The following is a 42,063-nucleotide window of genomic DNA, read 5'->3' on the forward strand; positions in this document are numbered from 1 at the left end:
GCTTACCGCCCCGGTCTTCAGGTTTACGAAGCGGTGCGGGATGCCGAGCGGCGAGGCGGCGAAGGCGGGCATCAGCCGGTCGGCGAGGTCGCGTGCGAGCGCGAGCAGCCTCGGCCGGCCGCTGACGTGCCAGCCGCTGAGCAGCCCGCCCACGAGGCGGATGTTGGTCTCGAACACGCTGACCGTGCCGTCGACGTCGAAGTCGAGCTGAGCCTCGGCCCAGTCGGCGGCCTCGTCGAACTCGCGGTCGAGCGCCATCAGCCACAGCGTGTCCAGCGCCTCGACCAGCGACAGGCCGAGGTGGCGGTCCTTGAGCGGGAAGCTCGAGAAGGTGCCGCTAACCGGCCTGATCTCGTCCTTGCCCCACGCGAGGCGGCGATATTCGCGCCACGCCCAGCGCATCGCGTCGCGGACCTGTCCGGCAAGCGCCGGGCGCGCGCTGCCGAGCGCCAGCGGCGCGCAATGGGCGAGGGGGAGCGCCAGTCCGGCCTGGAGCAGCGCGCGGCGGGGAAGCGTCGGCATTGCCCGAGCCTAGCGGCCCTGCCGCCAACGAAAAGCCCCCCGGTCGCGAAACCGGGGGGCCAATCGTTCAGCGATGCCGCGACGGCTTAGTCGTCGTCGCCGCCGGTCAGGAAGGCCGGGGCGAATTCGGGCGCGGGGCCATTGTCGTCGCTGTCGCGGCGCGAGCCCCGATCGCCACGACCTTCGCCTCGGTCGCCGCGATCGCGACGCGGGCCACGATCCCCGCGGTCGCCGCGCGGGCCGCGGTCGTCTCGACCACGACCGCCGTCACGGCGCGGGCCACGATCGCCGCGATCGCCGCGCGGACCGCGGTCTTCGCGCGGCGGGCGGGTGTCTTCGAGTTCGGCGCCGGTCTCCTGGTCGACGACGCGCATCGACAGGCGGACCTTGCCGCGCGGATCGACCTCGAGCAGCTTGACCTTGACCTCCTGGCCCTCGCTCAGCACGTCGCGGACGTTTTCGACCCGCTCGTTCTTGATCTCGGACACGTGGACCAGCCCGTCCTTGCCCGGCATGAAGGTCACGAACGCGCCGAAATCGACGATGTTGGCGACCTTGCCGGTGTAGATGGTGCCGACCTCGGGCTCCTGGACGATGCCGAGGATCCACTGGCGCGCGGCCCCGATCTGGTTGAGGTCCGACGAGCTAATCTTGATCAGCCCCTCGTCGTCGATGTCGACCTTGGCGCCGGTCGTCGCGACGATCTCGCGGATGACCTTGCCGCCGGTGCCGATGACTTCGCGGATCTTGGTCTTGTCGATCTGCATCGTCTCGATCCGCGGCGCGTGCGCCGACAACTCTTCACGGGTGTGATCGAGCGCCTTGGCCATTTCGCCGAGGATGTGCGCGCGGCCGCCCTTGGCCTGCTCGAGCGCGACCTTCATGATCTCCTCGGTGATCCCGGCAACCTTGATGTCCATCTGCAGCGAGGTGATGCCCTCGCTGGTGCCGGCGACCTTGAAGTCCATGTCGCCGAGGTGGTCCTCGTCGCCGAGGATGTCGCTGATCACCGCATAGTCCGACCCTTCGAGGATCAGGCCCATGGCGATCCCCGCGACCGGGCGCTTGAGCGGAACGCCCGCATCCATCATCGACAGCGAACCGCCGCAGACGGTGGCCATCGACGAGGAGCCGTTGCTCTCGGTGATGTCGCTGAGGACGCGGATCGTGTAGGGAAACTCGTCCATCGTCGGCAGGATCGGGTGAAGCGCGCGCCACGCCAGCTTGCCGTGACCGACCTCGCGACGCCCCGGGGCGCCGAACCGGCCGACTTCGCCGACCGAATAGGGCGGGAAGTTATAGTGCAGCATGAAGCGCTGGTACGACAGGCCGTCGAGCCCGTCGATCATCTGCTCGGCGTCCTTGGTGCCGAGCGTGGTGGTGCAGATCGCCTGGGTCTCGCCGCGGGTGAACAGCGCCGAACCGTGCGCGCGCGGCAGGAAGCCGACGATCGCCTCGATCGGGCGGACGGTCTTGGTGTCGCGACCGTCGATGCGACGGCCTTCCTTGAGGATCGCGGTGCGCACGATGTCGGCTTCGAGGCTCTTGACCGCCTTCGACGCGGCCATCTGCTCCTGCGGCTCGGCGTCGGCGAAGGCTTCCTTGGCCTTTTCGCGCACCTCGTTGAGGGCGGCCGAACGCGCCGACTTGTCGGTCAGGCGGTAGGCCGCCTCGATGTCCTTGCCGACGATGTCCTTGAGCTTGGCCTTGGCGGCGGTCTTGGCGTCGCCGGTGGCGAGGTCCCACGGCTCCTTGGCGGCCTTTTCGGCGAGGCGGATGATGCCGTCGCAGACCTTCTTCGACGCTTCGTGCGCGAACACGACCGCGCCGAGCATGACCTCTTCCGAGAGCTCCTTGGCTTCGGATTCGACCATCATCACGGCGTTGCCGGTGGCGGCGACGACGAGGTCGAGCTCGCCTTCCTCGACCTCGGTCTTGGTCGGGTTGAGGATATATTCGCCGTCCTTGTAGCCGACGCGCGCGGCGCCGATCGGGCCCATGAACGGCACGCCGGCGAGACACAGCGCGGCCGAGGCGGCGCACATCGCGACGACGTCGGGCTCGTTCTCGCCGTCGTAGGACAGCACCTGCGCGATCACGAGGACCTCGTTGTAGAAGCCTTCGGGGAACAGCGGGCGGATCGGGCGGTCGATCAGGCGGCTGGTCAGCGTTTCCTTTTCGGTCGCGCCGCGCTCACGCTTGAAGAAGCCGCCCGGGATGCGCCCGGCGGCCGAGAATTTTTCCTGGTAGTGGACGGTGAGCGGGAAGAAGTCCTGCCCCGGCTTGACCGACTTGGCGGCGGTCACGGCGCACAGCACCACCGTCTCGCCCATCGTCGCGAGCACCGCGCCGTCGGCCTGGCGGGCGACGCGCCCGGTTTCGAGCTTCAGCGACTTGCCGTTGCCGAGATCGATTTCCTGAGTCTTGATATTGAACATGTTTTGGTCCTTCGTCCGGCCCGCCGGATGCGGCCCGGTTCAGCAGTTGCGGACAATCCGGTCCGCGTCGGGTCGGGGCGTTTCATCTGCCCCTCGAACGCCCCGCCGAACTGCGGGAGGCCCTTAGTCGAAGGGCGCCGCAAGGGCGCCCTCCGGGAATTTCGTTACTTGCGGAGCCCCAGCTTGGCGATCAGCTCGTTGTAGCGGGTGGGGTCCTTGCGCTTCAAATAATCGAGCAGGCTGCGGCGCTTGTTGACCAGCGTCAGCAGGCCGCGACGCGAATGGTTGTCCTTCGCGTGGGTCTTGAAGTGGCCGGTCAGGTTGGTGATGCGCTCGGTCAGGATCGCGACCTGCACCTCGGGGCTGCCGGTATCGTCGGTGCCGCGGGCGTGGGTGTTGATCAACTCCTGCTTCTTTTCAGCGGTAATCGACATCGAACAAACTCCTATTCGTTGAGGTTGAACCCGCGCACGACCTTGATCGTGGCGCCGTCGCCTTCCACCAGCGCGACCGGCACATCGCCGTCCTTCGCGAGGGAAAGCCCCGGCTTCGCGGGAAGCCCGAACAGCGCCTGCCCGTGACGGAGCAGCCGGGCCTGATCGGGGGTGACGGGGAGGGCCGGGATGTCGTCCAGCCCCGCGTCGAGCGGGAGAACCGTCCTCGTCAGTTGGCGCGCCTTAGCGAGTTCGGCCAGAAAGTCCAGCGATATCGCCTGTTCGAGCCCGAACGGCCCGGCGCGCGTTCGCCGCAACATGGTGACGTGGCCGACGCTGTTCAACGTCAGCGCGAGGTCGCGTGCGAGGCTGCGGATATAGGTGCCCTTGGAGACGGTCGCGGCGAAGGTCGCCTCCTCCGCCCCCGCGTCGAGCAGGTCGAGCGTGTGGACGGTGACCGCGCGGGTCTTCATCTCGACCTCTTCCCCGGCGCGGGCGAGGTCATAGGCACGCCGGCCGTCGACCTTCAGCGCCGAATAGGCGGGGGGCACTTGCTCGATCGGGCCGGTGAAGCGCGGCAGGATCGCCTCGATTTCGCCGCGCGTCGGGCGCACGTTGCTGGTCGCGACGACCTTGCCCTCGGTATCGAGCGTGTCGGTCTGCGCGCCGAACCGGACGGTGAAGTCGTAGACCTTGGTCGCATCGAGCATCCGCCCGGCTAGCTTGGTCGCCTCGCCCAGCGCGATCGGCAGCACGCCCGACGCCAGCGGGTCGAGCGTCCCGCCATGCCCGACCTTGGTCTTCGGCTGGCCCGCTTCGCGAAGCGCGCGCTTGACCGCGCTCACCGCCTGGGTCGAGCCGAGCCCGACGGGCTTGTCGAGGATGATCCAGCCGTGAAGCATCGCGTCAGCGCCGCGCGAGGCCGAGGCTCATCTGCCGCGCCTTGCCTTCGTTTAATCGCTGGAAGAAATGCTTGCGGCACAGCGCGATATAGCGGTAGTTGCCGCCGATCTCGGTCTGCGCCCCGTCGGCGACCGCGAGGCCGTCGGCATCAACGCGCAGGTTCATCGTCGCCTTGCGCCCGCAGTCGCACACCGCCTTCAGCTCGACCAGCGTGTCGGCAAGCGCGAGCAGCGCAGCCGAGCCGGGAAACAGCTTGCCCTGGAAATCGGTGCGAAGCCCGTAGCATAGCACCGGGATGCGAAGCTCGTCGGCGACCCGGGTCAGCTGGAGCACATGGCCTTGGGTGAGGAACTGCGCCTCGTCGACCAGGATGCAGTCGAGCTTGCGGCGGATCAGCTCGGCGACGACGGCGTCGAACAGGTTGACGCTCTCGTCGTAGGTCGCGGCGGGGGCCGACAGCGCGATCCGGCTGCCGATCGTGCCATGCCCGGCGCGCTCGTCGATCGCCGCGGTCCACAGCATCGTCTCCATGCCGCGCTCGCGATAATTATAGTCGGCCTGGAGCAGGGTGGTCGATTTCCCCGCGTTCATCGCCGCATAGTAGAAATAGAGCTTGGCCATCGGGCGAAAGGCTTAGCCGTCCGCGTTCCGTTCCGCCAATCCTCTCCTGTCGTCGCATCGGGTGGAACGGCGCGGCATCGCGGGCGGTTCAACCTACATCCTCCAGCAGAAAGCGCGCCCATGTCCGCCAAGCACACCGGCCCCGCCACCACCAACGACGCGGGCATCCGCGTCCAGAGCGACGAACATTCGCTGACCCTCGGGCGCGACGGGCCGATCGTCCTCAACGACCATTACCTCATCGAGCAGATGGCCAACTTCAATCGTGAGCGAATCCCCGAGCGGCAGCCGCACGCCAAGGGATCGGGCGCATTCGGCCATTACGAGACGACGGCGGACGTGTCGAAGTACACCAAGGCGAAGATCTTCCAGAAGGGCGCGAAGAGCGAGGCGGCGATGCGCTTCTCGACGGTCGCCGGCGAGCGCGGCAGCCCCGACACGTGGCGCGACCCGCGCGGCTTTTCGGTCAAGCTTTATACCGAGGACGGCAATTTCGACATGGTCGGCAACAACACGCCGATCTTCTTCATCCGCGACCCGCTCAAGTTCCAGCACTTCATCCGCAGCCAGAAGCGCCGCGCCGACAACGGGCTTCGCGACCATGACATGCAGTGGGACTTCTGGACGCTGAGCCCCGAGAGCGCGCACCAGGTCACTTACCTGATGGGCGACCGCGGCATCCCCAAGAACTGGCGCGAGATGAACGGCTACGGCAGCCACACCTACATGCTGATCAACGAGGCCGGCGAGAAATTCTGGGTCAAGTTCCACTGGCACACCGACGTCGGGACGGAGAGCGGCGACGCCTATTTGTCGCAGGACGAGGCCGACGCGCTGGCCGGGCAGGACGCCGACTATCACCGACGCGACTTGTTCGACCATATCGCCAAGGGAGAGTTTCCCAGTTGGACGCTGAAATGGCAGGTGATGCCGTTCGACGATGCCAAGACCTATCGCATCAACCCGTTCGACCTCACCAAGACCTGGCCGCACGCCGACTACCCGCTGATCGAAGTGGGCAAGATCACGCTCGACACCAACCCGGTCGACTGGGACACGCAGATCGAGCAGCTGGCGTTCGAGCCGAACAACATGGTGCCGGGCATCGGCCTGTCGCCCGACAAGATGCTGCTCGCGCGCGGCTTTGCCTACGCCGACGCGCACCGCCACCGGCTTGGCGTCAACTACAAGCAGATCCCGGTCAACGCGCCAAAGAACGAGGTGCACAGCTATTCGCGGGGCGGGGCGATGCGGGTGAAGAACGCGCTCGACCCGGTCTATGCGCCGAACAGCTACGGCGGCCCGCACGCCCAGCCCGAGACCGGCGGCGAGGCGACCTGGTACGCCGATGGCGACATGGTTCGCGAAGCCTATACGCTTCGCAAGGACGACGACGACACCAGCCAGCCGCGCGCGCTGATCCGCGAGGTGATGGACGACGCGCAGCGCGAGCGGCTGGTCAACAATATCGCGGGCCACCTCGCCGACGGGGTCAGCGAGCCGATCCTCGTCCGCGCCTTCGCCTACTGGCGCGCGATCGACCAGGAGATTGGCGACCGGGTTGAAAAGGCGACCCGCGACCTGATCGGCGGCAAGTCGAAAGAAGAAGGGCTCGCCTCGGCGATCCACGAGTCGCAGATGGAACCCGCCGAATAAGGCTCAGGCGGGCCACTCCCCGGGCAGGATCGAATAGACCACCGTGTCACGGACGTGACCCGTCCACGTTACGGTGTCGGCGCGGCGAACGCCCTCGCGATGCGCGCCGAGCTTGGCCATCGCGGCCTGGCTACGCCTGTTGCGGGCGTCGACGCGGAATTCGACGCGGTTTGCGCCCCACGCCAGGGCGCGGCGGAGCATCATGTCCTTGACCCGGCGATTGATCCCGGTGCCGCGAAAGCGCGGGCGATAGTAAGTGAATCCGATTTCGAGCGTGCGGTTGGCCGGGTCGATGCGCAGGAAGCTCGACATTCCGACCAGCTCGCCATCCTGCCACAAGGTGAAGGTCGCGGCATCGGGCCGGGCGAGCAGTGCGTCGAGCGTCGCGTCGAACCCGTCCGGGCCGCAATTCACCGAGTAGATGTCCCAAATCTCGCGATCCTCGGCGCACGCCGCCTTGAGCGTCGCGCGGTGGGCCTCGTCGAAGGGAAGGGCGGTCACGCCGTCGCCGCTCATCGGCGCGGCGAGCGCCTCAGTCATCGAGGTCCTGCGCGACATGCTCGCTTCGCAGCAGCCGGTCGATGTGGCTCCCCTCGTCGAAGCTCTCGTCGGCCAGGAATTTAAGCTTCGCCGCATATTTCATCCGCACCCGGTGTGCGACCTCGCGCTGGAGATAGGCGGTGTTGGTCCGCAGCGCCTTCAGCACCGCTTCCTCGTCCTGCCCGAGCAGCGGCTTCACGAACACCGTCGCATGGCGCAGGTCGGGGCTCATCCGCACCTCGGTCACGCTGACGAGGTGCGACTGGAGTGTCTCGTCGTGCACGTCGCCGCGCGCGAGGATCTCGCTCAACACGTGCCGCATCTGCTCGCCGACACGAAGCAGGCGGACACTGCGGCCCTCGGCGGATTCGGTCTTGCGCATGGACTAGAGCGTACGCGCCCGTTCCTCGACCTCGAACACCTCGAGGTTGTCCCCCGGCTTGATGTCGTTGGTGTCGGCCAGCAGCACGCCGCACTCGGTGCCCGCGGTGACTTCGGACACATCGTCCTTGAACCGGCGGAGCGAGGAGATGGTCGTCTTGCTGACGATGACATCGTCGCGGGTGAGGCGGGCGTGGAGCCCCTTGCGGATCGCGCCGTCGAGCACCAGCAGGCCGGCCGCCTTGTCGCGCTTGCCCGCCGGGAACACTTCCTTGACCTCGGCGCGGCCGACGACCGTCTCGATGATCTCGGGGCCGAGCTGCCCGCCCATCGCGTCCTTCACCCAGTCGGTCAGGTGATAGATGACGTCGTAATAGCGGAATTCGACCTTGTTGCGCTCGGCCGCGGTGCGCGCGTTGGCGTTCGGGCGGACGTTGAAGCCGATGATCGGCGCCCCGGTCGAGGCGGCGAGCGTGACATCGCTCTCGGTGATCGCACCGACCCCCGAATGGAGGATGCGCACCCGGATCTCGTCGGTCGACAGCTTGTTGAGCGCGTTGACGATCGCTTCGACCGAGCCCTGGACGTCGGCCTTGACCAGCAGCGGGAACTGGATGGTTTCCGACGCCTTGTTGGCGAACATGTTCTCGAAGCTGATCGGCGCCGAGGTGGTCCGCTTGCGGTCGAGCACGCCCTGGCGATAGGTCGCGACCTCGCGCGCGCGGGCCTCGTTCTCGACCACCGTCAGCTGGTCGCCAGCGGACGGAACGGCGCTGAGGCCGAGCACTTCGACCGGGGTCGAGGGACCGGCTTCCTTCACCTGCTTGCCATGGTCGTCGATCATCGCGCGGACCTTGCCCGAGGCGGCGCCGACGACGATCACGTCGCCGACCCGCAGCGTGCCGCGCTGGACCAGAACGGTCGCCAGCGGGCCGCGGCCCTTGTCGAGCTTGGCCTCGACCACCGCGCCTTCGGCCGGGCGATCGGGATTGGCCCTCAGTTCGAGGATCTCGGCCTGGAGGTTGATCGCGTCGAGCAGCCCGTCGAGATTGGTCTTCTTGAGCGCCGAAACTTCGACGTCCTGGACGTCGCCGCCGAGGTCCTCGACCACGATCTCGTGCTGCAGCAGCTCCTCGCGGACCTTCTGCGGCTTGGCCTCGTGCTTGTCGATCTTGTTGATCGCGACGATCATCGGCACGCCCGCGGCCTTGGTGTGGTTGATCGCCTCGACCGTCTGCGGGCGAAGCCCGTCGTCGGCGGCGACCACCAGCACCACGATGTCGGTGACGTTCGCGCCGCGCGCGCGCATTTCGGTGAACGCCTCGTGGCCCGGGGTGTCGAGGAAGGTCAGCTTGTGCTTGGCCTTGTCGGTCACCTGGTAGGCGCCGATGTGCTGGGTGATCCCGCCCGCCTCGCCCGACTGGACGTTGGCGCCGCGAAGCGCATCGAGCAGGCTGGTCTTGCCGTGGTCGACGTGGCCCATGATGGTGATCACCGGCGGACGCGGCCTCAGCGTATCCTCGGCGTCGACGTCGGCGGCGGTGTCGATGTCGATGTCGCTGTCGCTGACGCGCTTCACCGTGTGGCCGAACTCGGTCACCAGCAGCTCGGCGGTATCCTGGTCGATGGTCTGGTTGACCGTCACCATGACGCCCATCTTGAACAGCGACTTGACCAGGTCGGCGGCCTTTTCGGCCATGCGGTTGGCAAGCTCGCCGACGGTGATCGATTCAGGGACGACCACCTCCCGCGCCTGCTTTTCGCGCGGCCCCGAGCCGATGTGCGCGCGCTTTTCCTTTTCGCGCGCGCGGCGAAGCGCGGCGAGGCTGCGGGCGCGGCTGTCGTCCTCGCCCGACAGGGCGCGGGTGACGGTCAGCTTGCCGCGCTGGCGGTCGTCGCGGCCGCGGCTCGGGCTCGGGCGCTGCGGCTCGGGCCGCTTCGACGGCGACGGGCCGACCGGGGTGAAGCCGGCGCGGCGCGGCGGCTCGCGATTTTCGCTCGTCGTCGCCGGGGCGGCGGCCTCGGGCTCGGGCTCGGGCGGGCGCGCGGCTTCCTCGGCGGCGCGCTTGGCCGCTTCTTCCTCGGCCTTGCGATTTTCCTCAGCGCGGCGCTTCTCGTCCTCGCTCTGCTCGACCTTGGCGCGGTCCTCGCGGCGGCGCGATTCCTCGAGCGCGGCCATGCGCGCTTCCTCGGCCTCGCGCTGGAAGCGTTCAAGGTCTTCCTTGCGCTTGGCGATCTGCTCGGCCTCGGACAGGCGGCGCTGCGGCGCGGCGGGGCGCGCGGCGGGCGGGGGCGCGACCGGCTTCGGCGCGGGCGCGGGCGCCTGCTGCTGGACCTCGGGCGCGGGCGCGGCGGCGGCGGGCGCGGCGGCCTCGCCCGGCTTGCCGAGGATGCGCCGCTTCTTGACCTCGACCACCACGGTGTTCGAGCGGCCGTGGCTGAAGCTCTGCTTCACCTTGCCGGTCTCGACCGTGCGCTTGAGGCCCAGCGGCGGACGGGTGCCGAGCTTGGGCTTGTCGGTCTGGTCGGTCATGCGTTTCCTTCGTCTGTCGTAGCGTCGGCGGAGCCCGAGCCGCCGGTGTCGGCGCGCTCTAGCCCAGCGTGGGGGTCAATGAAAGCTTGCCACCGGTCGATGGCATGGCGCACCCGCCGGGCGGCGGCGGGATCGGTCAGCGCGACATGTACCACATTTTCGCGGCCGAGCGCCAACGACAATGTGGTGCGGTCGGCGGGGAAAACCAAGCCCCGCTGATCGCCGCGCCCGTTGCGCCCGGCGTCGGCGAGACCGACGCGGAGCGCCTGGTCGAGCTTGCGGTTGCCGTCCTCGCCCGCGTCGGCGGCGTGGACGAGGAGGTGGACCTTGCCCAGCCGCGCCGCCTGTTCGACGCGGTCGGAACCGTTGATCAGCGTTCCCCCGCGCGCCTCGAGCCCAAGCCGGTCGAGCGCGGCCTGGCGCAGCGCGGCCTCGATCCGCGCGCCGAGATCGGCGGGAACGCGGACGTCCTGCTTGAACGCGCGGGCGAGCGCTCCCTTGAGCTTGCCTTTGACGATGGCCGCGTCGAGCGCGGCGCGGCCGACCCCGACATAGGCGCCGCGTCCCGGCGCGCGGGCGCGTACGTCGGGCGCCACCTCGCCGTCGGGCGAGAGCGCGAGCCGGACCAGCGCCTCCTTGGGGCGCGCGGCGCGGGTCAGCACGCAGGTCCGTTCGGGACCCGCGTGCGTCGCCTCGTCGATGTCGGGGGCTAAGACCTCATTGCGCGGAGTCCGCATCGGCGGCCTCCTCGCTGGGGGCGGCGGCGTCATCTTCGAACCAGTGCGCGCGCGCGGCCATGATGATCTCGTTGCCCTGCTCTTCGGTCAGGCCGTATTCGGCAAGCACGCCGCCCTTGTCCTCGGGCCGCTTTGGCGCGTCGGGCGAACGGCGGCGCGGCTCCTGCCGCTTCTTCTGGATCAGCTCGTCGGTCGCCAGGTCGGCGAGGTCGTCGAGGTTACGGATGTTCGCCTTGCCGAGCGTGACGAGCATCGCCTCGGTGAGATGCGGAAGCTCGGCCAGCGCGTCCTCGACGCCCAGCTTGCGCCGTTCCTCGCGATTCGCCGCTTCGCGCTTCTCGAGCGCTTCGCCGGCGCGGCTCTGAAGCTCGGTCGCGATGTCGTCGTCGAGCCCCTCGATCGAGGCGATCTCGTCGAGGTCGACGTAGGCGACTTCCTCGAGGCTGGTGAAGCCCTCGGCGACCAGCAGCTGGGCAAGCGTCTCGTCGACGTCGAGCTCTTCCTGGAAGGTGGTCGAGCGCTCGATGAACTCGCGCTGGCGCTTCTCGCTCGCGTCGGCCTCGGTAAGGATGTCGATCTGCGAGTTGGTGAGCTGCGAGGCGAGGCGGACGTTCTGGCCGCGCCGGCCGATCGCGAGGCTCAGCTGGTCGTCGGGGACGACCACTTCGATCCGGCTCTCTTCCTCGTCGATCACGACGCGCGCGACCGTGGCGGGCTGGAGCGCGTTGACGACGAAGGTCGCGGTGTCCTCGCTCCACGGGATGATGTCGATCTTTTCGCCCTGCAGTTCCTGGACGACCGCTTGGACCCGGCTGCCCTTCATGCCGACGCAGGCGCCGACCGGGTCGATGCTGCTGTCGTAGCTGATCACGCCGATCTTCGCGCGGCTGCCCGGGTCGCGGGCGGCGGCCTTGATCTCGATGATGCCGTCGTAAATCTCGGGCACTTCCTGCGCGAACAGCTTCTTCATGAAGTCGGGGTGCGCGCGGCTGAGGAAGATTTGCGGGCCGCGAACCTCGCGCGCGACGCGCAGGATCAGGCTGCGGATACGGTCGCCGACGCGGACCATTTCGCGCGGGATCTGCGCGTCGCGGCGGATGACGCCCTCGGCGCGGCCGAGGTCGACGACGACATGGCCGAACTCGACCCGCTTGACGACGCCGGTGATCACCTCGCCGGCGCGGTCCTTGAACTCTTCATACTGGCGCTCGCGCTCGGCGTCGCGGACCTTCTGGAAGATGACCTGCTTGGCCGCCTGCGCGGCGATGCGGCCGAATTCGATCGGGGGCAGCGGGTCGACGATGAAGTCGCCGAGCGCGGCGCCCTCCTGCAGCTTCTCGGCGCCCTTGAGGTCGACCTGCTTGAAATAGTCGTCGACCTCTTCGACCACTTCGACCACGCGCCACAGGCGAAGGTCGCCGGTATTGGGGTCGAGCTTGGCGCGGATGTCGTTCTCGGCGCCGTAGCGGGCGCGGGCGGCGCGCTGGATCGCGTCCTCCATCGCCTCGATGACGATGCCCTTGTCGATCAGCTTCTCGCGCGCGACCGAGTCGGCGATGGCGAGCAGCTCGGCCTTGTTGGCGGTCGGGCCGGCGGTGGGGGTGGGGGCAGCGGTGGCCATGATCAGTCTTCCTCTGTCTCGAACTCTTCGGCGCCCTCGGTGACGAGCGGCGCGGTGGCATTGATGAGTTTGTCGGTCAACAACAGCTTGGCCGACGCGATATTGGCGAAGTCGACGCGGCGCTCGCCCTTGGGGGTGGCGATGGTGACGGTGTCGCCATCGATCCCGACGATGTCGCCGCTGACCTGCTTAGCCCCGTCCTGCGGCTCGGCAAACTTGAGGCGCGCCTCGTGCCCGGCCCAGTCGGCATAGTCGGCGCGGCGGGTGAGCGGGCGGTCGATTCCGGGCGAGCTGACCTCGAGTCGGTAGCCGCCCTCGATCGGGTCGGCTTCCTCGAGGATCGGGTCGATCGCGCGGCTCAGCGCCTCGCAATCGCTGAGCGTCAGCTGGCGCGTATCGGGGCGCTCGGCCATCACCTGGAGCGTCGGGTCGCTAGTCCCGCCGGTCATCGCCACGCGCACCAGCGCGAAGCCGGCACCGGTAACGGTCGGCTCGATCAGGCGGGCGATGGCAGTAAGGTCGGCCAGGGCAGTCGGTCCTTCGAAAAGCAAAGCCTCTCGGTGCCGGACCCTTTCGGACCCGGCCTCAGCATCCGGCGATGTCGAGGAGAGAGCCGCGATATAGGCGCGTCGCGCTGGAGTCGCAAGGAGAGTCTGTCAGCGCCCGAGCGCGCGGTCCTCTGCCTTGATCCGGAGCGCGAGCACCGCGAGGTTCAGGATCGAGAAGACCACCGCGACCCACACCAGCCCGAACACCAGCGGGAGCACCGCGATCTCGCCGACCACGACGAGATAGTTGGGATGGTCGACGAATTTGTACGGACCGCGCCGCACCAGCTGTTCGCCGGGAACGACGATGATCCGCGTCGTCCAGCGCGGGCCGAGCGTCTGGAGCGTCCACACGCGAAGCAGCTGGAGAAGCCCGAACAGGACCAGCATCGCGATGTCGATCGGGCGGCCGAGCGCCAGCAGCCAAAGCGCGGCGAGCCAGCCGACATGGACCGCGACGATTAGCGGGTAATGGCGCGGCGCGACCTCGTAGGCGCCGTTCGCCAGCAGCTTTTTCGTGTTCGCTCGCGCGATCGGAAGCTCGGCCGCGCGCTGGAGCGTGACGAAGGACAAAATGGCGATGTGCGGCCAGAGCGGGGTCATCGCGTCAGCAACAGCCCGGCGCAGGTGAAACCCGGCCCGAAGGCGGTCATCATCACTTTTTCCGGCATTCCCCGCGCGATCAGCCGTTCGAGCACGAACATCACCGTCGGCGCGCTCATGTTGCCATGGTCGGCGAGCACTTCGCGTTCGAGGTCAAGGGTTCCGACCGGCAGGTCCATCGCGGTTTCGATCGCGTCGATCACCTTGACCCCGCCGGGGTGGCAGCAGAACCGGTCGATGTCCTCGCGCCGCCAGCCGCTGTCGGCCAATATCTTGTCGATCGCCTGTTCGAGCTCGGCCTCGACGAAGGGGGGGATCGCGCGGTCGAACACCACCGCGAGCCCCGGGTCCTCGACCCGCCAGCCCATGATGCCGAGCGTGTCGGGCCACAGCTTCTCGCCGCCGCCGACGATCGTCGCCAGTGCCTCGCCCTCGCTCGACACCACCGCGCCCGCCGCCCCGTCGCCAAAAATGGCGGTGGCGACGATCGCGGCGGGATCGTCGCTGTCGAGCCGGATCGAGATCGAGCAGGTCTCGACGGTGACGTAGAGCCACTTGGTCCCCGGCTCGGCCGCCGCCAGCCGCGCCGCGGTGGCGAGCCCGGTGACGCCGCCTGCGCAGCCGAGCCCGAACATCGGCACCCGGCGGATATTTTGGCGAAGGCCGAGTCCCGGTGCGATCCGCGCGTCGATACTGGGGGTGGCGATGCCGGTGGTCGAAACGAACACGAAGCCGTCGATGTCGGCGGGAACCAGCCCCGCGCTCGCGATGGCTTTTCGCGCCACGTCGCGCGCCAGCGCCTCGGTCGCCTCGACGTAGAGCGCGGTGCGCTCGGCCCAGCCGTGCGGCTTGCTGTACCATTCGATCGGCGCGACAAGGTTGCGCTGGTCGATGCGGGCATTGTCGAACACGCTCGACAGCTTATCGAACAGGTTCTTGCGGCCGAACATCTCGCGCCCCGCGGCCTTCGCTTCGTCCTGGCGAGCGGCGAAGGGCGGGACGGCGGTGGCGAGCGAAAGCAGTTTTACGCGTGACATCGAAGGCTCCCAACGCCGGGAACCCGATGGCGGGGCCGACCTTTATTCGTTTTCTTGAGCTACGGAGTGTTGGTCGGTGCGGATGCGTTTGCAATATATGGCGGCGGTAGCGTTGCTCGCCGCCTGCCACAAGGGCGGGACGGCGATGGCCGAGGGCCTGCCTTTCACGGTCACCCCGGTCGGCAGCTTCGCTTCGCCGTGGGCAATGGCCTTCCTTCCCGACGGCTCGGCGCTGGTCACCGAGAAGAAGGGGACGATCGAGCACTGGACCGGGCCGGGCCGGCCGCTGGCGAAGGTGGCGGGGGTGCCGAAGGTCGCGGTTGTCGGGCAGGGCGGGCTGCTCGACATCCGCCTCGCGCCCGATTTCGCGACCAGCCGCGCGGTCTATTTCACTTATTCCGAGCCGTCGGCGAACGGCGGCAGCGGATTGGCGCTCGCGCGCGGCACGCTCAACGCGGCGGTGAGGTCGCTCGACAATGTCCGCGTCATCTGGCGCGATCCGCAGGGCGGGGAGGGCGGCCAGTTCGGGGCCAAGATCGCCTTCGCTCCCGACGGGAAGAGCCTGTTCCTGTCGTCGGGGGAGCGCCAGCGCTTCACCCCCGCGCAGGACGCGAACCAGCCGGTCGGCAAGATTCTCCAACTCACGCTCGACGGGCAACCCGCGCCCGGCAACCCGTTCGCGGGCAAGGCGGGGGCGCCGGTGACGATGCTGACCGACCCGCCCGACAACACCGAGGTCGCGAGAAAGGCCGCGACCCGCGCGTTTCGCTGGCCGGGGCCGAACCCGACCCCGGCGGAGACGTGGAGCCTCGGCCATCGCAATCCCTACGGCCTTGCCTTCGACAGCGCGGGACGATTGTGGGAGACCGAGATGGGGCCGAAGGGCGGCGACGAGCTCAACCTGATCGAGCCGGGCAAGAATTATGGCTGGCCGCTGGTGTCCGAAGGGCAGAATTACGACGGGGTGCCGATCCCGAAGCCCTCGACCCGGCCCGACCTTGCTCCCGCCAAGCTGTTCTGGGTGCCCTCGGTCTCGCCGACGACCCTGATGTTCTACGATGGTAAGCTGTTCCCGCAGTGGAAGGGCAACGGCTTCATCGGCACGCTGTCGGGACAGGCCCTGATCCGCGTGACGTTCGACGGGATCAGCGCGGCCAAGGCCGACCAGTGGGACATGGGCAATCGCATCCGCTTCGTCACCGAAGGGCCCGACGGCGCGATCTACCTGCTCGAGGACGGCGACGGCGGGCGTCTGCTGAAGCTGACGCCCGCCGCACGGCAAGTTGAAGTCGGGGGCGCCCGCCGAAGCTGACTCCCGCCGCGCGTGAGGGCCTAGTTGGCGGGCTGCTTGATCCGGCGGAGATAGGGCTTCACCGTTTCCCAGCCATTCGGATATTTTTCCTTCGCCGCCTCGTCGCTGACCGACGGCGGGATGATGACGTCGTCGCCGTTCTTCCAGTTGACGGGGGTCGCGACGCCCTTGCTCTCGGTCAGCTGGACGCTGTCGAGAAGGCGAAGCACCTCGTCGAAGTTGCGGCCGGTGCTCATCGGGTAGAGCAGCATCGCGCGGATCTTCTTGTCGGGGCCGATGATGAACACGGTGCGCACTGTCGCGTTATTGGCGGCGGTGCGGCCCGCGGCGCTGTCGCCGCTGTCGGCGGGGAGCATGTTGTAGAGCTTGGCGACGTTGAGGTCGGTGTCGCCGATCACCGGATAGTCGACCTTGTTGCCGCCGACTTCCTCGATGTCGGGCAGCCAGCGGTTGTTGTCGTCGCTGCTGTCGACCGAAAGGCCGATGATCTTGGTGTTGCGCTTGGCGAATTCGTCCTTGAGGCCGGCCATGTAGCCGAGCTCGGTGGTGCACACCGGGGTGAACGCCTTGGGATGCGAGAAGAGGATCGCCCAGCTATCGCCGATCCAGTCGTGGAAGCTGATCTTGCCCTGGGTCGTGTCGGCGGTGAAATCGGGCGCGGTGCTGCCGATCGAAAGCGTCATGGTTTTCTCCTTCAGACGGCCGGCTCGAACGCCGGCTCGATGGTGGTGGGACGCGCCATCCACTCGGGCACCGGGATGCCCTTCGAGCGGAGGAAGGCGGGATTGAACAGGCGCGACTGGTAGCGGGCGGCACCGTCGCACAGCATGGTGACGATGGTGTGGCCCGGTCCCATCTCGCGCGCGAGGCGGATCGCGCCGGCGACGTTGACCCCCGACGAGTGGCCGAGCGCGAGGCCTTCCTCGTGGAGCAGGCCGAAGGTGATCGCCGCGCTTTCCGGATCCTCGATGCGATAGGCGTGGTCGGGGGCGAAGCCTTCGAGATTGGCGGTAATCCGCCCTTGGCCGATGCCTTCAGTGATCGAGCTGCCCTCGGCCTTCAGTTCGCCGCTGGTGAAATAGCTGTAGAGCGCCGCGCCGGGGACGTCGGCGAGCGCGACCTGGATCGTCGGGTTGCGCTCCTTCAGCGCCATCGCGGTGCCGACCAGCGTCCCGCCGGTGCCGACCGCGCTGACCCAGCCGTCGACCTTGCCCTCGGTTTGGTCCCAGATCTCGGGACCGGTCATGCGGATGTGGGCGTCGCGGTTGGCGACATTGTCGAACTGGTTGGCCCAGATCGCCCCGTTCGGGTTCTCGCGCGCGATCCGCTCGGCGAGCCGCCCGGCGACCTTCACATAATTGTTGGGATTGCGGTACGGGACTGCCGGGACCTCGACCAGTTCGGCCCCGAGCATCCGGAGCATGTTCTTCTTCTCGTCGGTCTGCGTCTCGGGGATGACGATCACCGTCTTCATGCCGAGCGCATTGGCGACCGTGGCGAGGCCGATGCCGGTATTGCCCGCGGTCCCGTCGACGATCGTCCCGCCGGGCTGGAGCTCACCGCGCGAGACGGCGTCCATCACGATCGACAGCGCGGCGCGGTCCTTGACCGACCCGCCGGGGTTCATGAAGTCCGCCTTGCCGAGGATCGTGCAGCCGGTCTCCTCCGACGCGCGCTTCAACTTGATCAGCGGCGTATTGCCGATCGCGGCGAGGACATCGGTTCGGACCTGCATGAGCGCCGAGTTAGGGTGCGGCGCGGCAAAGGCAAGGGCCTATGGCAGGCGCCGGTAACGAAACTGGTGCGGGGTCCGGCCCTGCCGCCGCGCCTTGGCGGCATAGCGCGTCTCGATCCAGCCCGAGGGATAGTCGAGCCACGCGCCCGGCGCGGCATTGACCCAATCGAACTGGTGCGTGTGCCGCTGCATAACCATCAGCAGCCAGTCGAGATAGGTCGGGTCGTCGGTCGCGACACGAAACTCGCCGCCGGGCTTGAGCTTCGCCGCGAACAGGTCGACCGGGCCGTCGTTCATCATCCGCCGCTTGGCATGGCGCGCCTTGGGCCAGGGGTCGGGGTGGAGCAGGTAAAGCATGGTCAGCGCGCCGTCGGGAACGCGCTTGAGCACCTCGACCGCGTCGCCGAGGTGAAGCCGGACGTTGGCGAGCCGCTGGTCGCGGACATGGGTCAGGGCCTGCGCCATCCCGTTGAGGAAGGGTTCGCAGCCGATGAAGCCATGGTCGGGCAACAGGTCGGCGCGGTAGGCAAGATGCTCGCCGCCGCCGAACCCGATCTCGAAATGCAGCGGCCGATCCTCGCCGAACAGCCGTGCGGCGGTGATCGCACCATCTTCGGGCACCGCGATCGCCGGCAACAGCGTCTCGACGAGTCCGGCCTGTCCGGCGCGCAGCTTGTGGCTGCTCGACCGGCCGTAAAGCCGGTTGAGGGTCAGCGGGTCGCCGGGTTTGTGCGCGCTCATCCCCGCGCCGCTAGGCGGCGGGCGCGGCGAGTTCAACCCGTCGTGTCCAAGCGGGAGGCGACGTTCACCTTTGACTAACCGCGCGATGGGAAACTGGCGAAGAATGTCCGAGACGCGGATCCTGTTCGCGTTGATCCCGGCCACGTTCGCCCTGTTCGCGACCGCGTTGCTGGTCGTGGCGCTGTCGGATCGACGCTTGGTGGCTGCCCGGTGGGGGGCGGCGACCTTTGCCATGGCCGCGATCGGCGTGAGTCTCGATTCGCTCCGCCCGCCGGGATCGAACTGGTCGCTGTTCGCGGTCCATGTCGCGGTGGTCGCATGTTTCGCCAAGGCGCTCGCCGCGCGGTTCGGGCAGCCGTTCCCGCGCGCCGCCGGGGCCATGCTGGCGGCGGCGGCAGTCATGCCGACACTGGCCCGGATCGTGGGCGCGCCCCTCGACCTGCGCCACCTGCTGTTTCACGCGGCGATGAGCGGCGCGGTGGCGATGCTGCTCGGCAATTGCTGGCACTGGGGTCAGCGGCGGCGGGTCGACCGGCTGCTGGCCGGCGGGCTGGCCGCGATCCTGTCGACCTACCTGTTCCGCCTCTTCTGGCTGGCGCTGTTCCCGCTCGGCGACTCGCTCGCCGCGCAGCCCGACTTTTTCGCGATTTCCACGAACATCCTGTTTCACGCGCTGATCGGGTTGAGCGGGGCGATCGCCGCGCTGCTGCTGCTAATGATCGTCGGGGCGGACCTGATGTCGTGGCAGGTCGAGCGCGCGCGGATCGACGCACTGACGCGGGTCGGCAACCGGCATGCGCTGGCCGACGCGATCAGCGACGACCGCTCGGGCGCGTGGCGGTGCGGCGGGGTCGTCTCGCTCGACCTCGATCATTTCAAGGCGGTCAACGACCTATACGGCCACGCGATCGGCGACCGCTTGCTGCAGGAGGTGGGCGAGGCGCTTCGCGCCGCGATCGGCGGGGCGGGCCGGCTATGCCGAACCGGGGGCGAGGAATTCGTCCTGCTAGTCGACGAAAACGATCGCGCGCGGCTCGCGGAGCTTGCGCGCGCAGCGTGCGAGACGGTCGCGGCGATCTGCCTCGACGACGAGGCGGCGTCGCTCAAGCCGACCGCGAGCGTCGGCTATCACCCGCGCTTCGAACGCGATTCGATTAACGACGCGATGCGCCGCGCCGATCTCGCCATGTACCGCGCGAAGGCCGCGGGCCGGAACCGGGTCGCGACGCTGCGCGACCCCGGCGACGCGCGTTACGCCAGCGCGTCCTGAAGTTCGTCGACCAGGTCGGTCTTTTCCCACGGGAACAGCTTGCCCTCGGGCTTGCGGCCGAAGTGGCCGTAGGCGGCGGTCGGCTGATAGATCGGCTGGTTGAGGTCAAGCGCGGTGCGGATCCCGCGCGGGGTCAGCCCGCCGAGCTTCTCGATCCGCCCGATGGCGAGCTCGATCGCGTCGTCGCCGACGCTGCCGGTGCCATGGGTATCGACGTAGAGCGACAGCGGTTCCGACACGCCGATCGCGTAGGCGAGCTGGATCGTGCACCGCTTGGCAAGGCCCGCGGCGACGATGTTCTTGGCAAGGTAGCGCGCGGCATAGGCCGCCGAGCGGTCGACCTTGGTCGGGTCCTTGCCGCTGAACGCGCCGCCGCCATGCGGGGCCGCCCCGCCATAGGTGTCGACGATGATCTTGCGCCCGGTCAGCCCGGTGTCGCCGTCGGGGCCGCCGATCTCGAAGCTGCCGGTCGGGTTGATGTGATAGACGGTGTTGTCGGTCAGCAGCTCGGCCGGGAGCACCCGCTCGATCACGCCCTTCACATAGGCCTTGAGCTCGGCTTCCTTGTCGCCCGCGTCATAGCCCTTGGCATGCTGGGTCGACACGACGATCGCGGTCGCCTCGACCGGCACGCCGTCCTGGAAGCGCAGCGTCACCTGGCTCTTGGCGTCGGGCTCGAGGAACGGCGCCGCGCCCGAATGGCGGTCGGCGGCCATCGCCTCGAGGATCTTGTGGCTGTAGTCGAGCGTCGCCGGCATCAGGTCGGGGGTTTCGTCGCAGGCGAAGCCGAACATGATGCCCTGGTCGCCCGCGCCCTCGTCCTTGTTGCCCGCCGCGTCGACGCCCTGCGCGATGTGCGCCGATTGCGGGTGGAGGTTGTTCTCGAAGGCAAAGCTGTCCCAGTGGAAGCCGGCCTGTTCGTAGCCGATCTTCTTGACCGTGTGGCGGACCGCCTGCTCGATTTCCTGTTCGACGCCCTCGGCCCAGTGGCCATCGGTGTCCATGATCCCCTGCCCACGGATTTCGCCGGCGATCACCACCTTCTGCGTCGTGCACAGCGTCTCGCACGCCACGCGCGCCTCTGGATCCTTCGACAGGAACAGGTCGACGATCGCGTCGCTGATCTGATCGCTGACCTTGTCGGGATGGCCTTCGGAGACCGATTCGGACGTGAAGAGATAGGAAGTGCGCATGGAAGTGCCTGAAATCCTTCGAGGTTCTAGGATATAAACGATTGCTTATGTCGCGCTGTAGCGGCGGCGCCCGTGAAGCGCAATCGCGGCGAGGAGCAGCGCCATTGCGGCGAGGATCGGGACGAGGTTGCCGAGCGTCGCGAACAGCGTCGGCCCGCGCGGGGCGGGCAGCGTCGCGTCGATCACACCGGCGGTCTTCCACGGAAGCGAGCTCAGGAGCGCGCCGTCGGCGTCGACCAGCGCGCTGATCCCGGTCGGGGTGGCGCGGATCACCGGCAGCCCCTCCTCGACCGCGCGGAGCCGCGCCTGTGCGAGATGCTGCGGCGGGCCCCAGCGGCCGAACCAGGCGTCGTTCGAAGGATTGAACAGGAAATCGGGGCGGTTGGCGCGGTCGACCACCTCGCCCGAGAAGATCATCTCGTAGCAGATCTGGAGCCCGACCTTGGTCCCGCCGGGCAGCGTCAGCGTCTGCGGCCCGGGACCGGCGGCGAAGTCGAGATCGCCGGGCGCGAGCCGACTGATCCCGAGCGTGCTCAACAGCGGGCGCATCGGGAGATATTCGCCGTAGGGAACGAGGTGCGCCTTGTCGTAGCGACCGAGGACGTTGCCGAGCGGACCGAGCACGAACACGCGGTTCGCCGCGCCGGTGACGTTGACGCCGTCGGAAGAATTGAGCGCCTCGCTGCCCGCCAGAAGCAGTTGGTCCGCGCCGAGGCCGGACGTCGCCGCGAGGCGGTCGCCGACGACGTTCCACTTGGCCGCCGGACGCTGGTCGTCGAGCGGATAGGTGACGGCGGATTCGGGCCAGAACAGCAGGCGCGGCGTCGTGCGCCCGCCGACCGACATGTCGACCAGCGCGTCGAGGTGCGCCTTCGCCGCGTCCGGCGACCACCGCTGGTCCTGGCCGATGTTGGGCTGGACGATGCGGATCGGGAGGGACGGGCGGTCGAGGAGCACGGGCACGGCGAGATCGGCGGCGACGAGCAGGACGATGGCCCCCGCGACGATACCCGCGCCGGGCTTCCATTCGCGTTTCGCCAGCAGCCACGCCGCGCCGCCGATCAGGACAAGCAGCCCCGAGAGGCCGTAGGTGCCGATCAGCCGGGTCGTGTCGCGAAGCGGGATGTCGACCAGCGCGACCCCGACCGGGTTCCACGAAAAGCCGGTGAACATCGTCGCTCGGAGCCACTCGGTCAGCGCCCAGCCGCCGCCGAGCGCGAGCACCAGCGACAGGCGGCTGCCGCCGAAGCGCTTGGCGAGGCCCGTCGCGAGCATCGGGTAGACTGCGAGGTAGAGCGACAGCAGCACCACCGCGAGCCATCCGAGCCACGGCGGCATCTTGGCCTGGAAGGTGAAGGCGGTCGCGATCCAGTTGAGCCCGACGCAGAATTGGCCGAGCCCGAATAGCCAGCCGACGAGTAGGGCCGAGCGCATCCTCGGCGCTCGCCAAACAAGGTCTGCGAGCAAAGCGAAGGCGGGCGGCATCAGCGGCCACATGCCAAAGGGCTGAAAGGCGAAGGCGCTGATGGCGCCGAAGATCAGCGCGGCGAGGAAAATCATGCGCCCGGCCTTAGACGCGACTTCGGCCGCGCGCTACGTCGCCGCGCCGGCTATTTCGCCGCACTCAGGCGCCATACCTTGTTGCCGACATCGTCGGCGACCAGCAGGCTGCCGTCCTTCGCGACCGCGAGCCCGACCGGGCGCCCGTAGGCGCTGTTGTCGACGCGGAAGCCGGTCAGCACCGGGATCGGCTTGGCGGCGGGATCGGGATTGGCGCCCTTGAACGGCACGAACACGACCTGGTAGCCGCTCCAAGGCTTGCGATTCCAGCTGCCATGCTCGCTGATGAAGACGCCGCTGCGATAGGGCCCGAGGCTGCCGAACACCATGCCGAGCGGGGCGACGTGACTGCCCAGCGCATAGTCGGGGGCGATCGCCTTCGCGACCATCGCCGGGTTGGCCGGCTTGACGCGCTCGTCGACATGACCACCGTAATAGCTCCACGGCCAGCCGTAGAAGGCGCCTTGCTTCACCGAGGTCAGGTAGTCGGGGACGAGGTCGTTGCCGAGCTCGTCGCGCTCGTTCGCGACCGCCCACAGCGCGCCGCCGACCGGGTTGAACTCGAGCGCGGTCGGGTTGCGGATGCCGCTGGCAAAAATCTTGTATTGGCCGGTCGCGGCGTCGATCTGCCACACCGCGGCGCGGCCGACCTCCATCGCCATGCCGTTCTCGCCGATGTTCGAATTCGACCCGACGCCGACGAAATAATAGCGGCCGTCGGGGCTGACCGTCAGCGACTTGGTCCAGTGGTGGTTGTAGCCCGAAGGCAGCTCGGTGATCAGCCGCGGCTTGCCGGTGATCCTGGTGTCGCCAAGCTTGTAGGGCAACGCGATCAGCGAGTTGGCGTTGGCGATGATCAGTTCGCCGTTGCGATACGCCATACCGAACGGGCTGTAGAGATACTGGCCGAGCAGATCGATCTTCTGGTCGGCGATGCCGTCGCCGTTGGTATCGCGCAGCAACATGATCCGGTCGGGGCTGCCCGAATGCGAGCCGGCCTTTTTCATCAAAATGTTCTGAATCGTGCCCTTGACCGTTCCGCCGGTCTTGTCGGTTCCCGGCGCGTCGGTCAGCGCGACCAGCACGTCGCCGTTGGGAAGCACCAGCAGCGAGCGCGGATGGTCGAGCGGCCCCGCGAATTCCTCGACCTTGAGCCCGGCGGCGGCGGTCGGCATCTTGCCCTGCGGCCAGCCGTCGGCGTTGGCGACGTTGACCGTCGGCAGCAGGTTCTTCTGCGGCGCTTCGAGCACGGGGTTCGGTCCCTGCGTCTGCGAAAAGTCGAACGGGGCGGGGGCGGGCTTGCTGTTGCAGGCAGCAAGCGCGACGAGCGGAAGGGCGAGGAGGAGCGTGCGCATGGCGGGGTAACGCCGCGCGCGCCGCTTCGGGTTCAATCGCCGGTGACGATCTCCGGTTCAGGCGCATGGAGCCGAAGGCGGCGCATCGCCTTGCCGTCGGCCTCGACGCTTTCGATGCGCCATCCCGACGGGTGGGCAATGCTCTCGCCCGGGGCCATGATCCGCCCGGCGAGCAGGAAGGCGAGCCCGCCGATCGTGTCGACCTCGTCGTCCTCGGCGACCAGCCGGGCGTCGACGTCGCGCGCCACCTCGTCGAGCTCGGTCCGCGCGTCGGCCTCCCACAGCCCGTCGTCGAGCAGCTTCAGCCCCGCGGCCTCTTCCTCGTCATGCTCGTCCTCGATCTCGCCGACGATCTCCTCGACCACGTCCTCGATCGTCACGAGCCCCTCAGTGCCGCCGAATTCGTCGATGACGATGGCAAGGTGGACCCGCTCGGTCCGCATCCGCGCCAGCAAGTCGAGCACGCCCATGCTCTCGGGCACGAACAGCGGCTGGCGGACGATTTCGGCCACGGTCGGGCTGAAGTCGTTCTCGAAATAGGCGTTGAAGACGTCCTTGATGTGAACCATGCCGACGATCTCGTCGAGGCTTTCGCCAGTCAGCGGCAGGCGGCTGTGCCCCGCCTCGGCGAAGGCCTTGGCGAGCTGTTCCATGCTGCTGCTGCTGGCAGGCGCGGCCATGATCTCGCCGCGCGTGACGCAGATCTCGCCCGCGGTGCGGTCGCCGAAGTGGAGCAGGTTGCGAAGCATCTGCCGTTCGAGCGGGGAGAGGTCGCCCTTCTTCGGCCGGTCGTCCTCGGCGTCGTCGATCGCTTCCTCGATCTGGTCGCGAAGCGTCGCGCCATGTTCGTCGCCGAACAATAGCGAGCGCATCCCGCGCCACAGCCGCGAGCCGCCGTCGTCGTCGTGCCGGGTCGCCATCAGCGCGCCTCCCCGGCGTAGGGGTCGGCGATGCCGAGCCGGGCGAGCGCGCGGGTCTCGCGCGCCTCCATGTCGGCGGCTTCCTCGTCGTCGTGATGGTCGTAGCCAAGCAGGTGGAGCGTGCCGTGGGCGATCAGGTGGGCGGCATGGTCGGCAACCGCGATGCCCTTGTCGGCGGCCTCGGCCTCGCACACGCCGCGCGCGAGGATGATGTCGCCGAGCATCGGCGGGGTCATCGGCGCGGCGAGCTCGGCGGCATCGGCCATCGGGAAGCTCAACACGTTGGTCGGCTTGTCCTTGTCGCGCCACTCGGCGTTCAGCGCGCGAACTTCCTCGTCGTCGCCGAGGCGGATCGAGATTTCGGTCGGGGCCTCGCCGGTGGCGAACTGCGGAAAGGCGGACTCGGCGACCGCCGCCGCCGCGGCGCGGCGGGCGAGATCGTCCCAGTCGGTGCTACTGTCCCACTCCGGATCGGCGTCCAGGATGATGTCGAGCGTCACCGGCCCGGCCCCTCGTAGGCCTCGACGATCCGCCCGACCAGCGGGTGGCGGACGACGTCGGCGGCGGAAAAGCGGACCATGGACAGCTTGGGAATCCCATCGAGCTTGGTGACCGCGTCGGCCAGCCCGCTCTCGACCCCGCGTGGAAGGTCGGTCTGGTTGGGGTCGCCGCACACCACCATCCGGCTGTTCATGCCGAAGCGAGTGAGGAACATCTTCATCTGCTGCGGGGTCGTGTTCTGCGCCTCGTCGAGGATGATGAATGCGTCGCTCAAGGTCCGGCCGCGCATGAAGGCGATTGGCGCGATCTCAATCTCGCCGCTGGCGATCCGCCGCTCGACCTGCTCGGTCGGCAGCATGTCGTAGAGCGCGTCGTAGAGCGGGCGAAGGTAGGGATCGACCTTTTCTTTCATGTCGCCGGGAAGGAAGCCCAGCCGCTCGCCCGCCTCGACCGCGGGGCGCGACAGGATCAGCCGGTCGACCTGCCCGCCGATCAGCATCGACACCGCTTGCGCGACCGCCAGATAGGTCTTGCCGGTGCCCGCCGGGCCGAGCGCGAAGATCATGTCGTCGCGGGCCAGCGCCTCCATGTAGCGGGTCTGGATCGGCGAGCGCGGGACGATCGTCTTCTTGCGCGTACGGATCATCACCTTGGGCGGGCTGGCGACCTCGTTGTGGATGATCCCGTCGAGCGCGGGCTGGTCGGCCATGCCCAGAAGCGCGGTGACCGCGGCGGCATCGACGTCGTCGCCTTGGTCGAGCCGGTTGTAGAGCCCGACGAGCACGTCGCGGGCGCGAGCGGCGGCCTCGGCCTCGCCGTCGATCATCACCTTGTTGCCGCGCGCGGCAATGTGCACGCCGAGCCGGTCCTCGATCATCACGAGGTGGCGGTCGTAATCGCCGAACAGCGGGCCGAGCAGGTAGGGCTGGTCGAATTCGAGTTCGAGCCGGGCGCGGTCGGCAGTGTCGACCGCGTGGAGGTCGGGACGCTTGGCCATCAGGCGTTGCCGCCCATGACGGTCAGTGATTTTCGCATTCGCCCCGTTCGACTCCCTGTCGTTGCACCGGCCAAGATAGGGGCGCGGCGGCGCGGCGCAAGCGGACTTTGACGGGGGCGGGGCGGGCGGCCTAGGCAGGCGTCATGTCCCGCGCCCAGCCCGCCACCGCGCTCTCGCTCGCCTTCGCCGACCTGTGGCGGCCGGCGATGCTCGGCATCCTGGCGCGGGTGCTGCTGATCACGCTGGCGGTCTTCGCGGTCATCTTCGTCGTCGCGGCGTGGGCGCTCACCGGGGTCGATCCGTGCGACTGGCTAGGCGGCGAATGCCCGCTCGACCCGTGGAGCGGGGGCGTGGCGTCGCTCGCGGCGACGGTGCTGCTCGGCTGGTTCCTGTTTCCCGGGGTCGCGATCGGCGTGGCGAGCGGGATGGGCGACCGGATCAGCGCCGCCGTGGAAGCGATCCACTATCCCGACGCCGCAGTCCGCGCCCGGCCGCTCAGCCTCGGGCGCGGGATGAGCCTCGCGCTTCGCTCGGGCGGGCGACTAATGCTCTACAACCTGATCGCGCTGCCGGTCGCGCTGCTGCTGCTGGTCACCGGCGTCGGCCCGTTCATCCTGTTCGCGCTGGTCAACGGCCTGTCGCTCGGGCGCGATTTCGGCGAGCTCGCGGCGGGACGTTTCATGGCGGGGCGCGAGCTGCGCGACTGGCTGCGCGCCAATCGCTGGGCGCTTCGCGCGGTGGGGCTCGCGATCGGCGGGCTGCTGCTGGTGCCGATCGTCAATCTCGTCGCCCCGCTGCTCGGCGCGGCGGCGGCAGTGCATCTCTACCAGCGCAGTGTCCGCGCCTAGGCGAGCACCCCGCCGAGCGAATTGGGCAGCGCCTGCTCGACCCTTACCGTCACCATCTCGCCGATTCCCGCGCCGGTCTCGGCGAAGACGCTCTGGAGCCAGGGCGACTTGCCGATCATCTGCCCGTCCTTGCGGCCCTTGCGGTCGATCAGCACCGGCACGGTCTTGCCTACCGTCGCGCGGTTGAAGGCGAGGCTCTGCGCCGCGATCACCGCCTGGAGCCGCTGAAGCCGCTCGTCCATCACCTCGGGCGCGACCTGCCCGTCCATCGTCGCGGCGGGGGTGCCGGGGCGGGGCGAATATTTGAAGCTGTAGGCCGAGGCATAGCCGACCGCCTCGACGATCTTGAGCGTTTCCTCGAAGTCGGCGTCGGTCTCGTTGGGAAAGCCGACGATGAAGTCGCCGCTGATCGCGATGTCGGGGCGCGCCGCGCGGACCTGCTCGATCGTGCGAAGATAGCTTTCGGCGGTATGGCTGCGGTTCATCGCCTTGAGGATCGGGTCGCTGCCCGACTGCACCGGCAGGTGAAGGAAGGGCATCAACTTTTCCACTTCGCCATGCGCGGTAATCAGCGCGTCCTGCATGTCGGCGGGGTGGCTGGTGGTGTAGCGGATCCGCTCGAGCCCATCGATCCTGGCGATCGCGCGGATGAGGACGTCGAGCCCGCCAGCATAGGCGTTGACGTTCTGCCCGAGCAGCGTGATCTCGCGCGCCCCGCTGTCGACCAGCGCCTCGGCCTCGGCGACGATGTCGGCGAACGGTCGGCTGATCTCGGCGCCGCGCGTGTAGGGGACGACGCAATAGGTGCAGAATTTGTCGCACCCTTCCTGAACCGTCAGAAAGGCGCTCGGCCCGACCCGGCGGCGGGCGGGGAGGGCGTCGAACTTCGAAATCGCCGGCATGTCAGTGTCGACCGGACGCGCGCCCCCCGCCGCCTCCGCGACCATGTCGGGCAGGCGGTGGTAGGCCTGCGGGCCGACGACCAGGTCGATCAGCCCCGAGCGAGCCTTTGCCTCCGCCCCCTCGGCCTGCGCGACGCAGCCGGCCAGCGCGACCATCGGCTTGCTGCCGTCCTCGCGGCGCAGGCGACCGACGTCGCTATAGGCCTTTTCGGCCGCTTTTTCGCGAATGTGGCAGGTGTTTAGCACGACCAGCTCGGCATCCTCGCCCTCGGCCGCCGCGCGCATCCCCTGCGCGCCGAGCAGCTCGGCCATCCGCTCGCCGTCATAGACGTTCATCTGGCAGCCGAAGGATTTGACTCGAAAGGTTTTTGGAAGCGCGGTCATGGTGCGCGCGCCCTTAGCCCGATCAGCCGGGAAGCGCGAGGGCCTTGCCGATCGCCGCGCGCGCCGCCGCCGCCAGCGCCTTGCGATCGTCGCCGGGGACGATCGGTTCGAGCAGGCGGACGCGGACCGCGATCGTCCCGCGCCGCCCGAGCACGCGCATGACATTCGCCATCCCCGGCTCGGCCCCGTGCCAGGCGATCTCGTCCCTCGCCGCGCCATAGTCGATCGCGACCGGGCGAACGACGTCCGCGGGCGCGGGGGGCGCGACGGCGGACAACAGGGTCGGGTTGAACGGCAGCAGGTGGCGGCCGTCGGTGGTCGTTCCCTCAGGGAAGATCGCCAGCGCCTGCGGCCGGTCGAGCGCCGCGCGCACCCGCGCGATCTGCCCCTTGGCGTCGCGCCGCTCGGCGCGCTCGACATAGAGCGTCGCATTCTGGTCGGCGAGCCAGCCGACCAGCGGGGTCGAGCGAATTTCCGCCTTCGACACGAAAGCGCAGCCGAGGCCGCCGAGGATCAAGATGTCGAGCCAGCTGGTGTGGTTGGCGACCACGAGCTGGTGCCGACCGAGCGGCGCGCCGTCGGTATCGACCCGCAGGCCCATCACCCGCCCGGCGCGGCGGAGGAAGCGGGTCGGCCAACGCGAGCGGCCGGTCGTCCACTTGGTTAGCAGGTGCGGGCCGACGTAAAGCGCGAGCAGCCCCGCCAACGCGGCGATCCGCGCCCAGGCCCGCCAGCGAACGGAAACCCCCACGCGCGGCTCAGCGGTCGCGGTTAACGGCGACGCCGTACAGCTCCATGCGATGATCGACGAGGCGGAAGCCGAGCTTCTCGGCGATCCGCCGCTGGAGCTCTTCCAGCTCGTCGTCGACGAACTCGATCACCTTGCCGGTCTCGACGTCGATCAAATGGTCATGGTGCGCGTCCGACGCGGCTTCGTAGCGGCTGCGGCCATCGCCGAACTCGTGCCGCTCGAGGATCCCCGCCTCCTCGAACAGGCGGACGGTTCGATAGACGGTCGCGATCGATATGTTCGGGTCGACCGCGGCGGCGCGGGCGTGGAGCGTCTCGACGTCGGGATGGTCCTCGCTGTCGCCGAGCACCTTGGCGATCGTCCGGCGCTGGTCGGTAATGCGCAGCCCCTTGTCGGCGCAGAGTTGCTCGATGTCGATCGTCCGGTGGCTCATGCCGGCAACGATAGTAAGCCGATCGGCGAAGCACAACGGGAGCGAGGCGGTGGCGAAGCCGGCTCGTCGCCCCTAGGATGCGTTGATGGACCGACCCCGCAACATCGTCATCCTGACCGGCGCCGGGATCAGCGCCGAAAGCGGGATCCGTACCTTCCGCGCCGCCGATGGGCTGTGGGAAGACCACCGGGTCGAGGACGTCGCGACGCCCGAGGCCTATGTCCGCGATCCCGGCCTCGTCCACCGCTTCTACGATGCGCGGCGCGCGCGGCTGGGCGAGGTCGAACCGAACGCGGCGCATGCGGCGTTGGCGCGGCTCGACGCCCAATGGCCGGGCGAGCTGCTGATCGTCACCCAGAACGTCGACGATCTCCACGAGCGCGCCGGGGCGAAGCGGCTGCTCCACATGCACGGCGAACTGAACAGCGGCTGGTGCCTCGCCTGCGACGAGCGGTTCTCCTGGGACGGGCCGATGGGGCCCGGCGCGGCCTGCCCGGCGTGCGCCAAGGTCGGCTCGGTCCGCCCCGACATCGTCTGGTTCGGCGAGATGCCCTACGAAATGGAGCGGATCGAGGCGGCGCTCCGCGACGCCGAACTGTTCGTGTCGATCGGGACGTCGGGCGCGGTCTACCCGGCGGCGGGGTTTGTCCAGACCGCCAAATATGTCGGCGCGCGAACGCTCGAGATCAACCTCGAGCCGAGCCAGGGAAGCCTGCTCTTCGACGAGCGGCGGTATGGGAGGGCAACGGTCGAAGTCCCGCGCTGGGTCGACGCGATGCTCGCCTCGAAATAGCTTGCTCCGCCGCTCCCCCGCGCGCAGGTTGATTCGCAGGGGGAGCGATGGCCGACATATTCAAAGGGCCGCCGCACGGCTGGTCCGCGCTGGTTTGGGAAGTCGGCGTCGTGGTGGTCGGCGTCCTCATCGCCCTATGGGCCGGGCAGGTCCTCAGCGACTTCAACGATCGCGAAAGGCGCGAGGAAACCCGTCAGGTGCTTGGTGCTGAAATCAGGCTGGGACTTGCTCACCTCGCCAAGCGTCAACACAGCGAGGCGTGCGGGGCGCGCCGACTCGCCGAGGTCGAGCATTGGCTCGATGAGGACGCGCGCGGGGCGAAGCCGCTTCGTCCGACCCTGATCGGGCGGCCCTATGCGCCCTTGCTGGGGAAAGACCGCTTTCTATCCGAGCAATCGGCCGGCCGGCTGGTCCTGCTCTCGAACAAAGACCGTTCGCTGATCGACGAGATTTACAAATCGTTCGACGATTTCAACACGGCAAACACGCGCGAAATCTACGACTGGGCGCAACTCCGCTCGCTCGCCTCGTCGACGGCTTCGCTCGACGGCGCCGAACGGTCCCGACTTCGCGGCGCGATCCAGGATGCCCGCGCCGCCGATCTCATCATCAGACTCGATATGCTTTCCGTTGCCGGGCCGGCTGCAAAGCTCGGCCTCAAACCGGCCACCGACGAATTCCAGGACGACGTCGATGGAACCGTGTGCCTGCCGATGAACCCGTCTTCGGATCAGCTTAAGGCGCTACAAACCGCGATCGACGATATTTAGGAATGTCGGGCGTCAATCGGCCCAGTCGAGACCGATGTCCTCGTAAAGCCCGCGGTCCTCGCTCCACTTGGGGGCGACCTTGACGTGGAGGTAGAGGTGGACCTTGCGGCCGAGATGCTCGGCGATCGCCTCGCGCGCGGCGCTGCCGATCGCTTTCAGCCGCGCGCCGCCCTTGCCGACGACGATGCCTTTCTGGCTGTCGCGCTCGATCAATATCTGCTGGTGGATCGCGGCCGACCCGTCGGGGCGCTCCTCCCATTTTTCGGTAACGACCGCCGCCGAATAGGGCAGCTCCGCATGGAGCTGGAGATAGAGCTGCTCGCGGGTCAGCTCGGCCGCGACCATCCGGTCGGTCGCGTCGGTCAGCTGGTCCTCGGGAAAATGCCACGGGCCCTCGGGCATCGCCGCTGCGAGGTGCGCCTTCAAATCGGCGACCCCGTCGCCGGTCGCGGCGGAGACCATGAACACCGCCTCAGGCTTCAATCGGGCGTGGAAGTCGGTGGCGAGCGCGAGTAGCGCGTTCTTGTCGGCAAGATCGACCTTGTTGAGGACGAGGATCTTCGGCTCGCGCCGCTCGGCGAGCCCGTCGACCAGCTGCGCGACCTTGCCGCCGGTCTTCGCCGCCGAATCGATCACCACCAGCAGGCGGTCGGCATCCTCGGCGCCTTCCCATGCCGCCTTGACCATCGCCCGGTCGAGCCGGCGGCCGGGGGCGAAGATGCCCGGCGTGTCGAGCAGCAGCATCTGCGCCTCGTCCGCCAGCGCGATGCCCATCAGCCGGGCGCGCGTGGTCTGCGCCTTGGCCGACACGATCGCGACCTTCTGCCCGACCAGCGCATTGACCAGCGTCGACTTGCCCGCGTTAGGCGCGCCGAGCACCGCGACGACTCCGCAGCGGGTGGTCATGACAATTTCTCCAGCAGCGCGGCGGCGGCGGCGGTCTCGGCCTCTTGTTTCGACGCGCCCTCGGCCTCGGCCTCGCCGTGGCTCCTCAGGCTGACCCGGACGCGGAAGGTCGGGGCATGGTGCGGGCCGCTGCGCCCGACCAGTTCGTAGGCGGGGACCCCGAGGTTGCGCGCGGCGGCGAGCTCCTGAAGACCCGACTTGGGATGCACCGGGGCGCGCTTCTGCCCGTCCACGAACGGTGCCCAGTGGGTGCGCACGAAATCCTGCGCCGCGTCGTGCCCGCGATCGAGGTAGAGCGCGCCGAGCAGCGCCTCGACCACGTCGCCGACGACATTGTCGCTGAGGCTGGCATTGTCCTCGCGCGCCTGCCGGCCGAGCCGGATCATCGGCGGCAGGCCGAGCGCGCGGCCGACCTCGGCGCAGGTCTCGCGATCGACCAGCGCATTGTAGCGGCGGCTCATCTTGCCTTCTTCCTCGTCGGGGAAGCGCTCGTAAAGCAGCCGGGCGATCGCCAGCCCGAGCACCCGGTCGCCGAGAAACTCGAGCCGCTCGTAGCTTTCGCGCGCCGCGCTGCCGTGGGTCAGCGCGCGGCGGTAGGGGGCGGGGTCGGCGGGAAGCGCGCCGAACAGGCGGGCGAGGAAGGCGGCCTCGTCGCTCAACTGTTGTAGCTGCCGCCGATGCGGTTGGCGCGAAGCGCGCTGAACCAGCTGATCGGGTTGAACCAGCTCGACGAGCCGTCGGTCGACCAGAAACGGATCGTCGCCTTGCCGATCAGATTGTCTTCGGGGACGAAGCCCAGCCCCCCCTCGGCGACCGGAACGCGGCTGTCGGCGCTGTCGTCGCGATCGTCGCCCATCATGAACAGGTGACCCGCGGGGACGGTGACCTCGGCGAAATTGTCGGTCGGCGAGACGTCCGAGCTGTTGAGCGTCAGGTAGCTGACCCCGTTGGGCAGCGTCTCGCGGTAGGCGGGAACCTTGCACGCGGCGGTCCCGTCGGGATTGAGCGTGGGGACCGACAGTTCGCCGGGGACGCACGGGCTGTTCGGGCTGACCGGAAGCGCGACCGGGGCGAGGGCCTCGCGCTTCAGCGGCTGGCCGTTGAGGAAGACCGCGCCGTTGACCACCGCGATGCGGTCGCCGGGGAGGCCGATCGCGCGCTTCACCCAGTCGGCGCCGTTGGGCCCGCGAAACACGATGATGTCGCCGCGGGTCGGCGTCCGGGCGAAGAGGCGGCCGCTGATCGGGGGGAAATCGAACAGGAAGCTGTATTTCGAATAGCCGTAGTTCCACTTGGTCACGAACAGATAGTCGCCGATCCACATGTTGGGCAGCATCGAGCCCGAGGGGATCGAGAAAGGCGCGACGACGAGGCAGCGCAGGATCCAGGCGAACAGCGCGACCTGGAGCCAGCCGCGCCAGCCGTCCTTTTTCTTCGCGGGCGGCTCGGCGGTCGTCGCGGGCGCGGGGGTGGTGGCGTCGTTCATCGCGCCGGGCTGTGGGCGAGGGGCGGCGGGGCGTCAAGCCGGGTGGCGAATCGGATGCCGGCTGCGCTAGAGCGCCCGACATGCAGACCCCCGACCTCGCCGCCGACTGGAAGACGATCGATTCGCTTCCCCGTCCCACCCTTGCCGAGCTGTTCGCCGGCGACGAGGGGCGGGTCGGCAAGCTGACCCGCGACGTCGCCGGAATCCACTTCGACTGGTCGAAGACCCACCTCGACGAGGCTGGCCTGGCGGCGTTCGAGGCGATGGCGAAGAAGGCCGACTACAATGCCCGCCGCGCCGCGCTGTTCGCGGGCGAGGTGGTCAACCCGAGCGAGGACCGCCCAGCCACCCATGTCGCCGAGCGCGGCGAGGGCGCGGCGCACGACAACGACCTCGCGCGGCGGCGGCACCGACGGATGCGCGAGTTCATCGACGCGGTCGAGGGCGGGGCGTTCGGCGAGATCGAATCGGTGCTCCACATCGGCATCGGCGGCTCGGCGCTGGGCCCGGACCTGATGATCGACGCGCTCGGGCGCGAGTCCGACCGGTTCGAGGTCAGGGTGCTGTCGAACATCGACGGCGAGGGGTTCGACGCGGCGGTCGCCGGGCTCGACCCGAAGCGGACGCTGGTGGTCGCGGTCAGCAAGACCTTCACCACCACCGAGACGATCACCAACCTCGAGACCGCGATCGAGTGGATGGTCGAGGGCGGGGTGGAGGATGCCTACGGCCGGCTCGTCGCCTGCACCGCCGCGCCCGACAAGGCGGTCGAATTCGGGATCGACGAGACCCGCGTACTCCCGTTCGGCGAGGGCGTCGGCGGGCGCTATTCGCTGTGGTCGTCGGTCGGGCTGTCGATCGCGATGGCGCTCGGCTGGGCGGCATTCGAGGAAATGCTCGAGGGCGCGGCGGAAATGGATCGCCATGTCCGCAAGGCCGAGGGCGAGGCGAATATCGCGCTGCTCGCGGCGTTCGCCGACCAATATTATGTGATGGTCCGCCACTGCGAGACGCGCGCGCTATTCGCCTACGACGAGCGGCTTCGGCTGCTGCCGTCCTACCTCCAGCAGCTGGAGATGGAATCGAACGGCAAGTCGGCCTCGATCGACAACCGGCCGCTCGGTCGTCCCTCGGCGCCGATCACCTGGGGCGGGACCGGGACCGACGCGCAGCACGCGGTGTTCCAGCTGCTCCACCAGGGCACACACCTCGTGCCGGTCGAATTCATCGCGGTGATCGAGCAGTCGGACAGCGTCGACGAGCGTCATCACCAGATGCTGCTCGGCAACGCGCTGGCGCAGGGCGCGGCGCTGATGGCGGGGCGGCACAGCGACGATGCAGCGCGCAATTATCCGGGCGACCGGCCGTCGACGACGATCCTTCTCCCCCGCCTCGAGCCGCGGCACCTGGGCGCGCTGATCGCCTTCTACGAGCATCGCACCTTCGCCAACGCGGTGATCATGGGCAACAACCCGTTCGACCAGTTCGGGGTCGAGCTGGGCAAGGAAATGGCCAAGTCGCTCGACGATCCCGAAGGGCGCGAAAAGCTCGACGCGTCGACCAAGGCGCTGCTCGAAAAGGCGGGGCTATGAGCGACTATGACCTGTTCGTGATCGGCGCGGGCTCCGGCGGGGTACGCGCGGCGCGGATCGCCGCGAGCCACGGCGCACGGGTCGCGGTGGCCGAGGAGTTTCGCGTCGGCGGCACCTGCGTCATCCGCGGATGCGTCCCCAAGAAGCTGCTCGTCTACGGCGCGCACTTCGCCGAGGACCTCAATGACGCGGCGATGTTCGGCTGGGATGTGCCCGAAAAGCGGTTCGATTGGGCGGTGCTGCGCGACAATGTCGCCGCCGAGGTCGATCGGCTCGAGGGCGCCTACGGCCAGACGCTCAGCACCCACAAGGTCGAGCTGATCCACGAGCGCGCGACGATCGCCTCGCCGACTTCGGTGCGGTTGGCGAGCGGGCGCGAAGTGTCGGCGGACAAGATCCTCGTCGCGACCGGCGCGCGGCCATTCGTTCCCGACCTGCCCGGCGCCGAGCATGCAATCACCTCGAACGAGGTGTTCGGCCTCGAAAGCCTGCCGCGGCGGATCGTGATCGCGGGCGGCGGTTATATCGCCAACGAGTTCGCGGGGATCTTCAACGAGTTCGGCAGCAAGGTCACGCTGGTCAACCGCACCGACGTGCTGCTTCGCGGCTATGACGAGCAGCTGCGCGACCGGCTGGTCCAGATCTCGCTGACCAAGGGCATCGATTTCCGGTTCAATTCGCAATTCTCGTCGATCGAGCGGCAAGCCGACGGCTCGCTGCTGGCGAAGATGGACGGGTGCGACGACCTCGCCACCGACGCGATCCTGTTCGCCGTCGGGCGCAAGCCCAATGTCGACGGGCTCGGGCTCGCCGAGGTCGGGGTCGCCTTGGGCGAGCGCGGCGAGATCAAGGTCGACACCCAGAGCCGGACCAGCGTGCCGAGCATCTTCGCGGTCGGCGACGTGACCGACCGGATCCAGCTCACGCCCGTCGCAATCCGCGAGGGTCACGCCTTCGCCGACAGCGAGTTCGGCGGCAAGCCGTGGACGGTCGATTATGACTGCGTGCCCCACGCGGTCTTCTCGCATCCCCCGCTCGCCGGGGTGGGGATGACCGAGGGGCAGGCGCGCAACACGCTGGGCGAGGTCAAGATCTTCACCTCCGACTTCCGGCCGATGAAGAATGTGCTGGCGGGGCGCAACGAGCGCTCGCTCTACAAGCTGGTGGTCGACGGGGCGACCGACGAGGTGGTCGGAATCCACATGATCGGCCCCGACGCGCCCGAAATCCTCCAGGCGGCGGCGGTGGCGGTGAAGGCGCGGCTCAAGAAGGCCGACTTCGACCGCACCGTCGCGCTCCACCCGAGCATGGCCGAAGAACTGGTGCTGATGCGATGAGCGAACAGGACGCGGTCATTATCGGCGGCGGCCACAACGGGCTGACCTGCGCCTATTATCTCGCGAAAAAGGGGATGAAGGTCACCGTGCTCGAGGCGGCCGACAAGGTCGGCGGGGCGGCGGTGACCGATGAATTCCATCCCGGTTTCCGCAACTCGGCGGCGAGCTACACCGTCTCGCTGCTCCAGCCGCAGGTGATCCGCGATCTCCAGCTCGAACGCCACGGATTGAAGGTCGTCCTTCGCAAGGTCGACAATTTCCTTCCCGGGCCGGGAAAGAGCTACCTGCTCGGCGGGCGCGACGGGCTGACCCGCTCGGAACTGGCGCGGCACCATCCCGCCGACGGCGCGGCCTACGACCGCTACAATGCCGATCTCGACATCGTCGTCCGGCTGGTGCGCAAGTGGCTGCTCCGCGCGCCGCCGCAGTCGGGGGCGGGGCTGCGCGGGCTGCCGGTGCTGGCGAGCCTCGGCAAGGACCTGATCGGGCTCGGCAGGGACGAGGTCCGCACCGTTCACGACTTCGCGACCAAGAGCGCGGGCGACATTCTCGACCGCTATTTCGAGGGCGAGATGGCCAAGGCGCTGTTCGCGTTCGACGGCATCGTCGGCAATTTCGCCTCGCCCTACACGCCGGGCACCGCCTACGTCCTGCTCCACCACTTGTTCGGCGAGGCGGCGGGCGTGCCGGGCGCGTGGGGCCATGCGATCGGGGGGATGGGCGCGATCACCCAGGCGATGGCCAAGGCGTGCCGCGAGGCCGGGGTCGACATCGTCCTCAATTCGCCGGTGAGCGAGGTGCTGGTCGAGAAGGGCCGCGCGGTCGGGGTTGTCGCGGGCGGCAAGGCGTGGCGGGCCAAGCAGGTGATCGCCAACGTCAACCCGCGGCTGCTGTTCACCAGGCTGGTGCCGGGCGGCGCGGTCGAACCGCGCACCGCCGACCATTTCGCGCGCTGGGGGTGCGAGAGCGCGACCTTCCGGATGAACGTCGCGCTCGACAAGCTGCCGAGCTTCACGTCGCTGCCGGGGCGCGGGGATCACCTCACCGCCGGGATCATCATCGCCCCGTCGATGGCCTATATGGAGGCCGCCTATGCCGACGCGCTCGCCAACGGCTGGGCGCGAAAGCCGGTGGTCGAAATGCTGATCCCGACCACGCTCGACCCGAGCCTTGCCCCCAAGGGCAGGCAGGTCGCGAGCCTGTTCTGCCAGCATTTCCGCTACAAGCTCCCCGACGGGCGAAGCTGGGACGACGAGCGCGAGGCGGCGGCCGACGCGGTGATCGCCACCGTCGACGCGGTCGCGCCGGGGTTCGCCAAGTCGGTCATCGCGCGCCAGATCCACTCGCCGCTCGACCTCGAGCGGCGGTTCGGTCTGATCGGCGGCGACATCTTCCACGGCAAGATGGGGTCGGACCAGCTGTTCAGCGCGCGGCCGATGATCGGTGCGGCCGACTACCGGATGCCGCTGCCCGGGCTCTACCTGTGCGGGTCGGGGGCGCATCCGGGCGGCGGGGTGACCGGCGCGCCGGGGCATAACGCGGCCAAGGCGGTGCTCGCCGACCGGCGCTGGCGGCGCGCGGGGTGATGAGGCCGCTCGAAGGCATTCGCGTGCTCGACCTTTCGCGCGTGCTCGCGGGACCGTGGGCGACGCAGTTGCTCGCCGACCTCGGCGCCGAGGTGATCAAGGTCGAAAAGCCCGGCGCGGGTGACGATACGCGCCATTGGGGCCCGCCGTGGTGGGGCGAGGGCGACGAGCGGGTCGCGGCCTATTTCCTCGCCGCCAATCGCGGCAAGCGATCGGTCGCGATCGATTTCGGGACGGAAGCGGGCGCCGCGCTGGTGCGGCGGATGGCGGCCGACGCCGACGTGCTGGTCGAGAATTTCAAGGTTGGCGGGCTCGCCAGGTTCGGGCTCGACGCGGCAAGCCTGCGCGCCGCCAACCCGCGCCTCGTCTACGCCTCGATCACCGGTTTCGGGCAGGACGGGCCCTACGCTGCGCGCGCGGGCTACGACTATATCATCCAGGCGATGGGCGGGCTGATGAGCCTGACCGGGCTGCCCGACGGCGAGCCGGGGGGCGGGCCGATGCGCGCGGGCGTCGCGGTCGCCGACCTGTTCACCGGCATGTACGCCGCCAACGCGATCCAGGCGGCGCTGATCCGGCGCGCGCGGACCGGGGAGGGGGCGACGATCGACCTCGCGCTGTTCGACGTGCAGCTGGCGATGCTGGCGAATCAGGCGTCCAACGCGCTGGTGGCGGGGCAAGACCCCGGGCGGCAGGGGGCGGGGCATCCCAACATCGTGCCCTACCAGCCGTTCGCGGCGGCCGACCAGTCGATCATCATCGCGGTCGGCAACGATCGCCAGTTCCGCAAGTTCGCGGCGATCCTCGGCCGCCCCGAATGGGCCGACGATCCCAAGTTCGCCACCAATGCGGCGCGGGTTGCGGCGCGCGGCGAGCTTGTCCCGATGATCGAGACGGTGGTCGCGACCCAGCCGGCGGCGCATTGGCTCGACCGGCTCGAGGCCGCGGGCGTGCCGGCGGGGCCGATCAACGGCGTGACGCAGGCGCTGGCCGACCCGCAGGCGGTGCATCGCGGAATGAAGCGCGAGGTCGGCGGGGTGCCGTTGGTCGGCTCGCCGCTGCGGATCGACGGCGCGCGGCAGGACGCGCCGACCCCGCCCCCAGCGCTCGGGGCGGACGGCGATTTGCTCGGCGAATGGTGCGATCCCGACGAACTCGCGCGGCTGCGCGCGGCGGGGGTCGTCGGCTAGGCCTCGACCTCGCTGTCGCCGTACTTGCTCTTGATGAAGCGGCCCTGCGTGTCGAACGCGGCGACGTCCCCCGCGGCGATCTGGTCGCACACGTCGCCGAGCGCCTCGCGCCCCGCATGGAGCGCTTCGGCCAGCCGCTGGTCGACCGACGCATCGCCGCCGTCGCCGACTGCGCGGCGCTCGGCGGGGACGCGCAGGTAACGGTCGATCAGCCCGGGCAAATGGGTGCCCATCAGCCGCCGCGCGTCCTGCGCCGACGGATCGAGCGGGGGCAGCCGGTCCATCGCCGGCTTGAGCGCGGGAAGTCGGGCGAGGATCGCGTCGACCTCGGCCTGCGCCGGGGCGGGAAGCGCGTGGCGGACGCGGAACAGGTAGCTGTCGAATTCGTCGATCAGCCGCGCGTTGCTGAGCTCGGGCGTCAACGTCGGGGCGGGGGGCGCCTTGGCCTTGCCGAGACCGAGGATGGTGCTGCCCGCGACCACGCCGGCCATCGCCAGCGCGGCGAGCACGAACAGGAAGAAGCCGATCATCCCGATCGGCTTGATCAGCCCGATCACGAGCATCAGCCCGGCAAGAACGAGGAGCCCGGTCGCGATCCGCTTCAACCCCGTGCCAAGCCCGGCGTTGAGCCGCTGCCGCTCGCGCCGCGCCGCGTCGCGCACCGAGCCGTCGCGCTGGTCGAGCTGGCGCATTACCGCGTCGGCGCGCGCGATCCGTCCGTCGACCTTGGCGCGGCTTCTGCCCGCGTCGTCGAACGCGGCATTGGCGTTGTCGAAGATCCGGCCGAGTTCAGTGGGGTTCATTTGGCCTCGATCGCCTCGAACGGCGAGGCGTGCGATTCGAGCCGCGCCTGCGCGACGCCCTCGGCGCGGGCGATATAGCCCTTCGACTTCTCGACCTCGTTGCCGAGCGTCGTCACGGTCTGCTTCATGTTGGTCAGCGCGGCGAGCTTGAACGCGTCGATCTGGTCCATCGTGTCATAGATGTTCTGGAACGCGCGCTGCAGCGTCTCGAGCGGGATGGTGGAAGAAGCCGCCTGCTCGTGGATCGCGCCCGACTGCTGCTTAAGGAGCGCGCCAGTGGTGTCGATCATGCTCGCGGTGGTGGTGTTGAGCGCGTTGACCTGCTCAAGCACCAGCTTCTGGTTCGACATCGCCTGCGCCACCGTGACCGCGGTGCGAAGCGCGGCGACAGTGGTGGTCGAGGCGCGGTCGACCCCCTTCACCAGCTCGACATTGTTCTTCTTGACGAGGTCGAGCGCGAGATAGCCCTGCACCGTCACCGCCATCTGGGTAAGCAGGTCGGTGGTCCGCTGGCGGGTGTAGAACAGCGCGGTCTCGCGGATCGCCTTGGCCTTGGCCGGGTCAGTCGCGTCGAGTTCGTTCGCCTTGTCCTCGAGCTTCGCGTCGAGCGTCTTGGAGATGTGGATCATCTGCTCGAGCTTGTGCATCGTCTTCCACAGGTTCGCGCGCTCGGTATCGATCGCGGCATTGTCCATCAACAGCTCGTCCTTGCCGTTGCCGAGCCGCTGGAGGATCGCCGAGATGTGGGTCTGGCTGCTGCGATACTTGTCGAAGTAGTTGTTGATCTTGCTTCCGAAGGGGATGATCCCAAGGAATTTGCGGCCGGTCATCCCCTTGCCTGCTTCCTTGGGATCGAGGCTCTCGACCGTGCGGCGAAGCTCGGTCAGGTCGGCGCCGATGCCGGTGTCGCTGTCGATCGCCTTCACCGGCCGGTCGAGGAAGCGATTCGACGCGCCCGCGGCCTCGGCGATTTCCTTGCGCCCCATCGCCGGCAGCAGGTCGACCTTCTTGCCGAACTCGGGGCTGTTGCTGTCGAGCGCGGCGAGCTCGTCGACGAAGCCGGCGACCTTGGCGTCGAGCTGGCTGGTCTCGGCATCCTTCAGCGGCACGAGCCCCGCCGCCTCGTGGATCGCGACCGGCTGGAGCGCCTCGGGCGGCTCGAGCTTGATGCGGGTCGCGGTCGCGGTGGCAACGGGGGCGGTCGGCGTGTCGTCGGCCATGATCATGCTCCAAGAGATACTTCGACTGTATTATAGGTCTAAGACGCCCCTTCGCAAGGGCGGGATGCTTAAGCCGTCTTAACCAAGCCTCTGAACGCTTCGCTCACCTTGAAGCGGCTATTGCGCCGAATTGACCCCTATGGCCAACCGAGGTTTTTCGATGATCCGCTTCCTGAGGCGACTGTTCAACGACCCGCGCGGCAACGTGTTGGTGATCGCGGCGGCCTGCCTGCCGCTGATCGTCGGCGCCGCGGGCCTGGCCACCGACACGATCCAGTGGACGATGTGGAAAAGACAGCTTCAGCGCGCGGCCGACTCGGCGGCGATCGCGGGTGTCTACGACCGCATCGCCAATGCCGGGGCGACGACCAACGTCTCGAATGCGGTCAACCGCGACCTCACGCTCAACAACCATGTGTGGATGGCGCTGAAGAGCGGCTATCCGACCTTCAGCTATCCGGCGAACAGCGGCGTGTCCGCCAACCAGGTGAGCGTCACGCTCGCGATCCAGCAGCCGCTGACCTTCAGCTCGATCTTCCTCACCAGCGCGCCGACGATCACCGCCAGCGCGACCGCGGCGGGCGTCGGGCTCGGCGATCCTTGCGTGCTCGCGCTCAGCACGACCGACAAGAATGCGGTCAACTTCAGCGGCAACGCGACGATCAACATGCCCGAATGCCCGGTGTTCAGCGACTCGGCGAACGCCAACTCTGCGGTGGCGCAGGGGAGCTCGAACGTGACCGCCAAGTCGATCGGCGGCGTCGGCGGCATCCAGCAGTCGAACAACTTTCACGTGACCGCCTACTATCCCTATTCGACCGCGATCCAGGATCCCTACGCGGGGGTCGACGTCGATCCCAGCGACATGAAGTGCGCGACCGGGAGCGCGGCGACGCTTGACGAC

At 68.7% G+C, this 42,063-nt stretch carries 41 protein-coding genes (1 of these 41 cut by a window edge); 11 read left to right on the forward strand and 30 right to left on the reverse strand.

Features of this window, described 5'->3' with window-relative positions:
• From ABDK56_RS11660 to ABDK56_RS11680, 5 genes are all read right to left on the reverse strand, one after another.
• On the reverse strand, positions 1–522 hold the beginning of the coding sequence (locus ABDK56_RS11660; protein WP_349808448.1) for a glycoside hydrolase family 47 protein. 861 nt of this gene lie to the left of the window's left edge; only the first 522 of its 1,383 coding nucleotides appear in the window; its start codon is at positions 520–522; the stop codon falls past the left edge of the window.
• A gap of 86 nt (positions 523–608) precedes the next feature.
• Positions 609–2,960: a polyribonucleotide nucleotidyltransferase gene (gene pnp / locus ABDK56_RS11665; protein ID WP_349808449.1), complete on the reverse strand. Its 2,352-nt coding sequence runs from the start codon at positions 2,958–2,960 to the stop codon at positions 609–611.
• Between the two features lie 164 nt (positions 2,961–3,124).
• Positions 3,125–3,394 (reverse strand): 30S ribosomal protein S15, encoded by a 270-nt coding sequence (gene rpsO, locus ABDK56_RS11670; protein ID WP_349808450.1) that lies wholly within the window; start codon positions 3,392–3,394, stop codon positions 3,125–3,127.
• A gap of 11 nt (positions 3,395–3,405) precedes the next feature.
• Positions 3,406–4,296: a tRNA pseudouridine(55) synthase TruB gene (gene truB, locus ABDK56_RS11675; RefSeq protein ID WP_349808451.1), complete on the reverse strand. Its 891-nt coding sequence runs from the start codon at positions 4,294–4,296 to the stop codon at positions 3,406–3,408.
• Between the two features lie 4 nt (positions 4,297–4,300).
• Entirely contained in the window at positions 4,301–4,918 is a 618-nt protein-coding gene (locus ABDK56_RS11680; protein WP_349808452.1) for a thymidine kinase, read from the reverse strand.
• Between the two features lie 120 nt (positions 4,919–5,038).
• Here ABDK56_RS11680 and ABDK56_RS11685 point away from each other — a divergent pair, with 120 nt between their 5' ends.
• On the forward strand, positions 5,039–6,574 hold the full coding sequence (locus tag ABDK56_RS11685) for a catalase (protein WP_349808453.1): 1,536 nt from the start codon (positions 5,039–5,041) through the stop codon (positions 6,572–6,574).
• Between the two features lie 3 nt (positions 6,575–6,577).
• On the opposite strand, the gene ABDK56_RS11690 is transcribed toward ABDK56_RS11685, so the two are convergent.
• From ABDK56_RS11690 to ABDK56_RS11725, 8 genes are all read right to left on the reverse strand, one after another.
• Positions 6,578–7,114, reverse strand: coding sequence for a GNAT family N-acetyltransferase (locus ABDK56_RS11690; RefSeq protein ID WP_349808454.1), 537 nt, complete (start codon positions 7,112–7,114; stop codon positions 6,578–6,580).
• Positions 7,107–7,496, reverse strand: coding sequence for a 30S ribosome-binding factor RbfA (gene rbfA / locus ABDK56_RS11695; protein ID WP_349808455.1), 390 nt, complete (start codon positions 7,494–7,496; stop codon positions 7,107–7,109). Before rbfA ends, ABDK56_RS11690 begins: the two co-directional genes overlap by 8 nt.
• A 3-nt stretch (positions 7,497–7,499) precedes the next feature.
• Complete coding sequence (gene infB, locus ABDK56_RS11700) at positions 7,500–10,028, reverse strand: translation initiation factor IF-2 (protein ID WP_349808456.1); 2,529 nt, start codon at positions 10,026–10,028, stop codon at positions 7,500–7,502.
• Positions 10,025–10,765 (reverse strand): DUF448 domain-containing protein, encoded by a 741-nt coding sequence (locus ABDK56_RS11705; RefSeq protein WP_349808457.1) that lies wholly within the window; start codon positions 10,763–10,765, stop codon positions 10,025–10,027. Before ABDK56_RS11705 ends, infB begins: the two co-directional genes overlap by 4 nt.
• Positions 10,746–12,386: a transcription termination factor NusA gene (gene nusA / locus ABDK56_RS11710; RefSeq protein WP_349808458.1), complete on the reverse strand. Its 1,641-nt coding sequence runs from the start codon at positions 12,384–12,386 to the stop codon at positions 10,746–10,748. Before nusA ends, ABDK56_RS11705 begins: the two co-directional genes overlap by 20 nt.
• Before the next feature lie 2 nt (positions 12,387–12,388).
• A complete protein-coding gene (rimP, locus tag ABDK56_RS11715) occupies positions 12,389–12,913 on the reverse strand; it encodes a ribosome maturation protein RimP (protein WP_349808492.1) in 525 nt (174 codons plus the stop codon).
• Between the two features lie 129 nt (positions 12,914–13,042).
• Complete coding sequence (locus ABDK56_RS11720; protein ID WP_349808459.1) at positions 13,043–13,537, reverse strand: isoprenylcysteine carboxyl methyltransferase family protein; 495 nt, start codon at positions 13,535–13,537, stop codon at positions 13,043–13,045.
• Complete coding sequence (locus ABDK56_RS11725) at positions 13,534–14,574, reverse strand: type III polyketide synthase (RefSeq protein ID WP_349808460.1); 1,041 nt, start codon at positions 14,572–14,574, stop codon at positions 13,534–13,536. The genes ABDK56_RS11720 and ABDK56_RS11725 overlap by 4 nt, the downstream gene beginning before the upstream one ends.
• A gap of 82 nt (positions 14,575–14,656) precedes the next feature.
• Here ABDK56_RS11725 and ABDK56_RS11730 point away from each other — a divergent pair, with 82 nt between their 5' ends.
• Positions 14,657–15,886, forward strand: a complete 1,230-nt coding sequence (locus ABDK56_RS11730) for a PQQ-dependent sugar dehydrogenase (protein WP_349808493.1) — start codon at positions 14,657–14,659, stop codon at positions 15,884–15,886.
• Between the two features lie 20 nt (positions 15,887–15,906).
• Here ABDK56_RS11730 and ABDK56_RS11735 read toward each other — a convergent pair whose 3' ends face one another.
• The 3 genes from ABDK56_RS11735 to trmB are packed head-to-tail and all read right to left on the reverse strand — an operon-like array spanning position 15,907 to position 18,362.
• Entirely contained in the window at positions 15,907–16,569 is a 663-nt protein-coding gene (locus tag ABDK56_RS11735; RefSeq protein ID WP_349808461.1) for a peroxiredoxin, read from the reverse strand.
• Between the two features lie 11 nt (positions 16,570–16,580).
• Complete coding sequence (locus ABDK56_RS11740) at positions 16,581–17,621, reverse strand: cysteine synthase A (protein ID WP_349808462.1); 1,041 nt, start codon at positions 17,619–17,621, stop codon at positions 16,581–16,583.
• Between the two features lie 39 nt (positions 17,622–17,660).
• A complete protein-coding gene (trmB, locus tag ABDK56_RS11745; protein WP_349808463.1) occupies positions 17,661–18,362 on the reverse strand; it encodes a tRNA (guanine(46)-N(7))-methyltransferase TrmB in 702 nt (233 codons plus the stop codon).
• A 103-nt stretch (positions 18,363–18,465) separates the two neighbouring features.
• On the opposite strand from trmB, the gene ABDK56_RS11750 reads away from it, so the two are divergent.
• Positions 18,466–19,632, forward strand: a complete 1,167-nt coding sequence (locus ABDK56_RS11750; RefSeq protein WP_349808464.1) for a GGDEF domain-containing protein — start codon at positions 18,466–18,468, stop codon at positions 19,630–19,632.
• On the opposite strand, the gene metK is transcribed toward ABDK56_RS11750, so the two are convergent.
• Genes metK through ABDK56_RS11780 form a run of 6 tightly spaced genes read right to left on the reverse strand, consistent with a single transcriptional unit; the run spans position 19,614 to position 26,158 of the window.
• Entirely contained in the window at positions 19,614–20,825 is a 1,212-nt protein-coding gene (gene metK, locus ABDK56_RS11755; RefSeq protein WP_349808465.1) for a methionine adenosyltransferase, read from the reverse strand. The two genes, ABDK56_RS11750 and metK, sit on opposite strands and share 19 nt — an antisense overlap.
• Before the next feature lie 45 nt (positions 20,826–20,870).
• A complete protein-coding gene (gene lnt, locus ABDK56_RS11760) occupies positions 20,871–22,385 on the reverse strand; it encodes an apolipoprotein N-acyltransferase (RefSeq protein WP_349808466.1) in 1,515 nt (504 codons plus the stop codon).
• A gap of 50 nt (positions 22,386–22,435) precedes the next feature.
• The gene (locus tag ABDK56_RS11765; protein ID WP_349808467.1) at positions 22,436–23,740 is read right to left on the reverse strand and encodes a PQQ-dependent sugar dehydrogenase; all 1,305 of its coding nucleotides are present in this window, start codon (positions 23,738–23,740) and stop codon (positions 22,436–22,438) included.
• A gap of 32 nt (positions 23,741–23,772) precedes the next feature.
• The gene (locus ABDK56_RS11770) at positions 23,773–24,660 is read right to left on the reverse strand and encodes a hemolysin family protein (RefSeq protein WP_349808468.1); all 888 of its coding nucleotides are present in this window, start codon (positions 24,658–24,660) and stop codon (positions 23,773–23,775) included.
• Positions 24,660–25,160: an rRNA maturation RNase YbeY gene (gene ybeY / locus ABDK56_RS11775; RefSeq protein WP_349808469.1), complete on the reverse strand. Its 501-nt coding sequence runs from the start codon at positions 25,158–25,160 to the stop codon at positions 24,660–24,662. The genes ABDK56_RS11770 and ybeY overlap by 1 nt, the downstream gene beginning before the upstream one ends.
• Entirely contained in the window at positions 25,157–26,158 is a 1,002-nt protein-coding gene (locus ABDK56_RS11780) for a PhoH family protein (RefSeq protein WP_349808470.1), read from the reverse strand. Before ABDK56_RS11780 ends, ybeY begins: the two co-directional genes overlap by 4 nt.
• Before the next feature lie 143 nt (positions 26,159–26,301).
• Between ABDK56_RS11780 and ABDK56_RS11785 the strand changes: the two genes are divergently transcribed.
• Entirely contained in the window at positions 26,302–27,006 is a 705-nt protein-coding gene (locus ABDK56_RS11785) for an EI24 domain-containing protein (RefSeq protein ID WP_349808471.1), read from the forward strand.
• Here the strand turns inward: ABDK56_RS11785 and miaB are convergent.
• From miaB to ABDK56_RS11800, 3 genes are read right to left on the reverse strand one after another with little or no spacing between them, the layout of a single operon-like run.
• Positions 27,003–28,292, reverse strand: coding sequence for a tRNA (N6-isopentenyl adenosine(37)-C2)-methylthiotransferase MiaB (gene miaB, locus ABDK56_RS11790; protein ID WP_349808472.1), 1,290 nt, complete (start codon positions 28,290–28,292; stop codon positions 27,003–27,005). The two genes, ABDK56_RS11785 and miaB, sit on opposite strands and share 4 nt — an antisense overlap.
• A gap of 22 nt (positions 28,293–28,314) precedes the next feature.
• Positions 28,315–29,043 carry a lysophospholipid acyltransferase family protein gene (locus ABDK56_RS11795; RefSeq protein ID WP_349808473.1) on the reverse strand — a complete coding sequence of 243 codons (729 nt, stop codon included), beginning with the start codon at positions 29,041–29,043 and terminating at the stop codon, positions 28,315–28,317.
• 7 nt (positions 29,044–29,050) lie between these two features.
• Entirely contained in the window at positions 29,051–29,476 is a 426-nt protein-coding gene (locus ABDK56_RS11800; protein ID WP_349808474.1) for a Fur family transcriptional regulator, read from the reverse strand.
• 85 nt (positions 29,477–29,561) lie between these two features.
• Between ABDK56_RS11800 and ABDK56_RS11805 the strand changes: the two genes are divergently transcribed.
• A complete protein-coding gene (locus tag ABDK56_RS11805) occupies positions 29,562–30,269 on the forward strand; it encodes an NAD-dependent deacylase (protein WP_349808475.1) in 708 nt (235 codons plus the stop codon).
• Positions 30,270–30,316: 47 nt separating this feature from the next.
• Entirely contained in the window at positions 30,317–31,039 is a 723-nt protein-coding gene (locus ABDK56_RS11810) for a hypothetical protein (RefSeq protein ID WP_349808476.1), read from the forward strand.
• A 12-nt stretch (positions 31,040–31,051) separates the two neighbouring features.
• Here the strand turns inward: ABDK56_RS11810 and era are convergent, their stop codons facing one another.
• Genes era through lepB form a run of 3 tightly spaced genes read right to left on the reverse strand, consistent with a single transcriptional unit; the run spans position 31,052 to position 33,431 of the window.
• The gene (gene era / locus ABDK56_RS11815; protein ID WP_349808477.1) at positions 31,052–31,945 is read right to left on the reverse strand and encodes a GTPase Era; all 894 of its coding nucleotides are present in this window, start codon (positions 31,943–31,945) and stop codon (positions 31,052–31,054) included.
• Positions 31,942–32,604, reverse strand: coding sequence for a ribonuclease III (rnc, locus tag ABDK56_RS11820; protein WP_349808478.1), 663 nt, complete (start codon positions 32,602–32,604; stop codon positions 31,942–31,944). The genes era and rnc overlap by 4 nt, the downstream gene beginning before the upstream one ends.
• Positions 32,601–33,431: a signal peptidase I gene (lepB, locus tag ABDK56_RS11825; protein ID WP_349808479.1), complete on the reverse strand. Its 831-nt coding sequence runs from the start codon at positions 33,429–33,431 to the stop codon at positions 32,601–32,603. Before lepB ends, rnc begins: the two co-directional genes overlap by 4 nt.
• Positions 33,432–33,511: 80 nt before the next feature.
• Here lepB and pgi point away from each other — a divergent pair, with 80 nt between their 5' ends.
• Genes pgi through ABDK56_RS11845 form a run of 4 tightly spaced genes read left to right on the forward strand, consistent with a single transcriptional unit; the run spans position 33,512 to position 39,136 of the window.
• Positions 33,512–35,023, forward strand: coding sequence for a glucose-6-phosphate isomerase (gene pgi / locus ABDK56_RS11830; RefSeq protein WP_349808480.1), 1,512 nt, complete (start codon positions 33,512–33,514; stop codon positions 35,021–35,023).
• Positions 35,020–36,360: a glutathione-disulfide reductase gene (gorA, locus tag ABDK56_RS11835; protein WP_349808481.1), complete on the forward strand. Its 1,341-nt coding sequence runs from the start codon at positions 35,020–35,022 to the stop codon at positions 36,358–36,360. Before pgi ends, gorA begins: the two co-directional genes overlap by 4 nt.
• Complete coding sequence (locus ABDK56_RS11840; RefSeq protein ID WP_349808482.1) at positions 36,357–37,946, forward strand: phytoene desaturase family protein; 1,590 nt, start codon at positions 36,357–36,359, stop codon at positions 37,944–37,946. Before gorA ends, ABDK56_RS11840 begins: the two co-directional genes overlap by 4 nt.
• The gene (locus ABDK56_RS11845; RefSeq protein WP_349808483.1) at positions 37,946–39,136 is read left to right on the forward strand and encodes a CaiB/BaiF CoA transferase family protein; all 1,191 of its coding nucleotides are present in this window, start codon (positions 37,946–37,948) and stop codon (positions 39,134–39,136) included. Before ABDK56_RS11840 ends, ABDK56_RS11845 begins: the two co-directional genes overlap by 1 nt.
• On the opposite strand, the gene ABDK56_RS11850 is transcribed toward ABDK56_RS11845, so the two are convergent.
• Together ABDK56_RS11850 and ABDK56_RS11855 are read right to left on the reverse strand one after the other, a co-directional pair.
• The gene (locus tag ABDK56_RS11850) at positions 39,133–39,939 is read right to left on the reverse strand and encodes a hypothetical protein (protein WP_349808484.1); all 807 of its coding nucleotides are present in this window, start codon (positions 39,937–39,939) and stop codon (positions 39,133–39,135) included. The two genes, ABDK56_RS11845 and ABDK56_RS11850, sit on opposite strands and share 4 nt — an antisense overlap.
• Positions 39,936–41,159, reverse strand: coding sequence for a toxic anion resistance protein (locus ABDK56_RS11855; protein WP_349808485.1), 1,224 nt, complete (start codon positions 41,157–41,159; stop codon positions 39,936–39,938). Before ABDK56_RS11855 ends, ABDK56_RS11850 begins: the two co-directional genes overlap by 4 nt.
• Before the next feature lie 160 nt (positions 41,160–41,319).
• Here ABDK56_RS11855 and ABDK56_RS11860 point away from each other — a divergent pair.
• Positions 41,320–42,063 (forward strand): pilus assembly protein TadG-related protein (locus ABDK56_RS11860; protein ID WP_349808486.1); only part of this gene is annotated, 744 nt, incomplete at its 3' end.

The sequence above is a fragment of the Sphingomonas sp. ASV193 genome, from assembly GCF_040203355.1.
Classification (GTDB): domain Bacteria; phylum Pseudomonadota; class Alphaproteobacteria; order Sphingomonadales; family Sphingomonadaceae; genus Sphingomicrobium.

Bases quoted from the DNA above. Each gene is read 5' to 3' on its own strand.
- pnp (WP_349808449.1), bottom strand. From the start codon at position 2,960: ATGTTCAATATCAAGACTCAGGAAATCGATCTCGGCAACGGCAAGTCG.
- rpsO (WP_349808450.1), bottom strand. From the start codon at position 3,394: ATGTCGATTACCGCTGAAAAGAAGCAGGAGTTGATCAACACCCACGCC.
- truB (WP_349808451.1), bottom strand. From the start codon at position 4,296: ATGCTTCACGGCTGGATCATCCTCGACAAGCCCGTCGGGCTCGGCTCG.
- ABDK56_RS11680 (WP_349808452.1), bottom strand. From the start codon at position 4,918: ATGGCCAAGCTCTATTTCTACTATGCGGCGATGAACGCGGGGAAATCG.
- ABDK56_RS11685 (WP_349808453.1), top strand. From the start codon at position 5,039: ATGTCCGCCAAGCACACCGGCCCCGCCACCACCAACGACGCGGGCATC.
- ABDK56_RS11690 (WP_349808454.1), bottom strand. From the start codon at position 7,114: ATGACTGAGGCGCTCGCCGCGCCGATGAGCGGCGACGGCGTGACCGCC.
- rbfA (WP_349808455.1), bottom strand. From the start codon at position 7,496: ATGCGCAAGACCGAATCCGCCGAGGGCCGCAGTGTCCGCCTGCTTCGT.
- infB (WP_349808456.1), bottom strand. From the start codon at position 10,028: ATGACCGACCAGACCGACAAGCCCAAGCTCGGCACCCGTCCGCCGCTG.
- ABDK56_RS11705 (WP_349808457.1), bottom strand. From the start codon at position 10,765: ATGCGGACTCCGCGCAATGAGGTCTTAGCCCCCGACATCGACGAGGCG.
- nusA (WP_349808458.1), bottom strand. From the start codon at position 12,386: ATGGCCACCGCTGCCCCCACCCCCACCGCCGGCCCGACCGCCAACAAG.
- ABDK56_RS11720 (WP_349808459.1), bottom strand. From the start codon at position 13,537: ATGACCCCGCTCTGGCCGCACATCGCCATTTTGTCCTTCGTCACGCTC.
- ABDK56_RS11725 (WP_349808460.1), bottom strand. From the start codon at position 14,574: ATGTCACGCGTAAAACTGCTTTCGCTCGCCACCGCCGTCCCGCCCTTC.
- ABDK56_RS11730 (WP_349808493.1), top strand. From the start codon at position 14,657: ATGCGTTTGCAATATATGGCGGCGGTAGCGTTGCTCGCCGCCTGCCAC.
- ABDK56_RS11735 (WP_349808461.1), bottom strand. From the start codon at position 16,569: ATGACGCTTTCGATCGGCAGCACCGCGCCCGATTTCACCGCCGACACG.
- ABDK56_RS11740 (WP_349808462.1), bottom strand. From the start codon at position 17,621: ATGCAGGTCCGAACCGATGTCCTCGCCGCGATCGGCAATACGCCGCTG.
- trmB (WP_349808463.1), bottom strand. From the start codon at position 18,362: ATGAGCGCGCACAAACCCGGCGACCCGCTGACCCTCAACCGGCTTTAC.
- ABDK56_RS11750 (WP_349808464.1), top strand. From the start codon at position 18,466: ATGTCCGAGACGCGGATCCTGTTCGCGTTGATCCCGGCCACGTTCGCC.
- metK (WP_349808465.1), bottom strand. From the start codon at position 20,825: ATGCGCACTTCCTATCTCTTCACGTCCGAATCGGTCTCCGAAGGCCAT.
- lnt (WP_349808466.1), bottom strand. From the start codon at position 22,385: ATGATTTTCCTCGCCGCGCTGATCTTCGGCGCCATCAGCGCCTTCGCC.
- ABDK56_RS11765 (WP_349808467.1), bottom strand. From the start codon at position 23,740: ATGCGCACGCTCCTCCTCGCCCTTCCGCTCGTCGCGCTTGCTGCCTGC.
- ABDK56_RS11770 (WP_349808468.1), bottom strand. From the start codon at position 24,660: ATGGCGACCCGGCACGACGACGACGGCGGCTCGCGGCTGTGGCGCGGG.
- ABDK56_RS11780 (WP_349808470.1), bottom strand. From the start codon at position 26,158: ATGGCCAAGCGTCCCGACCTCCACGCGGTCGACACTGCCGACCGCGCC.
- ABDK56_RS11785 (WP_349808471.1), top strand. From the start codon at position 26,302: ATGTCCCGCGCCCAGCCCGCCACCGCGCTCTCGCTCGCCTTCGCCGAC.
- miaB (WP_349808472.1), bottom strand. From the start codon at position 28,292: ATGACCGCGCTTCCAAAAACCTTTCGAGTCAAATCCTTCGGCTGCCAG.
- ABDK56_RS11800 (WP_349808474.1), bottom strand. From the start codon at position 29,476: ATGAGCCACCGGACGATCGACATCGAGCAACTCTGCGCCGACAAGGGG.
- ABDK56_RS11805 (WP_349808475.1), top strand. From the start codon at position 29,562: ATGGACCGACCCCGCAACATCGTCATCCTGACCGGCGCCGGGATCAGC.
- ABDK56_RS11810 (WP_349808476.1), top strand. From the start codon at position 30,317: ATGGCCGACATATTCAAAGGGCCGCCGCACGGCTGGTCCGCGCTGGTT.
- era (WP_349808477.1), bottom strand. From the start codon at position 31,945: ATGACCACCCGCTGCGGAGTCGTCGCGGTGCTCGGCGCGCCTAACGCG.
- lepB (WP_349808479.1), bottom strand. From the start codon at position 33,431: ATGAACGACGCCACCACCCCCGCGCCCGCGACGACCGCCGAGCCGCCC.
- pgi (WP_349808480.1), top strand. From the start codon at position 33,512: ATGCAGACCCCCGACCTCGCCGCCGACTGGAAGACGATCGATTCGCTT.
- gorA (WP_349808481.1), top strand. From the start codon at position 35,020: ATGAGCGACTATGACCTGTTCGTGATCGGCGCGGGCTCCGGCGGGGTA.
- ABDK56_RS11840 (WP_349808482.1), top strand. From the start codon at position 36,357: ATGAGCGAACAGGACGCGGTCATTATCGGCGGCGGCCACAACGGGCTG.
- ABDK56_RS11845 (WP_349808483.1), top strand. From the start codon at position 37,946: ATGAGGCCGCTCGAAGGCATTCGCGTGCTCGACCTTTCGCGCGTGCTC.
- ABDK56_RS11850 (WP_349808484.1), bottom strand. From the start codon at position 39,939: ATGAACCCCACTGAACTCGGCCGGATCTTCGACAACGCCAATGCCGCG.
- ABDK56_RS11855 (WP_349808485.1), bottom strand. From the start codon at position 41,159: ATGGCCGACGACACGCCGACCGCCCCCGTTGCCACCGCGACCGCGACC.